Below are 55,682 nucleotides of genomic sequence, written 5' to 3'. Positions count from 1 at the left end.
CGCATCGGAAAGAACGCCAATGCTGCGCCTTATTGTGAAGTGATCGACCAAAACATCTCGACCATCGACGGTAACGCTACCACCATCGGGCGCCATGAGCGTAGCGATAATCCGCAAGAGTGTCGTCTTGCCTGCACCGTTGGGGCCCAGCAATCCGGTAATCTCACCGTCGGCTGCGGTGAAGCTGACGTCATTGATGGCCTTGACTTCGCGCTGCCGACCAAAGGTCTTCACGATGTGCTTGACATCGATCATCACTGCCCCCCGAGGTTGTCAGCCCACAGCGCCGGTCCGATGCTCTTTTCAAAATGGTCAACGCATGCGGTTGGCAGTTTGGAGAAATCAGGTTGGTCCAAAAATGCCGCGATAAGTCTCGGTCCGCAAGCGTGTGAAGAGACAATGTGGCCGTATCCACGCGCAATGATATGTCGGCTGGAAGGCAGCGATCTGGCCACCTCAGCGCCGTTTGAAGGGGGAGTGGCTGGATCCAAGCCACCCGACAAAATCAGCGTCGGCAAATGACTGCTCAAGGGTTGCGCTGCGTCGTTTTGAATCTTGCCCTTGGGCCATGATTCACAGATCGCGAGAGTGCGTTGGGCCAGGGCATTTGACCCGATGCGCGTTGTCGGGCCGGCCGTCTTGCTTGGTGCCATTCGAAGCACATCATCAGAGCAAGTTACAGAATAGTAGAGCGCAATGTTCATTTGTTTGGCGAGGTCTGCGGTGACTTGGTTCGCACTGGCATAAAGGGGGCCATAGTCGCCATCCGCAGCTCTTCTGATGATCTCTGGTAACAACGCGGACAGCTCAGGGGAATAAGTCAGTTGCTGAAGCGCGTTGATCAAGTGGTCAAAGTTGAGGTGGTGCTTTTGCGATTGACCTGTCCTTGGGTCATTGAGAACAACCTCTTTCCCGTTGACACCAAGATTGGCTTTGATCGTGTCCAGTGCTGCGCCCAGATCGGGGTGCCTTGCCTGGCATGCTCGGGTGGTTTTGCACTTGTCAATGATGTTTGACAAGGCGACATCACGTGTTTGCCAGACGTCCAAGCCGATTTGCATGGAAGGCGATACGACGCCGTCCAGTATGGCGCTGCGAACATGGTCTGGATATCGCCGAGCGTATTCGATCGCAACCCGAGTGCCGTAAGACCCTCCCCATAAATTTATCTTTTTATAGCCCAGCCCCAATCGGACCGCATTGAGGTCTTTGACCCATTCTGAAGTGGTGTATTGCGCTGCATCGACGCCTTGAGCCAAAAGTTCTTTGACGCAGTCCGCGGCTTTGTGAGACTGATCCCAATCGAGTTTGTTGATGGCTGCCGAGTTGAAAGCAAAAGCGCCGCACGTCAGGGGGGAAGATCGCCCTGTTCCGCGCTGATCAACCAAAACGATGTCACGCGATTTGCGCAGGTCGGTGAGTTTCGCTGCAAACGGGCCAAGGTAACTGGCAGCTTGGCCTGGGCCCCCAGCCAGGATGAACAACGGGTCTGGAAGTGGTTTTAAGGTACTGGCGCGCAGCACCGCAAAAGCAATGGTGATCTTGCGACTTTCTGGGTTTTCTCTGTTTTCGGGAACTTCAATGGTTCCGCATTGTGCTGCTGTAGGCAGTTTGGGGATCCTGCACTCGACCAGCGTCAGTGTTTGTGGCAGTAGGTTGGTGTCGGCGCATCCGGTTAGTAATGCAAAGGCCGGAGCCATTAAAGCCATGACCCGTTTTAAATAACGCATAAAGGTTGTATTTTTACAACTTCTGCTCAACGTGGGTCTGAATGCTGTTTTGAAGCAAAGCACATGAAATTGATAGATTTGTCAGCTGTTCACTACAAGGGCATTATTGTGGAAGAATATGAAAGTGCAAATGCGAATGCATTGTAAAAATTTTTCAAAGCATTTGCCAATTCTACGATGACCATTTTGTTGTCAGAGCCTTTATAAACCAAAAGCATGACACAAAAAATGATGACTATAGAATATTCAACCATCGCTTGCCCACGTTGGCTTTGTATTTTTTTTAATACAAAGACCGGGCGACGAACTTGTCCGTTTGTGTTGTTATTGTCCATACACTATGGTTTTTCCATCCATTGAATAACCACATGGCTGCCCTGGGGTGCTTTGGTAATGACAATAATTTGTGTTTCGAGATTTTTGTTAAAAGTCAATGCTCTTGAATCTTGGTTATTTTTTTTGCCAGGAACCCGATGATCGGTTGTGGTGACCCATCCGTCACCACCAACTGTTCTGATGTAAAACTCTGCATTGGCATCAGGAGAAAACTTGTTTTCAATGATCGTGGTACGGCCTTTCTTTAACGAGTCAGAATGGGAAATATCCGTAACAACATTACTTCCAAACATTTTAGGTATATTCTTTCCCAAATTTACAACGGCAGCATTTTTATCCGTTTCAAGTCTGAGTGTTGAAATATAGCCACTCGTTTTGTATGTAGACTTGTCAAGTTGGAGGGTATGAAAACACGATCCGATGACCTTTGAAACAATCAACCAACGGCCGTTTTCGTCAACCATGGCATTGAAAGGCTCTTGCTGAGTATGCCGCCATTTTTCAACATAGGCATTTTTAATGCTTTGCTTGTCCTCAAGACTTTCAATTTTTTTGATGTGTTGAGTCTGCCCATTATGGGTAAAAGAGGGTGCGATGTCCGAAGCGGTTATTTTGTCGATGAGTGCAAGTTTACAAGTCTTTTCGAAGGGTTGAGCATGCCCCACGGGTGAGTGCATGAGGACCAAAAATGCACTCCAATGTACGGCAATATTCAGTAATTTAGGCACAATGAAAGGCATCCAGTAAACTCTTGCCAAAACTTACTTCAAAATTAATCCCATTTCTTTCGAAGATTTAGAGACTCGATCATGAATATCAGCCACTTTCTTGATCGCGTTCTCTGAAGGGTCGATGACCATAGGTGTCACAAGGATCACCAGGTCAGTGCGCCCAGCACGAAAATTATTGGACTTGAACAATGCGCCGAGCACTGGGATTTCACTCAATCCAGGCACTTTGGAGGCGGCCGTTGACAATTCAGAATTGACCAAACCCGATATCACAATCGTTTTACCAGCTTGCACATTGAATTCAGAACTTGTTTTGCGCGTCAAAAAGCCCGGGTTTCCGTTCACCGAATTGGCACTGTCCACGCTGCTGATCTCAGTATTCAAGACGGTAGAAACGTTGTTGAACTCGTCCGCGCTCGGCTCTATGGTCAGTTTGATGCCATAGTCTTTGTAGGTGACGGTCGCTGGGCCTCCGTTAGCGCCCGGTGTCGTCATTGGAATTTGACCTCCGGCCAAGAATTCAGCCTTACCACCGCTTCGGGTACTGAGTTCAGGGGTCGCCAACACGTAAGCCTCTCCGCTATTTACTGCAAGGTTCACTGTCGAATTGACGATCGATGTCAGCGCCAATACCGGGTTCAAACCGCTTCCAAGGCCTGCAGAAGTAATTCCCGAAGGAAGACCTGGGGGAATGATACCCGGCCGAAAAGCAGAACTTCCATAGGAACGTGTCACAAGACCAACCGATGGACCCGCAGCACTGAGATCCCATTGCACCCCTAGGTTTTCAGTGAGGTTCTTTTTCATCTCAACAATTTGCACACGCATGTAGACCATGCGTTTCATTTCCAGCTCTTCATCTTTGACGGTGTTGATGACAAGAGGAAAAGATTCTGCAATGGATTTGATGCGTGGTATGTTTGATTTGAGCGTGGTGCCTAGCAACAATATTGAATCACCAGCACGTTCTGCTTTTACTCCTTTGATACCTTTCAACATGGCATTGATACTGATAATGTCATTATCGATGTTTGATGGCAGAATTCTGACTGTATATTCTTTCCATTTACCGTCATTTGTCCAAAGAATCATGTTGGATCGGCCAGGATTTTGAGGTACGAAAACTAATTTTTTTTCTTCTTCAAGAACACGAACTTCAAACATTTTACCGTTGCCTATACCCACTCTGACAATTTTGTTGTCACCCGGTGTCGGCATCGTCATCACTTCACCAACAACAAGGTTGATCACCCCTTCGTTGCTTTGCCCAAAAGCTGACATTGCCGTCATGGACAGCATCACCGTGAGTGTTGCAAAAATAGATCTCATTTGAAGTTTATGTAACATTATGAGTTTGATGAAGTTTGTTTTTTGAGGATGGTTGTGGCAAGTTTTCAGATTTATGCAATAAACAAGAATTGGACTTTTTTAAAATAAAAAAATAGTACAGGTATTGTTTCACAACATCGGATTTAAATCTTGTTTATCTGTTTGCTCTTGGTGGAGGTTCAAGCGGCCGTTGCACGGGACTTCCGGTGGTGAGAATGTTTTGTAGCATGGTCATTGGCGAAGGTCCGGCAGACCCAGCAGGTTTGTCAGAGCCCGATGAGGGGGCCACATTGCCGTCAACCGGTTTCGCAGCACCGGGACCTTCTTTGGAGGTCAGTGAAGGTCCACCGGTGTTGCCAGTGCTGCCCATGCCTCCGATGATGAATTCGATGATTGCCTTGGGTTCTGTTGGCTTAAAATCTGTGAGTGGACCTAATGTGTCCTTTAAAGTTTTAGCCGTTACTTCTTGTTCGGCTGCGATGTCCTGCAAACGCGTCTGAGCGAGTATTTTTCTTCTTTCGGCATTTTTTTGCTCGACTTTCAGCAATGTTCTGGTGTTGACATCTTTGAACGCAACAGGTTTTTTATCTTCTATGTTTCTGAGCACAGCACGAATTTTTCCGGAATTTTGAGCCAGCGCAATGGTTGCAGCTTCTTGCGGTGTCACTTCGAACGTGAAATTGTTGTAGTTTTGATCTTTTCCGCCGGGAGATTGTTGCTTTTTACCCTCTGAATCGGTGTATTCCTTGGGTGCCACTGACTGTCCAGTGGCGAGAACTTTGACGTTTTGCAACACCATCATCACTTCAAAACCACCGTCCGGATCAGACCTGTCAGGCACGAGCAGCATGAGGTCAACGCGATTCCCCGGTTTGACCATCTGTGCCATTGAGTTGATCTCGTCGACTTCAATGGTGATTGCCCGCATGCCTTCTTCTACAGCTTCTGAAAAAGTTCTTATTTTGTCAATAAAAAAACTGACGTTGATAGGGTAGCCAGCTCGCAATGGACGTACCAACTTAGCGCCAGAGACGCGGTCAAAATCCCTGGGTGTGAGTGTATTTTCATCAATCAAATCAACGGGAACTTCGCGCTTGACCAGCGTGTTACCGAGCGTTGAGCCGGCAGGTAGATTTTGTGTTGAAACCAAAACCTCTACGGTCTGACCGGACATGCCCTGTTTCAATTCGGCCGCAATGCTTTTCTCGCGGTTTTTAAGGTATGCAGAACTGAGGTAAGTTGCGGCAATTCCCAGAAGAATTGCCGTGAACAATAATATGACCAGAGGGTTAATCTTAGGTAATTTATTAAGTAATTTCATTTTATAGTTCAGACAATGGGTTGTATTGGTCTTGTTACCGGTAATTCAGATTCGAAAAAAAGTCAAATGGTTACCAATGTGTTAGGTGACTGAAAGACACCTGAACATCAATCATTGAACTGCTTTTTTTAAAAGTACTTCTGTCTTGGTTGCAGCGAGGCTAAAAAGCATTGGGCTCGCATTTGCTTAAAGTAAAAATCTTTTTAAAAAAAGATCCCAGATTAATGGGTAGATTAACCTGAGATTTCGCACTTACTTACTTTTGTGAACCACCGTAAGTACCCATGCTCTTTTGGACAGCCTCGCCCTTAGCAAGATCGTTGGCTGTGGAGGCTGCAGCCTTGCCATCAGCGCTTGACTTACCAGAAATTTCAGCAGTCATTCCCGACATTTGACCGCGGATAGCCTGACCGAAGAAGCTGTACACACCGATGGCCGCCACTGCGATGAGTGCGACGATGATGATGTACTCGGTCATGCCTTGACCTTTTTGGCTAAACTTGGAAGGTTTAATTTGAAGAGATTTGAACATTTTGGAATTCCTATGAAAATTGAATGTTAAACTAAAGTGTTGAATCAATGACTGCTTTCCAGATTTCCCTACCTTTGAAGCACGGAACCCGTTGCATGTTAGTTTGTTGCACAGCTTCTACATTCGGTTGGTGACCAACGAAGAGTTTCAGAGCAAAATTCAAAACATACAAATTTATCTTATCGATTTCACATTTTTTGTCAACTACTTGACTTTTGTTACATCTGACAAGAATTTGAAACATTTATCTGAACGGGGAATGAATCCCAAGGGTTAGGACAGACTGGGTGTTAGTTTTAGTTGCCCCTAACCACTCGCAGATGGGGAAGTCTCTGTTCGAATTGGAGGGCAGGCTGCGGCGGGGGGCGGCATAAGCTGGAATATGAAAAGCACATGCATCACAATCTATCTTATTCACCGAAACGGTCTCTTATCAGGGGCGCCACGGCCATCTCGGATGACGGTACAATTTGCTGGAAATCACAGCAGAGGACCTTCGGAGTTTGCTGAAAACGGCTTCGCCAATTTTGACGGCTGTTTTTGAAGCCATGCTGCTGCAGCAATACATGCACAATGCTTTGCGTACGAAAGCTTGACATGGACGATATCTCAGAAATGACGATGCCCAAAATACAAGACTTGAGTGCTTCATTGCGCAATTTGCGCCGACCTTGGCCAAATCAATGGCCAGGCTTGCCCTTGGTGTTCGATCGTGCATGTCAACAACTGGGCTTGGGCAATCCCCGTAAGGGCTCGGCCGTACACAGATTGGTTGGCTTTGGTCGGGCTGTGTGTGAACTGGTCGAGCAAGATGGTGTGAAACGCCATGCACAGGGCCAGGAGCCCGCTTATCACAACCGATTGCACACCGCAGACACCTTGGTCTGCATGACCTACTTGCTCAAGGCCTCGGGTGCGCTGAATGTTGCAGGTGCGCGCAAGCCGGCAGTGATGGCAATGGCTTTGTGCATCATGGCGGGGCACGATTTTCTACACCCCGGGGGCGCCAAAATGAATCCCGGCGAATTAGAAGCACGCGCTGTTCAGGATTTGCAGCCCCTCATGGCCGCCGCGGGTTTGACCTTGGCAGAGCGGCAAATCGTGAAGCATTGCATCATGGCCACCGCCCCCGCACAGGTCAAGGGCATCCACTTGCAAATTCGCACTCGTCCATATGATCTTCGGCAGACAGATTGCTTGTCCGTTTTGGCGACAGAAGCAGACATCATGGCCAGCACGTTGCCGCAAACTGCATTGAGCTTGACGAAGTCTTTGGCCATCGAATGGGCATCTCAAGAACCCAAGGCAGCCGAAAAGTTGCTGCTGCCTCAAAATCGATTGTTGTTTTTAGAGCATGCGGCGCTGTTTTCAAGTCCGGCTGCATGTCGTTTGGGTTTAAACGCCGTAAAGCTTCGGCAGGTCAAGCGAATTGAACACGAACTGCAAAATGCCGACCGAAGTAGGTAGAGCTGGTTGAAGTCAACGATATCGCGGCTACTTGATCTGGCCGACCACTATTTACCACGCTTACCTTGAACCGCCAGCGCGAACTGATGATGATGCGAAACATGCAGATCAACGTCTTGAGGGGTTTGTTGTACGAGTTTGGGCCCACCTTTGCCAAGGCCCGCAAAGCCCTGTTCAGCGAAGTTGAACAAGCCTTGGTTGCGCTGAGTGCTCAGTTGCCTCAGATGGTGGTTGAAAGCCTGCGCGAGCAAGTGACGCGCATCAAGGCCTTGAGCGAAGACATCCTAGCCCGGGAAAACGCCCGGGTCAGCAACTGCGCCAAGATCCCACGATGCAGCGCATCGCCCAGATACCGGGCGTGGGCTTGCTCACCGCCACTGCGGCCATTGCCACCATGGAAGAGGCCAGTGCGTTCAAATCGGGGCGCGAGTTCTGTGCCTGGCTAGGGCTGGTGCCCAAGCAAAATGGCATTGGCGGCAAGGTGCATTTGGGCAGTATCTCCAAGCGGGGAGACACCTACTTGCGCACGCTGAGCATTCACGACGCGCGAAGCGTGCTGGACCAGGCCAAAGAGCCGGGGCCATGTCTTGATGGGCTCAAGGTCCGCAGGCCTGCCAATGTCGTGGTGGTGGCGCCGGCGGCCAAGATGGCGCGCACGATCTGGGCCGTGACGGCCAAAGAGCAAAGTTACCAACGGGGCTATGAAAGTGTCAGGCCAAGCGCTGCGGTGCAGGCGGTGTGACGATCAATAGCCAATGAATTAACCCACCCAACCCGAAAGGGTATGGTCAGATTTTGAAAGGTATCAAGGCAGTAAAGAGCCAAGTGATGTGAAACAGGTCAAACCGAGTGCAAGCCAAAACTGAACCCCGTACCGGACATCAAAAGTCCGCCATCGAGATGAGGAGTTTGTCCGCGAATATGCATCAGGGCCAGCGGGTAAGTGCGGGAAACCGTACGAACCACGCGATCAAGGCGAGTTAAGCAGCCGACTTCTTCACAACACAGGACAAATTCTTCTTGCTATGCCCGGGAGGCATCTATAAATACGGGATGAGCGGCTGACTCTCGTCAGTCCACCGAATTGTTTGCAATCCTAAAGCGCCGACATCCGGCGCGTCATGTAGATCCTTGATCAAACGACTCAAGCCTTCAGTGCGGCCTTGACTTGCTCGATGCGGTCTTGACCCCAGAACATTTCTTCGCCTACAAAAAAGCTAGGGGCTCCAAACACGCCGCGCTCCACGGCCTTCGTCGTCACGGCCTTGAGTTGGTCTTTGGTGGCCTGGTCATTCGCCATGGCCAGCAAGGCCGCCGCGTCAAATCCGGCGGCGCTCAACATCTGCCCGACAGTGGCCGGGTCATTCAAATTGAGTGAGTCCACCCAAATGGCTTGATACACCGCATCCATGAAATTCTGCATGCGCGGGTCGTTGTTCATTTGCAATGCGGTCACCATCCGCATCAGCGTGGTCGTGATGATCGGGAAGTGGGGATTCGTGTTCAAGGGCACGCCATACCCATCGGCAAAGCGCTTGAAGTCCACAAAGACATACCGCCCCTTGGCGGGCACGGTCATGGGCGAGGCATTGCCCGTGGCCTGAAACACCCCACCCAGCAGCATGGGCAGCAAGTTGGCTGATGCCCCGGTGTCGGCACACATCTTGGGCAACTGGGTGTGGGCCAAGTAAGAGGCCAAACTGCCAAAGTCAAAGTAAAAGTCAAAGGTTTTCATCTGTGTCTCCTGCGTTGTCAAAACTTTTCCATGTAGGGGCGCAAATCGAGTTCATGCGTCCAAGCGTCGCGTGGTTGCTGGTGGAGCATCCAGTAAGCGTCGGCGATGTGGTCGGGGTTCAAAATGCCGCCCTCGTCCTTGAGTGCGTAGCGCTGCGGAAATTGCGTGCGGATGAACTCGGTGTCGATCGCGCCGTCGATGATGGTGTGCGCCACATGAATGCCCATGGGTCCCAGTTCGCGGGCCATGCTTTGCGCCAGTGAGCGCAAAGCCATCTTGCCACCCGAAAAGCCTGCAAAATGCGCGCTGCCGCGCAGCGATGCGGACGCGCCCGTGAAGATGATCGTGCCTTTGTGGGCCTTGCCGCTCACAGCCAATTCTTCTCGACTGACCATGCGCTTGGCCACTTCACGGCCGGTGAGAAAGCCCGCCAAACAAGCCATCTCCCACATTTTGGTGTAGCGCCGCGCGGTCTCGGTCAAGATGCTGTTGGGCGAGTTGGCACCGATGTTGAACACCATCACCTCGATCGGACCGATGCTGGCTTCGATGTGCTCGACCAATGCGATCACATCGTCTTCATTGCGTGCATCGGACCCGAAGCCATGGGCCACACCCCCGTCTTGTCGGATCTGCGCCAACAGGGGCTCTAATTTGTCCAGTGTGCGGCGGGTGGCGCAGACGGTGAAACCCTCGCGCGCGAAACGCCTGGCCACCGCACCCCCCGTGGCATCACCTGCACCAATGACCAGACAGACTTTGGACATGGGGACTCCTTATTCCACGCGAAACGTCAAGCCTGCATGGGCTTGCAAGCGATCGATCAGTTTTTGTCCCATGCTGGAAGCTGGGGTCCAGATGCCGCCGGGTGTTTGGGAAGCGTCTTGGAGCAGACAGATGGCCGCTTCGCTGATCATTTTGGAGGTGCTGCCGTAGCCGGGGTCACGGTCGCCTTGCACGCTCACGCGGCAGGTCTGACCGGCAGGGTTGTGGCCGATGAACAAAACGTCGTAGGAGCCGGCATCGCGCTCTGCACGCGAGGGGCCTTCACCTGGTTGCAGGACATCGGCACCGCTCATGCTTTTATCCGCAGCAATCGCTTCGGCCACAGCCTGGCCTTTGTCGCCCGGGCCAGTGATGACCATTTCGTCGTAGACAAAGTCCGCCCCCCAAGCTTGATTGAGCAAAAAGTTGGAGCGGTGCACATTGCGGGTGTTGATGGTGGCCATTACAAAGGGGGCCACCCACACCTCAAGCACCTCATCGACCATGGGTTTGTGCGCGGTCGGTTGCTTGGGGCCGGTAAATCCAGGTGTTAATGAGAAAGGATTTTTCAGCAAGTCCAGCACACCAGGCTGGCTGGCAGCGGCCGCCATGGTGGCTTTGAAGCTGGCCGCCGTGCCCCCAGAAAAAGTCCCTTTCATCTTGCGCACACGGCCCCGCACGCGCGAGGCGGGCGTGCCAAAACGCTGTTGCATTTCGCCCTGCAGCATCAACACCCCCAGATCAAAGGGAATGGAATCAAAACCGCAGGAGAACACGATTCGCGCTCCGCTGGCCTGCGCAGCGGCATGGTGCGCGTCGATCATCTGGCGCATCCAGGCCGGCTCGCCACACAGGTCCACGTAGTCCACACCGGCCTCGGCGCAGGCTTTGACCAAGCCACTGCCGTACAACTGGTAAGGCCCCACCGTGGTCAAGACCAAGCGGGTGCGGGCCATCAAGGCCTGCAGGCTGGCCGGGTCTTCGCTGTCGATCACCACCAAAGGCGTGTCAGCGGGGGCATCCACTTCGTCACGCACAGCCGCCAGTTTGCTGGCACTGCGCCCGCCCATGGCCCAGCGCAGGCCGGATGGTTGCTTGAGTAAATACTCAATCACCAAGCGACCGGTAAATCCGGTGGCGCCATGCACCACGATGTCAAATTCTTTCATTCATGCTCTTTCATTCATGCATCAAGCAGGTCATTCCATCCCTGTTTTTTGTGACAATGCCAAAACAACAACTTCTCTGTCGCTCAGGATCGGAAATTAATCCTATCACCTCATTTCGTAACGCAAGTCCCCTAAAGCAATTGCTGGGCGGCAGCCGTGACATCCCGGTCAAGGTGTGTGTAGCACCACCGACCAAGATGGCCGAGTCCCACGCAGCCACGGGCATCGTGAACAATTGCGGCCCTTCGCGGCCGTTTTGCATGAAGCGAAAAAACCTGCTCGAAATTTATTAGCCGATCAGCACATCCACTGTCGAGGCGTTTTTTCTCAAAACAGGCGGTAGCGTTCATAGCATCACAAGTCTCGCCAGCGCAAGCACGGGAATTCCCTAGTCAACTATTGAATATGGCCTCTGCATACCAAGGCCATTACTGTAAAAATCATTACAAAATAAAGGAAAATCCATGTCAATTGTTTTGCAAGACTTGCTTGCCAGCGGGGCAAATCCTGCGCCTGCGATTTCAGCGCCAGCGCGTTTACCGTTAAATTTTGGCGCCTTACGTGCGTTGATTGCCACCACCATTGAGCAACTCAATGCGTTGGGCATTGGCCGCAACGACCGGGTGGCGATCGTGCTGCCCAACGGCCCGGAGATGGCAACCTGTTTCATGGCCTGTGCCAGCAGCGTGACCAGTGCACCCTTGAATCCGGCTTACCGCGCCGATGAATTCGAGTTCTATTTGAACGACCTTCATGCCAAAGCGTTGATTGTTGAACAGTCCAGCACCTCACCGGCCATTGCCGTTGCTGAAAAGCTGGGCGTGCGCATCATTGACTTGGTCGCCGACCCAGAGCAGCCTGCAGGCCACTTCACCCTGACCCCACGCGACGGCAAGCTGGCAGGATCTGCCGCAGCCCACGGCGGTTACGCTTTGGCCGGGGATGTGTCCATGGTGCTCCACACCTCGGGAACCACGTCGCGGCCCAAGATCGTGCCGCTCACGCAAGGCAATTTGGTGGCGTCGGCCACCAACATCCGCAACAGTCTGCAGTTTGTGCCCGAGGATTGCGGCCTCAACGTCATGCCGCTGTTTCACATTCACGGCCTGATCGCCGGCGTGCTGGCGCCCCTGGCGGCAGGTTCGCAAGTCTTTTGCACTCCAGGTTTTAATGCCCTGAAGTTTTTCGCTTGGATGGATGAGGCCCGCCCGACCTGGTACACCGCCGTGCCCACCATGCACCAAGCGATTGTGAGCCGGGGCAAAGGCAATGCCGATGTCATCGCACGCAACCCGTTGCGCTTTTTGCGTTCGTCCTCGTCTTCCATGCCGCCGCAGGTGATTCAGGAGCTTGAAGCGCTGTTCCATGCCCCGCTCATAGAAGCCTACGGCATGACCGAGGCTACGCACCAGATGGCCTGCAACCCGCTGCCCCCGGGTGTGCGCAAACCGGGCATGGTAGGCATTGCCGCTGGTCCCGAGATTGGCATCATGGACACCGAGGGCGGCCTGTTGCCACGAGGTGCCACTGGCGAAATCGTGATCCGTGGCGCCAACGTGACGGCCGGTTACGAGAACAACCCCAAAGCCAATGAAGAGGGCTTCACACATGGGTGGTTCCGCACCGGCGACCAAGGCGTGATGGACGCAGACGGGTACATCAGCATCACTGGGCGTCTGAAGGAAATCATCAACCGCGGTGGTGAAAAAGTCAGCCCTCGCGAGGTGGACGAGATTTTGATGGACCACGCCGCCGTGGCCCAAGTGGTCTGTTTTGGCATGCCGCACCCCAAATTGGGTGAAGAAGTCGCAGCGGTTGTGGTGCTGCGCGAGGGTCAGAGCGCCACCGAACGTGAACTGCAGGCCTTTGTCAGTTCACGGGCCGCAGATTACAAGGTGCCCAAGAAAATTTTGTTCATGGACGAAATCCCCAAGGGCGCCACCGGCAAGCTTCAGCGCATCGGGCTGGCGGCCAAGCTGGGGCTCGGCGGCTGAAGGATTTGGCCGCCACGATAAGAAATTTTTAATAACCAGGAGACTTGACTATGCAATGGCTTCGATTGATCGGTAGGGTAAAGTTTAGTTTTGTGTTGGTTGCGGCTGGCCTTGGCTGTGCAGCCCATGCTTGGGAGCCCACCAAGCCGGTTGAGTTTGTCGTCCCAGCAGGCACGGGTGGCGGAGCGGACCAGATGGCCAGGTTCATCCAGGGCGTGGTCGCCAAGAACAAACTCAGTCCCCAGCCCATCATTGTGGTGAACAAATCAGGCGGTGCGGGTGCCGAGGGCTTCCTCGACGTCAAGGCCGACAAGGGCAACGCACACAAAATTGTGATCACGCTGTCCAACCTGTTCACCACGCCTTTGGCGACGGGCGTGCCTTTCAATTGGCGCGACCTCACCCCGGTGTCCATGTTGGCGTTGGACCAATTTGTCCTGTGGGTCAACGCAGACGCACCCTACAAGACCACCAAGGACTACCTTGCAGCCGTCAAGGCTCAGCCTGACAAGGCCTTCAAAATGGGCGGTACCGGCTCCAAGCAAGAAGATCAGATCATCACCGTGCTGCTGGAAAAGACGCTGGGCAAGAAGCTCATCTACATCCCGCTCAAGGGGGGTGGCGATGTGGCGGTGCAACTGGTCGGCAAACACATTGATTCCACGGTGAACAACCCCATTGAGGCCGAATCCCACTGGCGCTCTGGCGCATTGCGCCCGCTGTGTGTGTTTGACAAAGAGCGCCTGCCCTACAAAGCCAAAATCACAGCCACACAGTCCTGGAGTGATGTGCCTCCATGCGGGGCAGCTGGCTTGCCCGTGGAGTACCTGATGCTGCGCGGCATCTTCATGCCACCCGGCGTCTCAGCCGCCCAGACCAAGTACTACGTGGATTTGTTCAATAAAGTGCGCGCCCTGCCGGAGTGGCAAGAATTCATGCAAAAAGGGGCCTTCAAGCAGACCGCGATGTCAGGCAACGATTACTTCGAATGGCTGGGTCGCAACGAGCAGCTGCACCGCGAGTTGATGAAAGAAGCTGGCTTTATTGCCAAGTAAGGCCTGCAATGAATGAAAACTCCACCAAAACGGACGCAGAATCCGCCAACGACCCCAAGACGCGCGGACCTGAGGTGGTTGTCGCTTTGATGCTGCTGGCCCTGGGCGTGCTGGTGGTGGTCGACAGCTTGCGCGTGGGCATTGGCTGGGCCGATGACGGTCCACGATCGGGCTATTTTCCGTTTTACATCGGCATGGCTTTGTGCGCGTCCAGCGCCGCGATTCTGGGGAGTACCCTGTGGCATTGGCGTTCATTGGACGAGGTTTTCGCCGAGCGCAGCCAGATCGCCACCGTCATGGCCATGCTGATTCCCATGACCATTTACATCGTGACGATGTTGTGGATGGGCATTTACGTCCCCTCCGCTTTGCTGATCGGCTACTTCATGCGACGCCACGGGCACTTCGGCTGGCGCGTGACAGCTTCGGTATCTCTGACGGTACCTGTCGTATTTTTTCTGGTTTTTGAACGCTGGTTCCTAGTGCCATTGCCCAAGGGTCCACTGGAAAATTTGCTGGGGCTTTAATGGAAGAAATTAATAACCTGATGCAGGGTTTCGCAGTGGCGATGACACTGCCCAACCTGGCCTATATGCTGATTGGCGTCACCCTGGGTGTACTCATTGGCGTGCTGCCCGGCCTGGGGGGAGCCAACGGCATTGCCATCCTGCTGCCGCTGACGTTCACCATGAACCCGACCTCGGCCATCATCATGCTGTCGTGCATCTATTGGGGTGCACTGTTTGGTGGTGCCATCACGTCTATTTTGTTCAATATCCCCGGAGAGCCGTGGTCGGTGGCGACCACCTTTGACGGCTACCCCATGGCCCAGCAGGGACGTGCGGCACAGGCGCTGACAGCGGCCTTTACCTCGTCCTTTGTGGGGGCACTTTTCGCGGTAATCTTGATCACCTTCCTGGCCCCTGTGCTGGCCAAGTTTGCCCTCAAGTTCGGTCCGGCCGAATACTTCGCGGTGCAACTCCTGACCTTCTGCAGCTTTGTGGGCATGAGCAAAGAACCCGCAGCCAAGGTCATCGCCGCCATGATGCTGGGTTTTGCGCTGGCAGCGGTGGGCATGGACACGGTCACCGGGCAATTGCGCATGACCTATGGCTATCCCGAACTGCTCAAGGGCTTTGATTTCCTGATTGCGGTGATCGGACTGTTTGGCATCGGAGAGATTTTGTTGACCATGGAAGAGGGCCTGGCCTTCAAAGGCAAAAGTGCCAAACTCAATCTGCGCGTGGTGCTGCAGACTTGGGCTGAGTTGCCGCGCCAATGGCTCAACTTTTTGCGCTCGACCGCCGTGGGCTGCTGGATGGGCATCACACCCGGCGGTGCCACACCTGCGTCGTTCATGAGCTACGGCATGGCGCAACGCATGTCCAAAGACCCGGCGTCCTTTGGCAAAGGCAACATTGAGGGGGTTGTGGCCCCCGAGACTGCGGCGCATGCGGCCGGCACATCGGCGCTGTTGCCCATGCTGACGCTGGGTATTCCGGGCTCTCCGACGGCCGCTGTGCTGTTGGGCGGCCTGATGATCTGGGGCCTGCAGCCCGGCCCCATGCTGTTTGTAGAGCACAAGGACTTTGTGTGGGGGCTCATTGCCTCCATGTATTTGGGCAACATCGTCGGGCTTGTGGTGGTGCTGACCACCGTGCCGTTCTGGGCGGCGTTCCTGCGTATTCCTTTCTCGGTGATTGGCCCGGTGATCGTGGTCATCTGTGCCATCGGTGCTTACACCGTCCACAGCTCCATGTTTGATGTGGTGATGATGCTGGTCTTTGGGGTTATGGGCTACCTCTTCAAGAAGCTCAAGTACCCGCTGGCTCCACTGGTCCTCGCGCTGGTACTGGGTGATATGGCTGAAGCGAGCTTTCGGCAGTCCATGCTGTTGTCCCAAGGCAGCTTGTCGATCTTCTGGTCCAACCCGCTGGTGGGTGTCATCACGGGCCTGGCTTTGTTGTTGTTGCTCTGGCCACTGGTCAGTGCAGTCAAGGGTATGCTGATGCGCAACAACAACGTAAAGGTGGGGTCCTCCTAATGAAAATAGCGGTGGTCGGTGCAGGTGCGATTGGGGGTTATTTGGGGGCCAGGCTCTCAGCCGCAGGTGAAGACGTGACCTTTATTGCGCGCAACCGCAATCTGGCGGCGATTCAGGCCAACGGTTTTCACCTCATCCTGGAAGACGGAACCGCGCTTCACGCACCTGCGGCCAAAGCCGTCGAGCGCATGTCAGAAGCTGGCGTGCAAGACGTGGTGTTGCTCACCGTCAAAGCCCACCAGGTCGTCGACCTGATGCCAGAACTGGGCGCACTATTGGGCCCCAAGACGCTGCTGGTGACCATGATCAACGGCATTCCTTGGTGGTACTTCCAAAAACTGGAAGGGGACTATTCCGGGCGCAGCCTCGAGAGCGTAGACCCCAACGGACGCCTGGCGCAGGCGATCGCGCCCGAGCACATCATCGGCAGTGTGGTCTACCCGGCAGCCGAGCTGATCGAGCCAGGTGTCGTGCGGGTCATTGAAGGCAACCGCTTCACACTGGGGGAGCTCGATGGCAGTCGCAGCGAGCGCATCGAGGCGCTTTCTCAAGTGATGATGCGCGCTGGCTTCAAGGCCCCTGTTTCCAAAGATATCCGCAGCGAAATCTGGCTCAAGCTGTGGGGCAATCTGAGCTTCAACCCCATCTCTGCCCTGACCCATGCGACGCTGGAAGACATCTGCACCTTCGGTCCGTCCCGCGAGCTGGCCGCCAACATGATGACGCAAGCGCAAAGCGTTGCTGAAAAACTGGGGGTGCAATTCAAGATCTCGCTCGACAAACGCATTGCAGGCGCGCAGGCGGTGGGCGCGCACAAAACATCCATGTTGCAAGACGTGGAAGCTGGCAGGGCCTTGGAGCTCAATGCATTGGTGGGCTCGGTCGTTGAATTGGGCCGCATCACCGGAACACCAACCCCAACCATCGACGCGATCTATGCGGCAACCCAACTGCTGGCCCACACGATGGCCCAGCACAAAGGCCGTCTGCAGCTTTTACCCGTATCGGTTTGACAAAGTGCCGATGCCGTCGATCAGCACCTCCACCGTGGCGCCAGCCTTTATCGGCAAAACACCGAGCGACGTGCCGCAGTAAATGAGATCGCCTGGCTCCAGCGTCATGTCGTGCGAGAGGTGGGATACGATTTGCGCCGGGCTGAAAAACATGTCGCTGAAAGCATAGTTCTGGCGCTCTCGGCCGTCCACCAGCGTGCGCAGATGGCCATTTGCGGCATCGAAAGCAGTGTCAATCACCGGCCCGAAGGCCGCAAAGCCGTCAAAGCTTTTGGCGCGCGTCCATTGGGGAAACGATGCATCGCGGTGGATGAGCTCGAGCGCCGTGACATCGTTGCCGCAGGTGTAGCCAAAAATGTGTTGGGGTGCATCTTGCACAGTGACTTGGCGTGCGGTGGTGCCCATCACCAGCACCAGTTCTCCCTCAAACACCACACGCCCGGGGTAGCTCGATGGCACGGCAATCGCTTGCTGGTGGCCCGCCGCTGCGCCGGGTGACTTCATGAAATAAAGGGGTTCTGTGGGCGCTGACCAGCCATTCTTTTCTGCAGCTGCTCGAAAATTGTTCCAGAGCCCGATGATTTTTCCGGGTACGCAGGGGGGTAACCATTGCAAGCCGTCAGCTACCACGGTGTTGCCGGTCGGCGCAAAGGCTTCGAACAGGGCACCGCCATGTTCATGAACCGTCTGCTGCTCCAGCACACCTGTCATCACCTTGCCATCTCGTAAGTACCGCAACCACTGCATCGCATGCTCCATGGGTCTATGCCAAATGTCAGTGTAAACAATCCGATGGTGTCCAGGTGTCCTTGCCTTGATATGGATCAATCCAATTCTTCTGAAGTCGCCCCATGCACTGATCTTTCTGCAATGGAATTGCCTGACCGTTTGTCAACCCGTGTATCGTTTCGAAGGCGGCTGATGTGCGTTTCCGTGCGCTTCTTCGAGCCTGATGCCCTGATTCTTTTGGCCCCCTTTTTTGAGTGGCCTTCAACCAGAACCTTGTGGAGACTTTTTTAATGGCTGCTCCCTTTTACCGCTTCAGAGCAGGCACTTTCTTTGCCGCCATGGCTTTCATGACCACGGTGCATGGCCAATCAGACTGTCGGCCAGCGCCCTTGGGCGTAGCTCAATTGGTTGAAATTCGGCCTGGATTTCATCGGGTCCAGGGTCTATTGGCGGAGTTTGATCCGTGCCATCGATCCGTCCAATTGTCGATGCCGGGTTTTTTGGCGGACAAACTGGCGGACAAGCCGCCCCTGATGATCATTGCGCATGGCGGCAATGGCCCTGGGTCGGCCGAGCAGGAAATGGTTCGCCGTATGAATGCCCGAGGGGTGGCCACTTTGTTGTTTGATGCCTACGAGATGAACGGTTTTCAGTACCGTGGAACCTCGCTGTTTCTGACCGGTACCACCAATGAATCGCGCCAGCGCATGATCTTCAAATCTACGCTTGGTGCCTATCACTGGATCAGACAAAACCCCCGCGTTGACACCACGCGCCTTTACATCCACGGACTGTCCAATGGGGGCAGTGTGGCCCTGAACATGGCCGCGGTGGTCGACCCCGCACATGTCCGGGTCGTGTTCGCCGAGGGGGCGCCTTCGGCTGGAATCGGCATGCCTGATCAGATTCGGGTCCCACTGAAAATGGTGTTCGGCAAAATGGACAACTACGGAGGCAGGACCCAAGACGATTGGATGCACCTGCGCACCGACCCGTGTGTGGTCAATCAGCCCGCCGAAGGCGCAGCTGCGGGGACAGCCCAGCGCTGCAGCCTGCGGGTCAATCCAGCGTCGCAGGGGCTTTCGCCTTACCAGTGGGCAGAGCAACTCAAGGCGGAAGGCCAGCCGGTTGAATTTTGGTTCTACGATGACGCGGCGCATGGTTTGCTGGCGGGAGCGATCGATCGCGGCATGCGCACCTACGGTTCCGGTCCAACAGCCTCACAGCGTTATGGCTGGATTGGCGCGAGCTCGAAAGCGGCCAACCTTTTTGTTGCGGATCTCATGGGATCCATCAAGGCGAGCTATCCCTAGAGCCGATGGGCGTCGAAGAGGCCTTGTTTTCGCTCTGCACCAGAGATGGCCCATCGGCGCATATTTGATCGGCCGAGCCATGTCCCTGCGGTGACCATGGTCAATGGAGAGGGCCCGGAGCATGGCCAGCGCACAGCGTAAGGTGTAGGCACTTTTTGGAGATCCTATGCTGAATCGTCGTCATTTTTTGGGTGCTGGCATGGCCGGAGTCAGCGCACTGGCTTTTTCTTCTGTCTGGTCGCAAAACACCCCCCAATTTGGTCTTCCGGCCATGCCCGCGGTGGGTTTCAGGCGCATGAAACTGGGTTCTATGGAAATCATTGCGCTTAATGACGGTGCCGTGCGCCGCCCACTGGGTCAGGAATTTGTGCCCGCTGTGCCGCTGGACCAGGTCAAGGCGCTGCTGGCCACGCAAAACTTGCCCACTGATTACATCGATGTCCCTTACACCGCCTTTTTGCTGATCGATGGCAACCAGCGTTACTTGTTCGATACCGGTTTTGCCGACAATGGCCCGCCGACCACCGGCAAACTGTTGGGCAACTTGGCGGCGGCAGGCTTCAAGCCTGAGGACATCAACAACGTGGTGTTGAGCCATTTTCATGGCGACCACATCAATGGTGTTCGATATAAAAATGGCAATTTGGTTTACCCAAATGCACGCGTGCATGTGCCTGCCCCTGAGCTCGCTTTCTGGACGGATGAAGCCCGCATCGCGGCAGCGCCCGCGCAAATGCAAGGCGCTTTTGGAGCTGTCAAGCGCGCCTTGACGGGGCTGACGTCAGACCAGTTGGTCAAGTTTGAGCCGGGCAGCACACTGGCCCCGGGCCTGCAGTCGGTGGCCGCGTTTGGCCACACACCGGGCCACACCTTGTTCACGGTGCGCTCTGAAGGTCAATCGTTTGCCTACGTGGCCGACATCACCAACGTGCCATCCTTGTTTGCGCGCAACCCCGATTGGGCCGTGCTGTTTGACATGAACCCCGACATGGCCCGCCAAAGCCGCCGCCGCATTTTCGAGATGCTGGTCAAGGAAAAAATGATGGCCGGCGGCTTTCACTTTCCGTTTCCGGCATTCGGCACGATCGAGCCAGCGGGCAATGGGTACCAATTTGTGCCTGTAGCCTGATCACTGCACCCATTTTTGACCATCTCACGCAGGCATTCGATGCGCAATTCCAAGACAAGCGTGCCCCAATCGGGGCTCGTGCAAGCGGACTCCTTGGCCATCTCGGGTCCTGAGAACAAGCACGTGCCGCTCGCCGATGCCCAGGGCCTGACACCTCCAGAAAGCGCGGATCAATCTCAGGCTCTTCGGTATGCATTGCCTGCAGGTTTGGTGGCATTCCTGAGCGCTTGTGGCGGCGGCGGCGGCAGTGCTGCCCCCGCCCCGGAAGTGCTTCCCCCCAGCGGGATTTCCCAAAGCCAGGCGTCCCGATTTCTCCAGCATGCTCAGTTCAGCGCCCGCTACGATGACATCAAAGCGGTCCAGACGCTGGGTTATGCCCCTTGGTTGGCCCAAGCCATGTCAAGGCCCAACAGCCTAGGCGGCTGGGAATGGCTCAAGGCCAAAGGCTACGACGCCATCAACACGGAAGAATATTTTTTCAAAGACAACCTGACCAACTACATGGTCTGGTACCAAGTTATGGCTTCGCCGGACCAGGTCAGACGACGGGTTGCTCTGGCTTTGTCTGAATTTTTCGTGGTGTCGGGCAACGGTCTGCAACTGAACTGGCCCGCTTTCCACATGGCCCGCTATTGGGACCTTTTGTGTGAACATGCCTTCGGCAATTTCCGAACATTGCTCGAGCACATCACACTCAGCCATGCGATGGGTTCGTTTCTGAACACGCTGGGCAATCAGAAGGAGGACCCTCAATCGGGCCGAGTACCTGATGAGAATTTTGCCCGCGAGGTGATGCAGCTCTTTACCATCGGCTTGGTAGAACTGTCTCTGGACGGTACGCCTAAAACCGGAGCCAATGGCCAGCCGATTGAGACTTACACCCTCAAAGACGTCAGCGGGTTGGCCAAAGTTTTCACAGGCTATGGTGAAGATGAAGGGGACGGTTTTTTCAACAGCCCTGCACCGCCTTACTCCCGGGTGCGCAATTTGGGCTTTACCCGCAAGCCCATGAAGTTCAATCCCAAAAGTCATTCGAACGCCGACAAGACTTTTTTGGGCGTTCGCATACCGGCTGGCACCGACGGACCCAACAGCCTTCGCATGGCGCTCGACACGCTTTTTAACCATCCCAATGTGGGCCCCTTCTTTGCGCGACAAATGATCCAGCGTTTGGTCACCAGCCATCCGGCCCCTGCATACGTGGCACGGGTTGCCAGTGCGTTCAACAACAACGGGCAAGGGGTTCGAGGGGATTTGGCGGCAGTCTTCACCGCCGTACTGCTCGACAAGGATGCTATTGGCCCTGAAAGTCTGGCTTCGAATGACTTTGGGAAGTTGCGGGAACCGGTGGTGCGCATTGCCCAGTGGGCTCAGACTTTCCGAGCCCAGTCCCTCAAAGGGACCTGGAAAATCGGCTCGCCCACTTGGTCCGCCGAAGAGTCGCTGGCGCAAAGCCCGCTCATGGCCCCTTCGGTCTTCAACTTTTTTCGGCCGGGCTACGTTCCTCCCGGAACAGTGCTGGCCAGCCGGGGTGCGACGGCACCTGAATTCCAGCTCGTCAACGAAAGCACGGTGTCCTCTTACATCAACTATCTGCAGTCGTTCCTTAACCGGGGCATGTTTGTCAGGGCCCCAGAGCTGCCCAGCAGCCCGATGGATCCGACCCCTACAGACGGCCCCGATATCGTGCCTGATTACAGCAGTGAGGCGGGGTTCGCCCACGATGGCAATGCCCTGGTGCAACACTTGAATTTGCTGTTGTGTGCGGGCCAAATGTCCGATGCCACACGCCAAGCGATCAGCCTGGCCTTGGATCAGGTCAACCTTCAAGCCTACGCATCAGACGATGCCCGTCGCCAGCAGGTCGCGCGGGCCTTGTTGCTGGTCATGAGCAGCCCAGATTACCTCATCCAGCGCTGAGTGGAGAACACCATGAATTCTGAAAAAGCCAGCGCTCAATCTCGTCGAACATTTCTGAAAAAAAGCAGCCTGATGGCTGCCGCCGGTGCGGCCGCTCCTTGGGCGCTGCAACTGGCCGCGATGGGCGAAGCTGCCGCCTTCAGTGGCGACGATTACAAAGCCTTGGTTTGCGTTTTCCTCTACGGCGGCAACGACTATGCCAACACCGTGGTCACTTACGACGAAGCCAGTCACCGTCGCTATGCCGATATTCGGGCGGCCGGAGCTGGCTCGGCTGCCGGCGGCATCGTGCTCTCACGCGCAGCGCTGGCCAACACGGTGCTCAAACCCGCCCAAGCTTTGCCTGAAGGACGCCAATATGCCCTTCACCCTTCCATGCCCAACCTGGCGGGGCTGTTTAACAGTGGGCAGGCCGGTGTCCAGCTCAATGTGGGTCCGCTGGTGGTGCCTTTGACGCGCCAACAATTTGAAAGCCAAGCCTACCCCATGCCGCCCAAGCTGTTTTCGCACAATGATCAGCAATCGCTGTGGCAATCCTCTTCCCCAGAAGGCTCCACCATCGGCTGGGGTGGGCGGCTTGGTGACATCGCCATGCCCAGCAACAGCCAGTCCCTGTTTACGTGCATTTCAGTCACGGGCAACAGCGTATTCCTGTCTGGACAGGATGCCTTGCAGTACCAGTGCAGCACCAGTGGTGCCATCAAGGTGCGCGCCCTCCAGAATAATGACTGGTTTTTTGGCAACCATGCGGAGATGCGCGCAACCTTGCTGAACATGATCCAGCAAAACAGGTCCCATGTTCTCCAAAATGAATACAACAATGTGATGCGACGAGCCTTGGCTGCGGAAGGCAAGGTCTCTTCAGCGCTCTCCAGTGTCAACCTGGGTACGGCCTTTGCCGACAACAATCTTTCACGCCAAATGCGCATGGTGGCCCGGTTGATCGGGGCTCGTCAGCGCTTGGGTGTCAAGCGCCAGGTCTTTATGGTGTCATTGGGAGGCTTTGATCTGCATGACAACCTGGTCGCGCGTCAACCCGGTCTTTTGCAGGAAGTGGACCAGGCCATTTCGACTTTCTACAAGGCCACGGTTGAGCTCGGGGTTTCTGACAAGGTCACCACGTTCACCGCATCCGATTTTGGGCGAACCCTCACCTCCAATGGCAACGGATCGGACCATGGCTGGGGGTCGCACCATTTTCTGGTGGGCGGTGCGGTCAAAGGCGCTCGATTTTATGGTGAGGCGCCACCCGTCAGTGCTTCCGACAGCAAGGACCCACAAGACCAATGGCATGTCGGGCAGGGCCGATTGCTGCCCCGAACATCCACAGACCAGTTTGCCGCGACTCTTGGGCGTTGGTTCGGTGTGGAGGAGGGCGAACTTGCGCAGATCCTGCCCAATCTGCGAAATTTTGGAAAATCGGCTGGACGGCTGGACTACCCGACGGATCTTGGCTTCCTGTAATTGCAGGCAACCGTGTGATGCCGAGGCCCCTCGGCATGTGCGCATTCAAAGCTGGTTGGGTGGGCGTTGCATCTTGGACAGGGCACGCTTTGGATGAAGTGCGTCACAGACAGACTGGCTTTGCACAGGTGACAGCCTGGGTTTTAAATTGGGTTTAGCCTTTATTGTCGAAACGCTCGTTCAAAGGACACCATGAAATTCACCACTCTGGGCAAAAGCCCCCTGAAAGTTTCCCGCCTGTGTTTGGGCACCATGATGTTTGGTGACCAGACACCTTTGGAAGATGCGCGAACGATGGTGGCCGATGCGCAAGAAAAGGGTTGCAACTTCATCGACACCGCCGATGTGTACACCCTGGGCAAATCCGAAGAAATGGTGGGCCAAATCCTCAAGGGACATCGCCAGCATTGGGTGTTGGCCAGCAAGGTCGGCAACCCGATGTCGAGCCGCCCCAACCATCAGGGCTACTCGCGCAGCTGGATGTTGCGGGCCTGCGAGGACAGTTTGCGCCGTTTGGGCACCGATTACCTGGACATTTACTACCTGCACCGCGACTACAACGGCATGAACCTCGAAGAGCCCTTGCGGGGCATCGAAGCCTTGCTGCGCGACGGCAAGATCCGCTATTGGGGCGTGTCAAATTTTCGGGGCTGGCGCATTGCCGAGATGGTCAACATGGCGCGACAGATGAACATGCCCGGCCCCGTGGTGTGCCAGCCTTATTACAACCTGCTCAACCGCTTGCCCGAGGTGGAAATTCTGGAGGCCTGCGGGCACTATGGTCTGGGCGTGGTGCCCTACAGCCCGATTGCACGCGGGGTGCTCACGGGCAAATATGCGCCCGGCCAGACTCCCGCAGAGGGCAGCCGCGCCGCCCGGGGCGACAAACGCATTCTGGAGACTGAGTTCCGCGAAGAGTCGTTGCAGATTGCACAAACTTTGCGACTGCATTGCGAACGCAAGGGCGTGTCGCTGGCGCACTTTGCCACCGCCTGGGTGCTTGCCAACCGAAATGTGAGTGCGGTCATTGCAGGCCCGCGCACGCTGGCGCAGTGGCAAGACTATGCGGGCGCACTGGATGTGGAGATCACCGCCGAAGACGAAGCCTTGGTCAACAGCTTGGTGGTCTCAGGCCATCCATCGTCGCCGGGTTACAACGACCCGTCTTATCCCGTGAATGGGCGCTGAAACCGACCTGTCTCTTTTCCTTTGACCGTCGCTGGAGTCAGCAGGGACCATTGACAAGTACCTTGAAATTTTTGTACAGTCTGTACATAAATCAAGGAGTTGACCATGTCAGACACCCCGCAATACGGACTCGAACAAGCCCGAGCACAGCTGCCGCTCATTGCCTCGGAGGCGGTGGCGGGCACCAGCAGCGTGATCACGCGCCACGGCAAACCGGTGGCGGTTGTGGTGCCGGTGGCGCAGTGGCGTGAGGAACAAGCCCGCTCTTTGAAGCAAGGCGGTATTTTGGTGTTGCGTGGTTCGGGGCGGGGCTTGTGGCCGGAGGGTGCGGCCCCAGCGGTGGCGCAACTTCGAGAAGAGTGGGCCTGACCGGTGGCGACCCGTGCCCGTGCTTCGGCGTCGCTGTGGGGCGGCCTGAGTGAGGGGGCCACTGTGCTCGTGGACACCGCGCCCTGGATTTACCTGCTCGAAGACCATGCCGAATTCGCGCCCCGTTTTTTGGGCCTGTTTGAGGCCGCAGAGCGTGGCCAGATTCAGCTGGCCTTGAGCACCGTGACCTTGGCCGAGGTGCTGACCGGGCCTTTCAAGGCGGGTCAAACAGCCTTGGCCAAACGCTATGAGACGGCTCTGGGCGCTTACCAAGTGGTGCCCTTGTCGGCGGCGGTGGCCAGTCTGGCTGCCCAGTTGCGTGTGCAATACCGACTCAAGTTGCCCGATGCGGTGCAGCTGGCCTCGGCGCTGGAGATTGGTGCTTCAGCCCTGGTCACCCATGACCGGGATTTTTCTGCGGTGCAGGGCTTGCCGGTGTTGATGGGCGCTTAGGCACATCCCTGCGTCACAGAGGCCGAGATTTGAAATGAGGGCTTCGCGGACAATCCCAGCATGACAAGCCAAGCGAATAAAGAGGTGGTGATTGCAGGCGGCGGTATTGGCGGCCTGGCCGCTGCTGTGGCGTGTGCGCAGCGCGGGGTGCCAGTGCAGTTGCTCGAGCGCGCAGCGCAGCTGAGCGAGGTGGGCGCGGGAATCCAGATCGGCCCGAACGTGACGCGCATTTTGCAGGCTTGGGGCTTGGGTGCGGCGCTGGCGCAGGTAGCGGCTTTCCCTGAGCAGTTGCAAGCGCGCGATGCCCAAACCGGGCAGGTGCTGGGCACGCTGACTTTGGGCTCGCGGGCGCAGGCACGGTATGGCGCGCCTTACGCCACCATCCACCGGGCCGATTTGCAGGGCTTGTTACACCGGGCAGCCCAGAGCGCTGGGGTGGACCTGCGGCTGGGGCAGTCTGTGCAAGGCTGGCAGGGCAGCGAAGCGGCTTTACAAGTGAACACGGCGCAAGGCCTCAGCCTTCAGGCCAGCGCCCTGATCGGGGCCGATGGCGTGTGGAGTGCAGTGCGCCAGAAACTGCTGGGCGATGCCCCGGCGCGCTTTACCGGGCACCTGGCGTATCGGGCGCTCGTGGCGCAGGCCGATTTGCCCACGCACTTGCGCAGCGACCAGGTCACCGTGTGGATGGGGCCGCGACTGCATGTGGTGCATTACCCGGTGCGCAGCGGGCAGTGGCTCAATTTGGTGGCCATCGTGCATGGTGCCAAACCCGAGCAATCTCAAGACTGGGACCAAGCTGGGCAAACCCAGGCGCTGATGCAGGCCATGGGCGCGGTGGGCCGCGATTTGCACGAGCGTTTGGCATCGGTACCCGCCTGGCGGCAGTGGGCGCTGCACGACCGAGCGCCCGTGAGCGCACCCGGCCAAATGGCCCAAGGCCGCGTCGCTTTGCTCGGCGACGCAGCGCACCCCATGCGGCCTTATTTGGCGCAGGGCGCGGGCATGGCCATCGAAGACGCTCAGGTGCTGGCCCAGTGCCTGAGCGCAGGCAGCGTGCCGGTCACCCAGCAGTTACAGGCCTATGCGGAGCAACGCTGGGCGCGCAACGCCCGAGTGCAATCACGCGCCATTCGCAACGGACGCATCTTCCACGCGACTGGCCCTGTGGCGCTGGGGCGCAACCTGTCGATGCGGCTCATGGGGGAGCGGGTCATGGATGTGCCATGGTTGTATGGCGATGGGCCGATTTCGGGCAATCAATAAACTTTCAGGGACTTTTCTTCATGACTCTAGGTCCATCCAACCCATTCACCACCGCCCTTGTGCTGGCCAGTGCTTTGCTCGCACCCGCCGCTTGGGCACAAAGCACCGATTTGTCGGCTTGCATGGCCGAGTTGCGCCCTGCTGCACGCAGCGGCAAAGTGAGCGACGCCACCTGGGCGCGCCACACGGCGGGCCTGCAGGCTGACTTCAGCGTGATCGAGAAGCTGAACTTCCAGCCCGAATTTCGCACCGCCATTTGGGACTACATGTCGGCGCTGGTGGACGAGGAGCGTGTGGCCGATGGCGCGGCGCGTTTGGCCCAGCACCGCCCAGCGCTGGCGCGTGCCGAAGAGCGCTTTGGCGTGGACCCGGCCACGGTGGTGGCGGTCTGGGGCGTCGAGAGTAATTTTGGCCAGACCTTTGGCAAATACCCGCTGGTGCAGGCGCTGGGCACGCTGTCGTGCCACGGGCGGCGGCAAAGCTATTTCAGAGGCGAGTTTTTTGCGGCGCTGCGCATTTTGCAAGCTGGGCACATCGCCCCCTATCGTTTCGTGGGCTCCTGGGCGGGGGCCTTTGGCCACACCCAGTTCATGCCCAGCACCTTTGAGCGCCTGGCGGTGGACTTTGATGGCGACGGCCGTGCCGACCTGATGGACAGCAGCGTGGACGCGTTGGGCTCGACCGCCAACTTTTTGGCCCGAGCAGGCTGGCAGCGCGGCTTGCCCTGGGGCATCGAGGTCAAGTTGCCAGCCGGGATTTCTTTGGCCGGAGAAGGCCGCCGCAGCAAGCGCCCGGTGTCTGAATGGACCGCCCGTGGCGTGCGCCGCATCGATGGCGCTGCCTTGCCAGAGAGTTTGGGCAACGTGGGCTTGCTGACGCTGGCCAGTGCCAACGGCCCAGCGTTTTTGGTGACGCGCAACTTTGATGCGCTCTACAGCTACAACGCCGCCGAAAGCTACGGCTTGGCGATTGCCCACCTGAGCGACCGCCTGAGCGGCGGTAGCCCATTCGTCACGCCTTGGCCGACCGATGACGCAGGCCTCTCGCGCGCCGAGCGGCGTGAGCTGCAGGGCCTGCTGATGATGCGCGGCCACGACATTGGCTCCATCGACGGCATGTTGGGCGACAAATCGCGCGAGGCGATCCGTGCCGAACAAAAGCGTCTTGGCATGGAGGCCAATGGCCGTGGCGGCCAAAAAATCCTCAAGACGCTGCGCGGGGGCTGAACTCACACCCCCAAAGGCAAAGCCCGCTGCCGCTTGCCTGTGAGTGCAAACAGCGCATTTCCCACGGCCGGTGCCAGCGGCGGCACCGCCGGTTCGCCCACGCCTGCCGGGTGGCGGGTGCTGGGCACGATGATGGTTTCCACCACCGGGGTCTGGCTGAGCGTTAGCATGGGGGCGTCAGAAAAGTTGCTTTGTTGCACCACGCTACCCACGATGTCGATCTTGCCGAAAAGCGCGGCGCTCAGTGCATAGACCACGCTGCTTTCCATTTGCTGGGCCACTGTGCCGGGGTTGACCACAGTGCCACAGTCGATAGCACACACCACGCGGTGCACGCGGATCTGGCCGTTGGCCAGCGAGACCTCGGCCACTTGGGCCACGATGGAGCCAAAGGATTTGTGCAGCGCGATGCCCCGAGCACGGCCTGCGGGCAGTGGCGTTCCCCAGCCCGCTTTGTCGGCCACCAGCTGCAGCACAGCGGCATAGCGCGGCGCGTCTTTCAACAGCTTCAAGCGGAAGGCGAGCGGGTCTTGTTTTGTGGCAGCAGCCAGTTCGTCGATGAAGCTTTCCGAGAAGAAGGCGTTGTGCGAATGGCCCACCGAGCGCCAAAAGCCGACGGGCACGCCAGATTGGGTGGCCACATGGCTCATGTGCTGGCTGGCAAAACCGTAGGGCAAATCGAACAGGCCTTCGGAGGTGGTTTTGTCAGGCATGTCGATGGGGCCTGACAGGTGGGGCGCAGCCCGCGCCATCCAGCGCGGGGTGATGGCGTCACCGGCCGACTTGATGCGCAAGCTGGTGACTTCACCTTTCTCGTCCAGCGAGGCCTGGAACTTGGCCAGGTGCATGGGCCGGTAAAAGTCGTGCTTCATGTCCTCTTCGCGCGACCAGCTCAGTTGCACCGGTTGGCCCTCGCAGGCCATGGCCACTTGCACGGCTTGGCCGACAAAGTCGACGTCCAGGCGACGACCGAACCCACCACCCAGTTGAGTGACATGGACCGTCACCTGTTCTTTGTCGACCTTGGCTACTTTGGCGGCCATGTCACGGGCCATTTGCGGCACTTGTGTGGGCACCCAGATCTCGACCTTGCCATCTTTGACTTGCGCTGTGCAGTTCATCGGCTCCATCGTGACGTGGGCCAGGTAGGGCGCTTGGTACAGGGCGTCGATGCGGGTGGTGGCGGCTTTTTCAGCCTGGGTGGGCACGCCTTGTTCGTGGAAGGTGAAGCCGCTGTCCTCGTTCAGAGCCTTGAGCAGGTCGGCCTGGATGCGCTGGGTGTCCAATGCGCCCGTGGCAGGGGCCTGCCACTGCACTTTCACGGCCTGCACGCCTTGGCGGGCGTGCCAGGTGGTTTGGCCCACCACGGCCAAGCCTGCAGTGCCGCCGCCCCAGGCGTCAAGCGGCACAACTTTGGAAACACCTTTCAATGCCAAGGCGTCTTTCGTGTCCATGGACGCAGCGCTGCCGCCCAGCATGGGGCACATCTGCACAGCCGCAAACAGCATGCCGGGCAGACGCACGTCCAAGCCGAAGGTGGCTTGGCCTGTGACTTTGGCCGGGATGTCCGTGCGAGGCGCGGGTTGGCCGATGAGCTTCCAGTTTTCGCGCGATTTGGTTTGGATGCCCGAGGGCGTGCTGCCCGAAGCAGCGGCCACCATCTGGCCGTAGTGCGCTGACTGGCCCGAGGCGTGCTTCATCACGCCAGCGGTCACGGTGATGTCGCTGGCGGGCACTTTCCATGTGGTAGCTGCGGCCTGCACCAGACTGGCGCGCGCAGTGGCAGCGGCCATTCGCAAAGGCTCCCACAAATCGGCAATCGAAGACGAGCCACCCGTGGCATTGAGGCCCAGTTCGCGGGCGATCTTGCCCACCATCCACTCGGCCAGTTTGATCTTGGCAGGTTTTTCCCCCTCGCTGTCCAGCGGGTGAAAGGGCAGGCTGGCCACCAGCATGGCCACGTTGCCGTAAATGCTGTCGGCCCCGGCCTGCTCCAAACGCACGCGGCTCAATGGCACATCCAGCTCTTCGGCCACCAACATGGCCAGCGCCGTGTGCACGCCTTGGCCCATTTCGCTGCGGGGCATGGCCAGCACCACGGCGCCATCGGCGGCGATCTTGATCCAGCCGTTAAGGGCGACATCGCCTTGGGTTTTGAGCATGAGTTCGGGTGAGCCCAGGCGTGATCGGGCGGGCATCACGCCCCAGCCGACGACCAATGCGCCGGTCGCGCCCAAGGCGCTGAGTAACCAGGTGCGGCGTTTCATGCGGCACCGCCTTTCTTCATGACGGCAGCAGCGCGGTGAATGGCCTTGCGCACGCGCTGGTAAGTGCCGCAGCGGCACAGGTTGGTCATGGCGGCGTCAATCTCTGCGTCGCTGGGCTGGGGGGTTTTGTCGAGCAGTGCGGCCGCTGCCATCAGCATGCCGCTTTGGCAGTAGCCGCATTGGGGCACTTGTTCGGCAATCCATGCGGCTTGCAAGGGGTGCGGTTTTTCTGCGGTGCCCAAGGACTCGATGGTTTTGATCGCTTGTTGGGCCACCGCAGACACGGACGTCACACACGAGCGCACAGGCTGACCGTCCACATGCACCGTGCAGGCCCCGCAAGCGGCGATGCCGCAGCCGAATTTGGTGCCCGTAAGCTGAAGTTCGTCGCGCAGCACCCACAGCAAGGGCATGCTCGGGTCGGCGGTGGATGTGCGGCTTTGGCCGTTGATGTTCAGTTGCACAGTGTTTTCCGGGAGTGTGGTTCGAGCGAGATGTTAACGGTCTTACGTCTATGACGCAGAGTTTTTCCTTTGTAGGAGCCCTCCCCGTAGGTGCGGCATCTTCGCTTCACCCGGGCGTTCACAGCTGAGTGCGCAGCGTCCATATTTCCGGGAAAAGCACCACATCGAGCATCTTGCGCAAATAACTCACGCCGCCTGTGCCGCCCGTGCCGCGCTTGAATCCGATCACGCGTTCCACCGTGGTCACATGCCGAAATCGCCACAGACGGAAGGCGTCTTCCAAATCGGTGAGTTCTTCGCCCAGTTGGTACAGGTCCCAATGTGCCTTGGGGTTGCGGTAGACCACGAGCCAGGCGTTTTCTACCGCATCGCTGGCCGGGTAGGGCTGACGCCAGTCGCGCTGGGTGTGGGTGTCAGGCACCTCCAGACCTCGGCGCTGCAACAGACGCAAGCACTCGTCGTAAAGCGATGGCGCTTCGTAAGCCGCTTGCACGATGGCCGAGAGGTCGGGGCGGTGCGCGTGGAGCTGCAGCATGGCGGCGTTCTTGTTGCCCATCGCAAATTCGATGCAGCGGTATTGCCAACTTTGAAAGCCGCTGGACTGCGCCAGATAAGGGCGGATAGCACTGTACTCGGGGGGTGTCATGGTGGCCAGCACATCCCAGGCGTGCACCAGCTGCTCCATGATGCGGCTGACGCGGGCGAGCTTCTTGAACGCATCGGGCAGCTCGTCGGCCGCAATATTCTGCATGGCCGCTTGCAACTCGTGCAGCATCAGCTTCATCCACAATTCGCTGGTTTGGTGCTGCACGATGAACAGCATCTCGTTGTGGTCGGGGGATAGCGGTTGTTGTGCGTTCAGGATGGCGTCGAGCTGCAGGTAGTCGCCGTAGCTCATGCGACCGTCAAAGTCGAGCTGGGCTTTTTCTTCTTGCACGATGCGCTCGCCTGGCGCTTTGCTGGTGCTTGCCGTGTTGGAGGCGGAGGCTGAGGAGAATGGGCAGGAACTCATGGCGGGGCTTTCAGGTCACGGCGTTCTTTTGGGCAAAGCGGGTGCCCAGCCATTCACCACTTTGCATGACCTGGCAAAGGTGTTCTGCCGCGTGCCACACATCGGCGTAGCCGATGTAAAGCGGCGTGAAACCAAAGCGCAAGATGTCGGCGTGCAAGCCGCCATCGCCCGCCCGGAAGTCACCAATCACGCCGCGCGCAATCAGGGCCTGCACGATGGCGTAAGCGCCCTCGGCCCGGGTCAGGCTCACTTGCGAGCCGCGCAGGGCTTCTTCGGCCGGGGTGGCGATGCCAAAGCCGTGCCCGTGCAGGCGGGTGCGCACCAGTTGCATGAACAGACCCGTGAGCGCCAATGACTTTTGGCGCAGCGCAGCCATGCCGCCCAGTGCTTCGGCACTCAAAAAAGCATCCAGGCCGCAGTCCAGCGCCGTGAGGCTCAAGATGGGTTGGGTGCCGCATTGGTAGCGGGTGATGCCTTTGGCAGGTTGGTAGTCGGGTGTGAAGGCAAAGGGCGCGGCATGGCCCCACCACCCGGCCAGCGGTTGCCAAAAGCGGTCGGTGTGTTGTGGGTGCACCCATACAAAAGCCGGTGCGCCGGGGCCGCCGTTCAAGTATTTGTAGCCGCAGCCCACTGCAAAGTCGGCCCCCGAGCCGTTCAGGTTGACCGGCACCGCGCCTGCACTGTGCGCTAGGTCCCATACCGTGAGGGTGCCTTGGGCGTGGGCCTGCGCGGTGAGGGCCTGCATGTCGTGCATGGCACCGGTACGGTAGTTCACATGCGTGAGCATCAGCACCGCCACATCGGCTTGCAGGGCGGCGGCGATTTCGTGGGCTTCGACCAGTTGGAGGGTGTAGCCGCGCTCTTTGCACAAGGCCTCGGCGATGTAGAGGTCGGTCGGAAAGTTGCTGCGCTCGCTGATGATTTTGGTTTTGTGCGGGTGGTCGGCTTTGGCGATGTGCAGCGCTGCGGCCAACACTTTGAACAGGTTGATCGAGGTGCTGTCGGCGGCCACCACCTCACCCGGCTGGGCGCCGATGACGCGTGCGATCTTGTCGCCCACGCGCTGGGGCAGGGTGAACCAGCCTGCGGTGTTCCAGCTTTTGATCAGGTCGGTACCCCATTCGTGCGTCACGGCATGGGCCACGCGGGCCGGGGCGGTTTTGGGCAGCACGCCCAGTGAGTTGCCATCCAGGTAGATCACGCCGGGGGGCAAATCGAATTGCTCGCGCAAGGGGCGCAGCGGGTCCTGTTGGTCCAGCAGTTCGCAGTCTTGCAAGCTTGGGGTGAGGTTCATCATGGAGGTGTCTTTTAAAAAACTGTTCAAAGTTCGCGCAAGACCGCTCGCACGGGGCTGGCGTCGGCGCTCATGAGTTTCAGGGGCAGGGCGATCAGCTCGTAATCGCCTTCGGGCACTTCGTCGAGCAACAGGTTTTCCAGCACGCGCAGGCCGCGCTGGCGGATGGCTTGGTGGCTGGGGAGTTGCTTGCTCTCAGCCGGGTCGATGCTGGCGCTGTCGATGCCGATCAGTTGAACGCCCAGATCGGCCAGGTGCTGCACGCAGGTGGGGTCAAAGCCGGTGAGTTGGGTGTCGAACTGCGCGAGCGGAAACTGGCGGTAAGTGCGTACCAGCACGCGTGGGGGCAGATCGGCCAGTGCGTGTTGCAAGTGCGCAAGGGTGATCAGCGGGCTGGCGTTTAGCGCGTGGATGACGCGGCAGTGGCCCAAAAAAGGCAGCAGGTCCAAAGCGCCCACGGCCGCACCTTCAGGGTCGTAATGCAGCGGGGCATCGGCATGCGCGCCCACATGGGGCGATAGAGTGATGGCGCTCACGTTCACCGGGCAGGTATCTGACAGCGTGGCGGCCCATTGCTGGACGTAAGGTGTGTCGCCCGGAAAGACTGGGCTGTGCGCCTGCACGGGCGGAGAAATGTCCCAAAGTTTTTTCATCGTGCGTGAAGGTAGCACCGCGCTAAAAGCCGTGGTGTCGGTTATTTCCAACACCCGTGAAAATGAATTCAGACGTTCAGCGCTGGCAGGCCTTGGCGGCGGCGGGCTTGTTCACAGGCGGGGCTGCCTTCTTCAAACTCACGACAGGGCGATGGGCGCCATTCGTAAATGCCGCAAATGGCTTTTTCGCCAGTCTTGCCATACAGCGCCGCACAACGTGGCGGGCTGTGGTCGGTGCCGCGCATGCGGCAGGTGTGCTCGGTGATCGGCGAAGCCAAGCCTGCGGGCACATCGCCGCCGCCTTCTTCGTATTCGTAAACGGAAAAGTCCACCCGAAAGCTCACGCAGCAAGCGCCGCAGGTGGAGCAGTGGGACATGGGGTGAAAAGGGGGATGGACCCCGGATCAAGTGAGGGGTGACAGATCAAGCTTTGATGCGACCCAGCAGCAAAAACTCCATGAGCGCTTTTTGTGCATGCATGCGGTTTTCGGCTTCGTCCCATACGACCGATTGTGGGCCGTCGATGACTTCTTCGCTGACTTCTTCCCCCCGGTGCGCGGGCAGGCAGTGCATGAACAGGGCGTCGGGCTTGGCCACTTGCATCATGGTTTCGTCCACGCACCAATCGGCAAAGGCTTTTTTGCGCGCTTCGTTTTCGGCCTCAAAGCCCATGCTGGTCCACACGTCGGTGGTCACGAGGTCTGCACCCCGGCAGGCGTCTTCGGGGTCTTTGAAAATTTTGTAGCTGTCGGCGCTGCGCAAACCGGCCACGGCCTGGTCCACCTCGTAGCCGCTGGGCGTGCTCAGGTGCACCGTGAAGCCCAGCAATTCGGAGGCTTGCAACCAGGTGTTGGCCATGTTGTTGCCGTCGCCGACCCAGGCCACCACCTTGCCCTTAAGACAGTCCAGAACGTTGCCTTCGGCCCCACGTGAACCCCGGTGCTCGATGTAGGTGAAGATGTCGGCCAGGATCTGACAGGGGTGGAACTCGTTGGTCAGGCCGTTGATGACGGGTACACGCGAGTGCGAGGCAAAGCGCTCAATCTTGTCCTGACCGTAGGTGCGGATCATCACCAGATCGGTCATGCGGCTGATCACGCGGGCGCTGTCTTCGATGGGCTCAGATCGCCCTAGCTGGCTGTCGCCTGTGGTCAGGTGCACCACCGAGCCGCCGAGCTGGTACATGCCGGCTTCAAAGCTCACGCGGGTGCGGGTGCTGGCTTTTTCAAAAATCATCGCCAGCGTGCGGTCGGCCAGCGGGTGGTATTTTTCGTAGGCCTTGAACTTGCGCTTGATCTCAGCGGCGCGAGCAAACACATGTGCGTACTCTTCAGCCGAGAGGTCGGTGAACTGCAGGTAGTGCCTCACGGGCGCTGGGGCGTTGCTCATGGCGTTTCTGCCAAAAAAGTCTTGATCAGGGGCACCAAAATGGCGACCACCTCGTCGGCTTCGGCCTCGGTCATGATCAGCGGCGGTACCAAGCGGATCACGCTGTCGGCCGTCACGCTCAGAAGCAAACCAGCTTCTGCGGCGCGCGTCCAGATGGCACCGCAGGGGCGGTCGAGTTCAATGCCCAGCATCAGGCCTTGACCCCTAATTTCCTTCACGCCTTGCACCCCTGCCAGGGCTTTTTCAAGTGCACCGCGCAGATGGTCACCCACCCGTGCTGCATTGGCCATCAGGCCGTCTTTTTCCATGATGCGGATGGTTTCGACCCCAGCGCGCATGGCCAGCGGGTTGCCGCCAAAAGTGGTGCCGTGGTTGCCGGGCTGGAAGATGTGGGCGGCCTTGGGGCCCGCCACCACCGCACCAATCGGCACGCCCGAGCCCAGGCCCTTGGCCAGCGGCATCACGTCGGGAACGATGCCAGACCACTGGTGTGCGAACCACTTGCCCGTGCGACCCATGCCGCACTGTACTTCGTCCACCATCATCAGCCAGTCTTTTTGGTCGCACAGGGCGCGCACTTGCTGCAGGTATTCGATACGCATTGGGTTGATGCCACCTTCACCCTGAATGGTTTCCATGAACACGGCCACCACATTGGGATTGCCTTCGGTGGCTTTTTTCAGGGCTTCGATGTCGTTGACTGGCACGCGCACAAAACCTTCGAGCATGGGGCCAAAGCCAGTTTTGAGCTTTTCGTTGGCGGTGGCGCTCAGCGTGGCGATGCTGCGGCCATGGAAAGCTTTTTCGTAAACCACGATTTCGGGTCGCTCGATGCCTTTGTCGTGGCCGTATTTGCGCGCCAGCTTGATGGCCGCTTCGTTGGCTTCGAGGCCGGTGCAGCAGAAAAACACGTTGGTCATGCCTGACAGCTCGACCAGCTTTGCCGCCAGCACTTCGGCGTTGGGCACATGGAAATAGTTGCAGCTGTGGATCATCTTGCTGATTTGGTCCTGTAGAGCAGGCACCAGATCCGGGTGGTTGTGGCCCAAGGTGTTCACGGCGATGCCAGCGAGGGCATCGAGGTACGGCTTGCCATTGACGTCCCAGACTCGGCAACCTTGACCATGGCTGAGCGCGATGGGCAGTCGGCCATAGGTGTTCATGGTGTGCGGTGAGGCGGCTTCAATGTGAGCGGTCATGCGTGAACTCCGAAAATAAAAAGCGGCTCAACATCAAGAGCCGTTGGAGTGAGATTTTAGAGGCAGAAAGGGCGAGAGGCGGCCTGTCCTTTCCAGCCTTTTACCAAGGGATTTTGAATGGCTTTAAGTCTTATATAAGATAGAATACTTGGGTAAACCCGTGGGTGGCGATCCCGCCCTGCAGGTCCGACCGAATTACACCTCTATCCGATGGTTTCCAACAACGCCAAAGAAGTCTTCATCCAGGGCATCACCCAGGAAGGCAAGCCTTTCAGGCCCAGCGACTGGGCCGAACGCTTGGCGGGCGTCATGAGCCCCTTTCGCCCCGGCGGCGCCTCCCCCGGCAGTCACCTGAGTTATTCGCCTTGGTGCATTCCCACCACCTTGGCGGGGGTGAAGTGTGTCATCGTGAATCACGATCTGCGCGATCACAACGTCATGGCCTGGGATTTCGTGATGAACTTCGCGCGCGACAACGGCTTGCAAGTGGCTGAAGCCTGTTTGTTGCCTGACCCACCCTCCCAAAAATAACCCGACCAAAAAAACCAAACCGCCTTCGGGCGGTTTTTTCATGTTGAGCCCACAAAGCCGGGGGCAGGGCATTGGTGTGTGACGATTTTTGCGAGCGAAACGAGTCATGAGGAACCCGCTAATGCCCTGCCCCCGGCGGGTTACGAGCGACCATGAAAAAACCGCCCGAAGGCGGTTTAGTTTTCGCGGACAGCGCACCCGTTTCAAACGGCAGCGAGGACTGGCCTCGCCGGGCTGTTGATCTGGTGGAGCGGATCAGGCTGCAGCAGGCGCTGCGGAAAGGGCCAAGGTCTTGACTTTGGCGCTCAGGCGGCTCTTGTCACGAGCTGCCTTGTTCTTGTGGAAGATGCCCTTGTCGGCAATGATGTCCACCACGGTTTGCATTTTGGCAAACAACTCTGTGGCTTTGGACTTGTCGCCTGCTGCAACGGCTTTTTCGACGTTTTTCACAGCAGTGCGGTATTTGGAGCGCAACGAAGAGTTCGCGGCATTAATTTTGACGTCTTGACGGACGCGTTTGCGGCCAGAAGCAAGGCGGGGGTTTTTCTTTTTGGGTTTAGCGGATGCCATGTATAAATTCTTTCAATGTCTGAGGATGATGTCCAGCGAACCGAATATTCTAGCAGACCTTCAGCGAGCGTTCTGCTCTGAGTAGTGAGCGCCAGCCTTGGCCTGCGCGCCAATCCCCGTCGTCGCCATGGCCTTGCGGGTCAGTCAGAAAGCGACCGCTACACTCGCCCTTTGTGAGCCTCCTTAGATCTGCTTCTGTCGTGTCGATTTTTACCCTGGCCTCCCGGGTCACGGGTTTGGTGCGCGAGCTGCTCATCGCCTCCATGTTCGGGGCCAGCGCCTTGACCGACGCCTTCAATGTGGCCTTTCGCATTCCCAACTTGTTTCGTCGGCTGTTTGCCGAGGGGGCGTTCAGCCAGGCCTTTGTGCCAGTGCTGGCCGCCAGCCGTGCCCAGCATGGCGACGAAGCCACCCGCGAGGTGATCGACAGCGTGGCCACGGCCCTGGCCTGGTCGGTGCTGGCTTTGTCAGTCTTGGGTGTGCTGGCCTCACCTTGGCTGGTGTGGGCCTTGGCCAGTGGTTTGCAGCAAGATGCCCGGGGTTATGAAGCCGCCGTGAACATGACAAGTTGGATGTTTCCCTACATCGCCTTCATGTCCATGGTGGCCTTGTCGGCGGGGATTTTGAACACCTGGAAGCGTTTTGCTGTGCCCGCAGCCACGCCCGTGCTGCTGAATGTGAGCGTGATCGCCGCCACTTGGTTTTTGTCGCCCTGGTTGGCCAAGCAAGGTGTGGAAGCTATTTACGCCTTGCCCGTGGGAGTGATGGTGGGCGGTGTTTTGCAGTTGGCGGTGCAAATTCCGGCCTTGGCCCGGCTGGGTTTGTTGCCCCGCCTGGGCGTGCGGCCCCGCGCCGTCAAGAAAGCCTGGACCAACCCCGCCACTTTGAACATCCTGCGCCTGATGGGGCCGGCTTTGCTGGGCGTGGGCGTGGCCCAAATTTCTTTGCTCATCAACACCCAGATCGCTTCTTATATGGCTCCGGGCAGCGTCAGTTGGTTGACTTATGCCGACCGTTTGATGGAGTTCCCGACGGCCATTTTGGGCGTGGCGCTGGGCGTGGTGCTGATGCCGCAATTGGCCGCAGCCAAAGCCACAGGAGACACTGAACGTTATGCGGCCATGCTCGACTGGGGTTTGCGTTTGGTGTTGCTGCTGGCCTTGCCTTGTGCGGCGGCTTTGCTGGTGTTTTCGCAGCCGCTGGTGTCGGTGCTTTACCACTATGGGGCCTTCACCGACCGCGATGTGCAGCAAACCACCTTGGCTTTGACGGGTTACGGTGTGGGCTTGCTGGGCCTGGTGGCGATCAAGGTGTTGGCTCCGGGTTACTATGCCAGCCAAGACATTCGCACGCCGGTGCGCATCGCGGTGGTGGTGCTGGTGCTCACGCAGGTCTTGAACGTACTGCTGGTGCCTTATCTGGCCCACGCCGGGCTGGCGCTGTCCATTGGCTTGGGCGCTTTGGTCAATGCCTTGTGGCTGCTGGTGGGTCTGTTGCGCCGGGGCAGTTACAAGCCACAACCCGGCTGGTGGCGCTTTGGCTTGCAGGTGCTGCTGGCCACGAGTTTGTTGACCGCCTTGCTGTGGTTCGCTGCGAACCATTTGCCTTGGGTTGCCTTGCGCCAAGAGGCCTGGCTGCGCATCGGCTGGATGGTGGCGGTTTTGGCGGGCTCTGCCTTGCTTTATTTTGGTGTATTGTGGGCCACGGGTTTGCGGCTCAAGGCCTTTCTCAAGCGTTGAACCATTCCAAATGCCTTTGAATTTATCCCCCCCGACCCCGCTCAGTTACTTTGCCAGCTTGGTGCAAAGCGACGATCAGTTCCCCTTGCTGGAGGCTGCGGCCAGTTTGGCGCAGGATGAAGAACCTACGCTGGATGTGCAGCAGGTGCTCGACGATGTGGCGCGCTTGGTCAAAAGGGTGAAGGCGCGCATGCCCGAGGCGGCCGATGACCTGACCCGATTGGCCAACTTGACGCAGGTGTTTTACAAAGACCTGGGTTTTGGGATGAATGCCAACGACTATTACGCCCCTGAAAACAGTTACATCTTCGACGTGTTGCGCACGCGCCGGGGGATTCCGATCTCACTGGCAGTGATTTGGCTGGAGTTGGCTCAAGCCTTGGACTTGCAGGCCCAAGGCATTTCCTTTCCTGGCCATTTTTTGGTCAAAGTGACGCTGGAGGGCGGCTTGGTGGTGTTGGATCCGCTCACGGGCGAGTCCTTGGGGTTGGACAGTTTGTCAGATCGGCTGAGTCCTTACAGGGCCCCCGAAGACCAGTTCGCTGCCCCCGACTTGGACGAGGGTGAAACCCCTTTGGGCTTGTATTTGCAAGCCTGCCCGCCCCGCGACATGCTGGCCCGCATGTTGCGCAATCTGAAAGAAATTTTTCGCTCGCAAGAAGATTGGCCCCGCATGTTGCAGGTGCTCGAGCGGTTGGTGGTTTTGCTGCCCGAGGCTTGGGACGAGCGACGCGACCGGGGCTTGGTGCACGCCGAGTTGGGGCATGTGCACGAGGCCTTGCAGGACCTGAGGCAGTATTTGGAGGCCGTGCCGGCAGCGCCCGACACAGCGGCTTTGCGCAACCGGGTCAGCGAGCTTTCTGCGCTTTGACTGGGCCCTGATTCGGCCTCAATTGTTAGTTTACGAGCCCAATGGCTTGAGGCCCAAAAGCTCAGGCCACCACCACCTGCGCGCCATCGCCTTGCGGCGCGATGCGGCCGATCGTGTAAACCGCTTCACCCAAGCCGCGCAGTGTGGCGGCGCAGGCCTCGGATTCGGCCGCGTCGATGACCACCACCATGCCGATGCCGTTGTTGAAGGTGCGGTTCATTTCGATGTCGTCGATGCCAGCCGTCTTTTGCAGCCAGGCAAACAGATCGGTTTGGGGCCAGCTGCCTTTTTGCAGGTGCGCAGCCAGGCCATCGGGCAACACGCGGGGGATGTTTTCTAGCAAACCGCCACCGGTGATGTGGGCCAATGCCTTGATGCCAGAGGCATCTTCCGTGTTCGGATGCGCCGCCAGCGCCGCCAACACGTTCAGCACATACAGGCGGGTGGGCTCCATCAGGGCTTGCTTGAAGGGTTTGCCGTCGAGCGTGGCCGGGGTGTTGGCACCTGCGCGCTCAATGCATTTGCGCACGAGGGAAAAACCGTTGGAGTGCACGCCGCTGGACGCCAGGCCCAGAACCACATCGCCCGCTTTCACGTTTTGTCCCGTGAGGATTTTGGATTTTTCGACGGCACCGACCGCAAAACCGGCCAGGTCGTATTCGCCAGAGGGGTACATGCCGGGCATCTCGGCGGTTTCGCCGCCGATCAAAGCGCAGCCCGACAGTTCGCAACCTTTGGCAATGCCGCCCACCACGGCGACGGCGGTGTCCACATCCAGTTTGCCGCAGGCAAAGTAATCCAGGAAGAATAAGGGCTCGGCCCCTTGCACCAGCACATCGTTCACGCTCATGGCCACCAGATCGATGCCCACGGTGTCGTGCATGTTCCATTCAAAGGCCAGCTTGAGTTTGGTGCCCACGCCGTCGGTGCCGCTCACCAGCACGGGCTCTTTGTAGCGCTTGGGCACTTCAAACAGCGCGCCAAAGCCGCCGATGCCGGCCAGCACGCCTTCGCGCATGGTTTTCTTGGCCAGGGGCTTGATGCGTTCGACCAGCGCGTCTCCGGCAACGATGTCGACGCCAGCGTCTTTGTAGGAAAGAGGGGTTTGAGTCATGGATTTGGCCCGGTTGGGGCTTGTGAATGGGGAGAGGGCCAATAAACGGGGCTTGCAGACTAAAATCAATGCTTATTTTAAGGGTTAGCCCTGAGCCCTCGGGCCAGGCCCTGACAAAACAAGAGACTGCATGCAAGCCCCCCTTCCTTTTTTGATGACCCGACTGGCCGCCTGGCTGGGCGTGGCCCTGCTGGCCGTGCTGGTTTTATGGTTGCTCGCCCCGGTGCTGGCCCCGTTTGTCATTGCAGCGGTCATGGCCTATGTTCTGCACCCCTTGGTGATCAGGCTTGAGGGTGTATCCGGTGGGCGTTTGCCTCGTGCCCTGGCGGTGGTGTTGGTGGAGGCGCTGGCCTTGCTGTCCCTTTTGGGTTTGTTTTTGTTGCTGGTGCCGATCCTGGTGCGCGAATGGCCCCTGTTGCAGCAGCAACTGCCTTTGCTGCTCGACCGCGTGGGCGATGCCATCAACCCTTTGTTGGCCCAGCTGGGCCTGAATGTCTCGCTGGATCTGGGCGAGCTGAAGAAACAACTGGTGACTTACCTGAGCGCGAACCGCGAAGATTGGTGGGCCCCGCTCATGTCCTCGCTCAAACTCGGCGGCAGCGTGGCGCTGGCCTTGGCGGGTTATGCGGTGCTGGTGCCCGTTGCTTTGTTTTACATGTTGTACGACTGGACTCGGCTGGTCAACAGTGTGCTGGAGTTGGTGCCACCGGCTTGGCGCGAGCGATTTGATGGCTTCATGCACGACTGCGACGAGGTGCTGGGCGAGTACCTGCGCGGGCAGACGCTGGTGATGCTGGCACTGGCCGTGTTTTACGCATTGGGCCTGAGTTTGTTTGGTCTGGATCTGGCGCTGCCCATCGGCGTGTTCACCGGGCTGGCCGTGTTTGTGCCTTACCTGGGTTTTGGCCTGGGCCTGGTGCTGGCGCTGTTGGCGGGCTTGCTGCAGTTGGCGCCCTCGCAAGCCGTGATGATGGTGGCCGTGGTCTACGGCCTGGGGCAGTTGCTTGAGAGCTTTGTGCTGACGCCTCGCCTGGTGGGGGAGCGCATCGGCTTGCACCCGCTGGCTGTGATTTTGGCCTTGATGGCTTTTGGTCAGGTGCTGGGTTTTGTGGGTGTGCTGATCGCCTTGCCAGCCAGTGCCGTCTTGTTGGTGGGCTTGCGCCGTTTGCGTCACCAATACCTGCAAAGCGATCTTTACCAAAAAAGCGGTTCTGACGATGCCAAGCAGGGACCAGACCGGGCATGAAGCAACTGGCTTTGGACATCGGCTTGGCTTCAACGCCCACGCTGGACAATTTTTTTGCAGGCCCCAACGCGGCGGCCTTGAGCCACTTGCGTTTGTGGACCGCAACGGGAAGCCGCTCCCCCGTGCCCACTTATTTGTGGGGCGAAAGCGGTTCAGGCAAAACCCATTTGCTACACGCGGTGCACCATGCGCTGCTAGAGCTGGGCACGCAGGTCGGGTGGCTGGATGCCCACAGCATGGACCCGCCCGAGTTCAACGACGGATGGGTTGCCGTGCTGATGGACGATGTGCACCTGTACAACGCCGAGCAACAACACACCGCCTTCAATTGGTTTGTCAACGCTTTGACGCCCCGCTGCGGCACGCCGCGCTGGGTCTTGGCCGCAGGGGCTTTGCCCCCGGCCGATCTGAAGCTGCGCGACGACTTGCGCAGCCGCTTGGGCTGGGGCCACATCGAGGCCCTGCAGGTCCTTGGAGAGCCCGAGCGCCGTGCCGTGCTGCAACAAGAGGCTGACGTCCGGGGCCTGTTCTTGAGCGACGAGGTCATGTCTTACATGCTCAAGCGCTTTTCGCGTGATTTGGGCAGCCTGATGCAGCTGCTCGACCATTTGGACCACTACGCCTTGCAAACGCAGCGCGGCCTGACCATCCCGTTGGTGCGTGCGATGCTGGAGAATGAATGAAACTCGCCCTGTTTGACCTGGACCACACCTTGCTGCCGCTGGACTCTGACCACAGCTGGGGTCAGTTCACCACCGAAATGGGTTGGACCGACCCGGTGGTGTTCGGCCAGCGCAACGACGAGTTTTATGCCCACTATCAGGCGGGCACACTCGATATTCATGATTACGTACGCTTTGCCACCCGCGCCACCTGCGAGCGCGGCGCAGCCGAGGCGGCCCAAGCCCACGCCCGTTACATGAACGAGGTGATCCGCCCGCGCATCACTCCAGAGGCGCTGGCGCTGGTACGATCGCACCAACATGCGGGTGATACGGTCATCATCGTGACCGCCACCAACGAGTTTGTGACCCGTCCGATTGCCCAGGCGTTTGGGGTGAATGAGCTGATTGCGGTAGAGCTTGAGCGCGATGCCAGCGGCTGGATCACGGGCGAGATCAGGGGCACTCCGTCGTTTCGCGAGGGTAAAGTCTCCAGGGTCGCCGATTGGTTAGGCCAAAAAGGCTTGGACTGGGGCGATGTGGAGATGACCTTTTATTCTGACTCCACGAACGATCTGCCGCTTCTGGAAAAAGCCCACCATCCGGTGGCAACGAACCCTGACGCTCGGTTGCGTCAACTGGCCACAGAGCGTGGCTGGCGCATCCTCGAACTCTTTCAAGAATGATCAAACAATTCATCGACAAGTTGATGGGCAAAGCGCCCAAAACTAACAAACCCCATTTTGGCAGCCGCACCGAGGTGCCCGCGAATGTTCACGGCATCGACCCGAACCTGGTGGACGAGCGCGCCATCAACGTGACGCGCACCCTGCAGCAAGCCGGTTTTGAGGCCTACATAGTGGGCGGCGCAGTGCGCGACTTGCTGCTGGGCCTGCGTCCCAAAGACTTTGACGTGGCCACCAATGCTACGCCAGAGCAGGTCAAGGGCCTGTTTCGCCGTGCTTTCATCATCGGCCGGCGCTTTCGCATCGTGCATGTGGTCTACGGCCGGGGGCGCGACAACGAAGTGATCGAAGTCTCCACCTTCCGGGCGCACCTGGACAACGCGGCGGCTGAGCAGGTCAAAGGCAACGAACGCACCAGTAAGAGTGAGTTGGCGGGCATGAAGCACGCGGTGGACTCCTCAGGCCGTGTGCTGCGCGACAACGTCTGGGGCCCACAAGACGAAGACGCCACGCGCCGCGACTTCACCGTGAACGCCATGTACTACGACCCCGAGTCGCAGATCGTGGTGGACTACCACGGGGGCATTCAGGATTCGAAAAAACGCGTCCTGCGCATGATTGGCGATCCTGTGGCGCGTTACCGCGAAGACCCGGTGCGCATCATTCGTGCCGTGCGTTTTGCCGCCAAACTCAGCCACTTAGGCTTCAAACTGGAGACCAAGACCGCCAAGCCGCTGACCCAGTCGGCCACTTTGCTGGCCGATGTGCCGCAAAGCCGTTTGTTTGACGAGATGCTCAAGCTGCTGCAAACAGGACATGCGCTGGCGTCCATTGAGCAGCTGAAAAAGCTGGGCCTGGCCACCGGCATTTACCCTTTGCTGGATGTGGTGGTGGAGCGGGTGGACAGTGCTTTTGTGCAAGTGGCGCTGGCCGACACCGACCGGCGCGTGGGCGAGGGCAAGCCGGTCGCCCCGAGCTTCTTGCTGGCCTGTGTGCTCTGGGCCGATGTGCGCGAAGGCTGGGCCAAACGCCTGGCTCGCAAAGAGCACCCGCACCCGGCTTTGCAGGATGCGATTGACGAGGTGTTTGATGCACGCATCGGCGATGTGTCCGGTAGAGGCAAGCTGGCGGCTGACATGCGTGAGATCTGGATGATGCAGCCGCGCTTTGAAAAGCGGGTGGGCAGCGCACCGTTTGGCCTTGTCGAACAGCCGCGATTTCGCGCAGGCTTTGACTTTTTGCGGCTGCGTGCTGACATCGAAGAAGTGGATATTCGACTGGCTGACTGGTGGCAAGAATTCAGCATGGCCAGCGATTCAGAGCGGGAAGATTTGGTGCAGGTTGCCAAGGCCGAGCAACAGATCTCTCAGGCAGCCAAGCCGCGTGTGCGCCGAGCACCCCGACCAGAAGGTGCGCCAGCGCCTGCACCACTGGACACAATGCCCGCTGCTTCAGATGCAGATAACGCTGGCGTTGGCGAGCCCAGAAAACGCCGCCGCCGCCGTCGTAAACCCGGTGAGGGGAGCGATTCGGCTGCTGATTCTGGCGTGAGTCGGCCCTGATTGAACCCTGAACCTCGCCTATGACCCTCTTGCCGCGTCAGAGCGTGACCGCTTATGTGGCCATTGGGGCCAATTTGGGCGACGCACGGCAGAGGGCGCGGGAAGCCTTCGATGCCTTGGCGCTGTTGCCCGATACGCAACTCACAAACTCTTCGCACATTTACCGCACAGCGCCTCACGAGACTCAGGGGCCGGATTTTTTCAATGCTGTGGCCCGCATCGAGACGGGCTTGACGGCCCCCGATTTGCTGGATGCTTTGCAGGCCATCGAAAACCAAGCAGGCCGATTGCGACCTTATCTGCATGCCCCAAGAACTTTGGATTTGGATTTGCTTTTCTACGGCGACGCCCAGGTGCTCAGCCCGCGCCTGACGGTGCCCCATCCGCGCTGGCGTGAAAGAGCCTTTGTGCTCTTTCCCTTGGCCGATGTGTGGCCAGAGCGCGTCAGCTCTGAAGACTTGATGCGTGTGGCCGGGCAGGGCATTGAACGCGTGCCAGAGGATGCGCCAGGCGTTGCCTAATCTGGTGCAGGCTTTACTGGCTGATCAGGCGGGCGGCCTCGATCTGGTATTCGAAATAGCGCTGGAAGCTGAAGACCAGGCTCGCCATCAAGGCGGTGGTGCCCAGCAGCAATGCGCTGGCGATGCCGATGACTGTGCCCCAGTGGGTGCGGCCTGCTGGGTTGAGTTCGTCGCCTTCGGGGTTGAATTTGGCATTCCACTTTTCAATGCCGCTCAGGCCGTAAACAATGGCGTTCAAAGCGCAGCCCGCAATCGTGAACCCCAGTAAGGGGATCAGCAACCAACTGAGCGTGTCGTCTTGGCCCAACTGCTGCACACGCTCCAGCCCATAAAAACCCAGTGCCGTTGGAATAGGCAGCAACCAGGCCAGCGTGTCTGAAAATCCGTAAAGGTAAAAGCGGTGAAGGCCCAGAGGGCCCGTCCAAAAAGCCAACCAAGTTGCAATTGTTTTGTTTTTCATCTTGTTGATTATTGCGGAGCAGTGCTGTCAACTGCACTCAAAGGCTTTTTTTTATGACCATATCGAGCCCGCATCGGCAGAATCGCCAATGACCGCCAAAAATGTGCGCACCCCAACGCGCCAGGCGGCCCGCCCTATCGGCCTCGGTGGGGGGCGATTTCGAAGGTGCCTGTGCCGGTGAGCACGTGGTGGCCGTAAATGGCGGTGAATGCGACGACGTCTTTGTCGCGGCAGGGTCGGATCAGAGACAAGGCTCTCGTTGTATAATAGTGGGCTAATCAGTGTGTCACTGGCCGGGTGGCCAGTTGCGTGTCTCAAACGCTGATAGAAAACGGGTTGACCGGCATTTGTTCCGGACAGACCCAACCACCCAAGGATAAATCATGGTTGTTATTCGTCTGAACCGCGGCGGCTCTAAAGCACGTCCTTTTTTCAACATCGTCGTCGCTGACAAGCGCGTGCGACGCGATGGTCGCTTCCTCGAGCGCATTGGTTTCTACAACCCCACAGCAAAAGGCGGCGAAGAGGGTTTGCGCATCGCTCAAGACCGCCTAACCTACTGGACGGGCGTTGGTGCCCAGGCTTCTCCCACTGTGGAACGCCTGATCCGCCAGGCCGGCAAAGCCGCAGTCTGATAGGCCGTTAAAGCCCATGCGCCCCGTCTTGGATACAGCCGCTTTGCCGGCTGACGCCATCGAAATCGGGCGCATCACCGATGCCTGGGGTATCAAAGGCTGGTTCAAAGTCTTGCCCCACAGCGCCTCCCCCGAGGCGCTTTTTTCTTCCAAGCAGTGGTTCTTGTTGCCGCCTGACAGGCCAATGAAGCCCAAACGTCCGACAGAGGCTGCCCAAGTTGCACCGGGTCAGGCAATTTGGGTTGAGCCCTTGTTGCTCCCCATCAAAGAAGTCAAAAATCATTCCGATACGGTGGTGGCCTTTGCTCAAGGCATAGACGACCGCAATGCGGCAGAGTCTTTGCGTGGCGCGCGCATTTTCATCCCCCGTTCCAGCTTTCCTGCTGTGGCCGATGGCGAGTATTACTGGGTTGATTTGCTGGGCTTGCAGGTGCTCAACCGAGAGGGTATCGACCTGGGTCTGGTGCGTGACCTCATGTCCACAGGCCCACAAACGGTGCTTGTCATTGAGGCGCCTTCAGAAGTCGAAGGCGGAAAAGCCGTTGAGCGCATGATTCCTTTTGTTGCGGCGTTCGTCGATGCGGTCGATCTGCCCGGCAAACGCATCACCGTTGACTGGCAGCTCGATTACTGAATCGCAGCCACAGCAGTGGGGGCCATCCATGCGCTTTGACATCATCACCCTGTTTCCCGAGTTGTTTGCGCCGCTGCTGACCAGTGGCATCACGCGCCGTGCCTACGAAAGCGGCTTGGTGGATGTGCGTTTGTGGAATCCCCGCGACCATGCTGAAGGCAATTACCGTCGTGTGGACGACCGCTCCTTTGGCGGCGGCCCAGGTATGGTCATGCTGGCCGAACCCTTGTTCAAATGCCTCAATGCCATTCGTGAAGAGCGTCAAGAGGCGATGCCTGCGCCTTTGGTGTTGTTTTCCCCGATCGGTCGGGCTTTGAATCACACCGCTGTGGCGCAATGGTCTGGCAGCGAGGGCGCTGTGTTGTTGTGCGGCCGCTACGAAGGCGTGGACCAACGCTTCATCGACCAACACGTTGACCAGCAAATCAGCTTAGGTGATTTTGTGCTGTCGGGCGGTGAAATCGCCGCCATGGCCTTGCTGGACGCGGTAGCCCGTTTGCAACCGGGTGTGCTCAATGACGAGGGTAGCCACCAATTGGACAGCTTCAACCCAGCGCTCGATGGTTTGCTGGACAGCCCGCACTACACCCGGCCCGAAGTTTGGCAAGGTCACGCCGTACCGCCTGAATTGATGTCAGGCCACCATGCGCACATCGAGCGCTGGCGACGAGAGCAAAGCCTTCGTTTGACGGCCTTGCATCGACCAGAGTTGATAGACCAAGCCCGTGCGGCGGGCCATCTCAGTCGCCAGGACGAGACCTTACTGAAACAACGTTAATCCTGCTCGGTCCAATAAGTTCTCTCAACAGGGTTTGAAAAAGTTATAATCAAAGGCTTTTCGATCCTCTACCCGCCGCGATCTGGTTCAGTCATGCTTGTGTATGGCCCTTACAACACAGAACGCCCCTTGTGTAGCGAGGCATGATCGGACGGAGTTCAAAAAATGAATTTGATTCAAACTCTTGAGCAGGAAGAAATTGCCCGTTTGGGTAAAGTGATTCCTGAGTTTTCTCCCGGCGACACCGTGATCGTCAGCGTCAACGTGGTGGAAGGTGCGCGCAAGCGTGTCCAAGCCTACGAAGGTGTTGTGATCGCCAAGCGTAACCGTGGTCTGAACAGCGGCTTCACTGTGCGCAAGATCTCCAGTGGCGAAGGTGTGGAACGCACGTTCCAAACTTACAGCCCTGTGATCGCCAGTATCGAAGTCAAACGCCGTGGTGATGTTCGCCGCGCCAAGCTGTACTACCTGCGCGACCGCAGCGGCAAGTCGGCACGTATCAAGGAAAAGTTGCCTCAGCGCAAAGCAGCACCTGCTGCCAAAGCGTAAAGCCTTTTCGTTCGTACGAAAAAACCGCCCGGGTTTGCGCCCAGGGCGGTTTTTTTATGGGCGCTTCAAAGCCCTCGTTCATGCGCACATGCATGCCACCCGGCCATGAAAAAAGGCCTTGCCGGTGAGGGCAAGACCTTGGAGGGGATCTTGAAGTCCTGGGTCGAGCCCAGGACAAGGATCAAGCGCGCGTGATTTTCAGCACGCGGGTGCCACCACGCTTGCCTGCAGGACCTTCGCCAGCAGCATGGGGTTTGAAGTTGCCGGCACCAAACTGTTTAGGGCCGCGGGCAAACTTGTCACCTGCACCCGCTGCACCGCGAGGGGCAGGACGGGCGGCGTTGCGGTTGTCACCACCACGATCTTCCCAGCGGCCGCCTTGACGTGGACCGTCCTGGCGTGCGTCTTGGCGCGGGGCAGGGCGGCTGTCGCCCTTGTCCCAAGGGTGCGCAGGTGCAGCGCGCTGCTCAAAGCGGTCACCACCGCGGTTGTCACCACGGGGGGCGTCAAAACGGCCGCCGTCTTTGCGGGCATCGAAGCGGGGTTCGCTGCGCTGCTCAAAGCGTGGCTGCTCATCGCGGAAGTTGCCACGAGGGGCGCGGTTGTCAAAGCCGCCACCACCATTGTCGCGGTCACGGTTGCCACCGAAGTCACGGCCACCGGGGGCGGGACGGCCACCACGGAAACCACCACCTGCGTTGGCGTAATTGCGCTCGCCGCCAAAGCGGTCACCGCCACGGCCCATGGGCTTGCGGGCTTCGGGCATGCGCACTTTGGGCTCGAGGCCTGGAATCACTTCGGCCTTGAACGGCTGGCGTGTGTAGGACTCGATGTCACTGATCTTGCGGCGGTCACGAATCTCAGCGAAGGTCACAGCCAAGCCGTCGCGGCCAGCGCGGCCTGTACGGCCAATGCGGTGGGTATAGTCCTCGGCCTTCATCGGCAAGCCGAAGTTAAAGACGTGGGTGATGGTGGGCACGTCGATGCCGCGAGCGGCCACGTCGGTGGCGACCAAAATCTGGACTTGACCGTTGCGCAAGGCCATCAGGCGGCGGTTGCGCATGCCTTGGCTCAAGGCGCCGTGCAGGGCCACAGCCGAGAAGCCGTCTTGCTGCAAGTCAGCGGCCAGGCCGTCGCACTCGATTTGGGTGCTGGAGAACACGATGGCTTGGTCGATCGTGGCGTCACGCAACCAGTGGTCCAGCATCTGGCGCTTGTGTTGGGCGTTGTCGGCCCAGAAAAGCACCTGCTTGATGTTGTTGTGCTTTTCTTGGGGGTTGTCGATCTGGATTTTCTGGACCGAAGAACCGCCGTCGTGCATCACGCGCATGGCCAGTTGCTGAATGCGCGGCGCGAAGGTGGCGCTGAACATCATGGTCTGGCGACGTTGGCTGGTCATGTCGTTGATGTCGGCCAAGTCGTCCGAGAAGCCCAGATCGAGCATGCGGTCAGCTTCGTCCACTACCAAAAACTGCACTTGGTCCAGTTTGATTTGCATGGAGCGCTGCAGGTCCAGCAAACGGCCGGGTGTGGCAACCACCAGGTTGGCGTTTTGCAGCTTGGCAATTTGCAGTTGGTAAGGCATGCCGCCGACCACGTTGGCAACGCGCAGACCACGCGTGTGCTTGACCAGCTCGATGGCGTCTTGCGCCACTTGCTGGGCCAGTTCGCGCGTTGGGCAGACTATCAGGGCGCCAGGTGTCGGGGCCTTGAAGTTGCGTGGGTTGGTGGGGTCTTTGCGCTTGGAGCGCTTGGGGGCGGGTTCGCCTTTGGCAACGGCGTCGGCGCAGGCTTGGTCGAATTCGGCGCGTTCAGCAGCTTCTTGCTCGGCCATTTGCTGAATCAGGGTGTGCAAAACGGGTAGCAAAAAGGCGGCGGTTTTGCCGCTGCCGGTCTGGCTGGACACCATCATGTCGGTGTAGCCATTGGACTTGCCGTCTTTGGAGCCGCCTGCAGTGGGCAAAGCCAAAGGAATGGTGCGCAATTGCACAGCGGTTGGCTGGGTGTAGCCCAGATCGGCCACGGCTTGCACCAGCTCAGGGGCCAGGCCCAACTCAACGAAACCGTTAGGCATGTCGACGATGGCTTCGACTTCTTCGGCCACTGCAGTCGTGGCTTCAGGAGCGGCTTCGGGGGTGATTTCGGCCGCCGCAGCGACCATGATTTCAGTGGCCAGGTTGGTCGGGGCGCTCTGTGCCGTGGACTCGGTGGGGATGGATGTGATTTCGGCAGGCGACAAGTCGTCCTGCACTGTGTTCAAAGTGTCGGTCATGTGTATGTATAAAACTCGCACGGAACAACGGCCGCTAACAGAAAACTGTTGCTGATGGCCGCAGGCACCGCAAGGTTGAAAAAACATCAACCATCAAACGGTGCTCGCGAGTGGCGCTGGGCGTGGAGCCTGGCCGCTGTGAGTGACCCTATCGTTGGGTCAAGGCATGAAGGGAGATGTATGAAACGCTGCACCTTTGTACAGCGAGCCCACTATTATGGCACGGATCAGAAAAAACCGCTAGGGTTTTCCCTGAAAAATCACAAACGGATGAAATGCTCGCGGTAATGTGCCAGCTCATCGATCGATTCGTGCACGTCGGCCAGGGCGGTGTGCTTTTGCTGCTTTTTGAAACTGGCGTACACCTCGGGCTTCCAGCGGCGAGACAACTCTTTGAGGGTACTTACATCCAGATTGCGGTAGTGGAAAAACGCTTCCAGCTTGGGCATGTACTTGACCAAAAAACGGCGGTCCTGACTGATGGTGTTGCCGCACAGTGGGGAGGCGCTCTTGGGCAGGTACTTTTTCAGAAAGGCCAGAATCTGTTCTTCGGCATCGGCTTCGCTCGTGGTGGAGGCTTTGACCTTGTCGATCAAGCCGCTTTTGCCGTGGGTGCCCTTGTTCCACTTGTCCATTTGGTTGAGCAGCTCGTCGCTTTGGTGAATCACCAGCACCGGGCCTTCAATGCGGGGCGTGAGGTGCGGGCCGGTCACGATGACGGCGATCTCCAGCAGTCGTTCTTTTTCAGGGTCCAGGCCCGTCATTTCACAATCGATCCAGACCAGGTTTTGGTCAGACTTGGGCAGCTGTGCCGCTTCTTGGGGGGGGGTGTTCACGTCAGACATGCGTTGATTGTCGCTGATGCTGGCCCGCTGCATGGGCACACAAGCCCTTGCCAAGCTCAACAAGACAAGGCCGCTTCTACAATACAGCGATGAATGCTTCCCTGACTTTGACCCTGACTCTGGTGGTGGCCTTGCTGGCCCATGTGGCGCTCAAGTTTTGGCTGAACGCCCGCCAGGTGCGGCATGTGGCACGCCACCGAAGCGCGGTGCCGCAGGCTTATACCGAAACCATGACCTTGACCGACCACCAAAAAGCGGCCGATTACACCCTGGCCAAAGCCCGTCTGTCGCAAATCGACATTGCTCTGGATGCCGCCGTGCTGCTGGGCTGGACGCTGCTGGGCGGGCTCGATTCGCTCAACCAGGTGCTGCTGGATTGGATGGGCCCGGGCATGGCGCAGCAAATCGCGCTGGTGCTGGGCTTCACGCTGGTCGGCGGTCTGATCGGATTGCCCCTGTCGCTCATGCAAACCTTTGGCGTGGAGCAGCGCTTTGGCTTCAACAAGATCACACCCGCTTTGTGGCTGGGCGACATGGCCAAAGGCCTGGCGCTGGGTTTGGTGCTGGGCCTGCCGCTTTTGTCGGTGGTGCTGTGGCTCATGCAAACCGGAGGCGAATGGTGGTGGCTGTGGGCCTGGGGCGTGTTGGTGGGCTGGCAATTGTTTTTGATGGCGATTGCCCCGAATGTGATCATGCCGCTGTTCAACAAATTCACGCCTTTGGAAGACGAGTCGCTCAAGGCCCGTGTGCAGGGCCTGATGCAACGCGCAGGCTTCACCGCCAAAGGTTTTTTTGTGATGGACGGCAGCCGCCGCTCGGCGCATTCCAATGCTTTTTTCACAGGCTTTGGGGCCAGCAAGCGCGTGGTGTTTTTCGACACATTGCTCAAGCAACTGAGCCCGGCTGAAATGGAAGCAGTGCTGGCCCATGAGCTGGGCCACTTCAAGCACAAACACATCGTGAAAATGATGGTGACCAGTTTTGCCATGACGTTGGCCGGGCTGGCGCTGCTGGGCTGGTTGGCGCAGCAGGTTTGGTTTTACACAGGCTTGGGCGTAATGCCCAATTTGTCGGGCAGCAACGATGCGCTGGCGCTGGTGTTGTTCATGCTGGTCACGCCCGTATTCACTTTGTTCTTTGCGCCCGTATCGTCCTGGCGATCGCGCCAGCAAGAGTTCGAGGCCGATGCCTATGCCGTGTCGCAAACCCCGGGCGCAGACTTGTCTTCGGCCCTGCTCAAGCTTTACCAGGACAACGCCTCGACCCTCACGCCCGACCCTTGGTATGTGAAGTTTTATTACTCGCACCCCCCGGCCAGCGAGCGTTTGCTGCGGATGAAAACCGCATGAGCATCCCAGAAGTGAGGGCCCTCAAGCCCACCGAGATCATCATGGCACTGAGCCAAATTTCGGGTTGGGGCTTGTCGGGCGATGGCGACAACATTGCCATTGAAAAGACCTTTGAGTTTGCCGAGCACACACACGCACTGCTGTTCGTCAACAGCGTGGGCTGGTTGTCTGAAAAGCTCAACCACCACCCCGAGCTGGTGTTGACCTACAAACGTTGTGTGGTGCGCTGGAACACGCACGATGTGCGCGGCCTGAGCCGACTCGATTTTGAGGCGGCCACCCAGACCGACGCCTTTTTAGTGGCAAAAGCCTGAATGAACAAACCCAAAACTCGACCGGCCTTGCCCCAGGCCCACGATCTGGAGCCGGGCTTGGTGGTCGCCACCTATGGCCGCCACTGCCTGGTCGAGACACCCGAAGGCCGACGCCTGATTTGCCACCCGCGTGGAAAAAAAAACCAGGTGGTGGTGGGCGACCAGGTGCTGTGGCAAATCGCAGGCGATGAGGGCAGCATCGAAAAACTGCAGGAGCGCCGCAACCTGTTTTACCGGCAAGACGAAATACGCACCAAATCCTTTGCAGCCAATCTGGACCGCGTGCTGATCTTGATTGCAGCCGACCCCGAGTATTCGGAAAGCCAACTCTCACGCGCCTTGGTGGCGGCCGAGGCCGAGCGCATCACGCCCATCATCGCGCTCAACAAGAGTGATTTGGCTCAGCCCTTTGCCCAAGCTTGGGAGCGCCTGGCCCCTTACCGCGCCATGGGTTACAGCGTCATGCCCATCAGCCTGAGCCCGCGCAGCCCGGTAGCCGACGACGGCGTGGCCGCCTTGTGCAAGCATTTGCAAGGCCTGACCACCTTGGTGCTGGGGCCGTCGGGCAGTGGCAAAAGCACGCTGATCAACCGCTTGGTGCCCGATGCGCTGGTCGAGACGGGTGAGATTTCGCTGGCGCTCAACTCGGGCAAGCACACCACGACCAGCACGCGTTGGTACTGGGTGCCCGCGCTGGATGGGTCTGCTGAAGATGGCGCTGCTCGGACGGCCTTGATCGATTCACCTGGCTTTCAGGAGTTTGGCCTGCACCACATCGAGCCCACCCGCCTGGCCGACTGCATGCCCGATTTGCGCCAGCATTTGGGCGGCTGCAAGTTCTACAACTGCACGCATTTGCACGAGCCCGGTTGCGCCGTTTTGGCGCAAGTAGAAACCGCTGAGCACCCCGGCACCATCAGCGTACGCCGTCACCGCATTTACGCGCAGCTGTTTGAAGAGTTGGGCCAGCAGCGCTGGTGAAGGGCAGGGCGACTTTAGCCCACCAAATTGGCCATGGTCAGCAAGGCCACCAGCACCAACCACATGATGACGGTGCGCCAGACCAGGCCCACCACTTGGGCAAAGTGGGCCACGCTGGCCACACGCCCGGGGGTACTGCTGCTGTCCTGATTGTCGGGCGTTGTCATGCCCTCGACCACGGGTTGCAAAGCAGCGCCACCCAAACGGATGTTGATGGCCCCTGCCGTTGCCGCCAGGATCACCCCATCATTGTCTTGCGGAAAATTCTGTGCGTGTTGTCGCCAGCCGTCCATGGCATCTTCAAAGCTGCCCACAATTGCAAAGCCCAAAGCCGTCATGTGCGAGGGTAGCCAGTCCACGGCCTGCCACGCCCTTGTCGAGACGGAGCGCAAAACCTCGCTGGGCAAAGAGCCATCGGCTGAAGGTGCTTGCCAGCGGCGCTGGGTGAATTCTGTCAGGCGGTAAATCACCGCACCCACTGGCCCCAGGCCGATGATGGACAGGGCGGCGTACCAAAAAAACACCCCGAACACATGGCGGTGCGCGGCGATCACCGAGTACTCGATCACGTGCCGCACGATTTCGCTGCGCGGAATTTGTCCCACCTGCACCTGCTGCCATTGCGCCAGAAACTCGCGGGCTTTGTCTTCGTCGCCGTTTTCCAGGGCTTCGCGGATGCCAGTAAAGTGGTGGCTGAATTGACGGAAACCCAGCGTCACATAAAGCAGGGCCACATTCCAGAGCACAGCCACCCACCAGCCCAGCGTCCAATCGAGCAACCAATGCACTAGCACGGCCAGCAAGGCAGGG

At 58.3% G+C, this 55,682-nt stretch carries 55 protein-coding genes and 1 pseudogene (2 of these 56 cut by a window edge); 31 read left to right on the top strand and 25 right to left on the bottom strand.

All coding sequences use genetic code 11. From position 1 onward, the window contains the following. From B9Z49_RS02890 to B9Z49_RS02865, 7 genes are all read right to left on the bottom strand, one after another. Nucleotides 1-255 carry the beginning of an ATP-binding cassette domain-containing protein gene (locus B9Z49_RS02890; RefSeq protein ID WP_108351929.1) on the bottom strand. It extends 489 nt beyond the left edge of the window, so 255 of the gene's 744 nt are visible here — the first part of the coding sequence; its start codon is at nt 253-255; the stop codon falls past the left edge of the window. Further along, complete coding sequence (locus B9Z49_RS02885; RefSeq protein ID WP_108351928.1) at nt 255-1,730, bottom strand: alpha/beta fold hydrolase; 1,476 nt, start codon at nt 1,728-1,730, stop codon at nt 255-257. Before B9Z49_RS02885 ends, B9Z49_RS02890 begins: the two co-directional genes overlap by 1 nt. A 92-nt stretch (nt 1,731-1,822) precedes the next feature. After that, nucleotides 1,823-2,065 carry a hypothetical protein gene (locus B9Z49_RS21475; RefSeq protein ID WP_146188447.1) on the bottom strand — a complete coding sequence of 81 codons (243 nt, stop codon included), beginning with the start codon at nt 2,063-2,065 and terminating at the stop codon, nt 1,823-1,825. A gap of 3 nt (nt 2,066-2,068) precedes the next feature. Beyond that, the gene (locus tag B9Z49_RS02880) at nt 2,069-2,806 is read right to left on the bottom strand and encodes a hypothetical protein (protein ID WP_108351927.1); all 738 of its coding nucleotides are present in this window, start codon (nt 2,804-2,806) and stop codon (nt 2,069-2,071) included. Nucleotides 2,807-2,827: 21 nt separating this feature from the next. After that, nucleotides 2,828-4,126: a type II and III secretion system protein family protein gene (locus B9Z49_RS02875; protein ID WP_158273402.1), complete on the bottom strand. Its 1,299-nt coding sequence runs from the start codon at nt 4,124-4,126 to the stop codon at nt 2,828-2,830. A 154-nt stretch (nt 4,127-4,280) separates the two neighbouring features. Continuing rightward, on the bottom strand, nt 4,281-5,447 hold the full coding sequence (gene cpaB, locus B9Z49_RS02870) for a Flp pilus assembly protein CpaB (protein WP_108351925.1): 1,167 nt from the start codon (nt 5,445-5,447) through the stop codon (nt 4,281-4,283). Nucleotides 5,448-5,703: 256 nt separating this feature from the next. Beyond that, nucleotides 5,704-5,979 carry a Flp family type IVb pilin gene (locus B9Z49_RS02865; protein WP_108351924.1) on the bottom strand — a complete coding sequence of 92 codons (276 nt, stop codon included), beginning with the start codon at nt 5,977-5,979 and terminating at the stop codon, nt 5,704-5,706. Nucleotides 5,980-6,576: 597 nt separating this feature from the next. Between B9Z49_RS02865 and B9Z49_RS02860 the strand changes: the two genes are divergently transcribed. Continuing rightward, entirely contained in the window at nt 6,577-7,446 is an 870-nt protein-coding gene (locus B9Z49_RS02860) for a hypothetical protein (protein WP_108351923.1), read from the top strand. A gap of 56 nt (nt 7,447-7,502) precedes the next feature. Beyond that, a pseudogene (locus B9Z49_RS02855) lies at nt 7,503-8,188 on the top strand (IS110 family transposase); the annotation flags it as partial. A 402-nt stretch (nt 8,189-8,590) separates the two neighbouring features. On the opposite strand, the gene B9Z49_RS02850 reads toward B9Z49_RS02855, so the two are convergent. From B9Z49_RS02850 to B9Z49_RS02840, 3 genes are read right to left on the bottom strand one after another with little or no spacing between them, the layout of a single operon-like run. Next, complete coding sequence (locus B9Z49_RS02850) at nt 8,591-9,181, bottom strand: 2-hydroxychromene-2-carboxylate isomerase (protein WP_108351922.1); 591 nt, start codon at nt 9,179-9,181, stop codon at nt 8,591-8,593. Between the two features lie 17 nt (nt 9,182-9,198). Then, nucleotides 9,199-9,948 carry an SDR family oxidoreductase gene (locus tag B9Z49_RS02845; RefSeq protein WP_108351921.1) on the bottom strand — a complete coding sequence of 250 codons (750 nt, stop codon included), beginning with the start codon at nt 9,946-9,948 and terminating at the stop codon, nt 9,199-9,201. A 9-nt stretch (nt 9,949-9,957) separates the two neighbouring features. Continuing rightward, a complete protein-coding gene (locus B9Z49_RS02840; RefSeq protein WP_108351920.1) occupies nt 9,958-11,115 on the bottom strand; it encodes a trans-acting enoyl reductase family protein in 1,158 nt (385 codons plus the stop codon). A gap of 464 nt (nt 11,116-11,579) precedes the next feature. On the opposite strand from B9Z49_RS02840, the gene B9Z49_RS02835 reads away from it, so the two are divergent. From B9Z49_RS02835 to B9Z49_RS02815, 5 genes are read left to right on the top strand one after another with little or no spacing between them, the layout of a single operon-like run. Beyond that, nucleotides 11,580-13,109, top strand: a complete 1,530-nt coding sequence (locus B9Z49_RS02835; protein WP_108351919.1) for an acyl--CoA ligase — start codon at nt 11,580-11,582, stop codon at nt 13,107-13,109. 50 nt (nt 13,110-13,159) lie between these two features. Next, a complete protein-coding gene (locus B9Z49_RS02830; protein ID WP_108351918.1) occupies nt 13,160-14,164 on the top strand; it encodes a tripartite tricarboxylate transporter substrate binding protein in 1,005 nt (334 codons plus the stop codon). 8 nt (nt 14,165-14,172) lie between these two features. Continuing rightward, the gene (locus B9Z49_RS02825) at nt 14,173-14,691 is read left to right on the top strand and encodes a tripartite tricarboxylate transporter TctB family protein (RefSeq protein WP_108351917.1); all 519 of its coding nucleotides are present in this window, start codon (nt 14,173-14,175) and stop codon (nt 14,689-14,691) included. After that, the gene (locus tag B9Z49_RS02820) at nt 14,691-16,208 is read left to right on the top strand and encodes a tripartite tricarboxylate transporter permease (protein ID WP_108351916.1); all 1,518 of its coding nucleotides are present in this window, start codon (nt 14,691-14,693) and stop codon (nt 16,206-16,208) included. Before B9Z49_RS02825 ends, B9Z49_RS02820 begins: the two co-directional genes overlap by 1 nt. Next, a complete protein-coding gene (locus tag B9Z49_RS02815; protein ID WP_108351915.1) occupies nt 16,208-17,221 on the top strand; it encodes a 2-dehydropantoate 2-reductase in 1,014 nt (337 codons plus the stop codon). The genes B9Z49_RS02820 and B9Z49_RS02815 overlap by 1 nt, the downstream gene beginning before the upstream one ends. Here B9Z49_RS02815 and B9Z49_RS02810 read toward each other — a convergent pair. Further along, nucleotides 17,204-17,980, bottom strand: coding sequence for a fumarylacetoacetate hydrolase family protein (locus B9Z49_RS02810; protein ID WP_233254484.1), 777 nt, complete (start codon nt 17,978-17,980; stop codon nt 17,204-17,206). The genes B9Z49_RS02815 and B9Z49_RS02810 overlap by 18 nt on opposite strands. Before the next feature lie 359 nt (nt 17,981-18,339). Between B9Z49_RS02810 and B9Z49_RS02805 the strand changes: the two genes are divergently transcribed. From B9Z49_RS02805 to B9Z49_RS02765, 9 genes are all read left to right on the top strand, one after another. Continuing rightward, entirely contained in the window at nt 18,340-19,263 is a 924-nt protein-coding gene (locus B9Z49_RS02805) for a dienelactone hydrolase family protein (RefSeq protein ID WP_158273401.1), read from the top strand. A gap of 166 nt (nt 19,264-19,429) precedes the next feature. Then, entirely contained in the window at nt 19,430-20,392 is a 963-nt protein-coding gene (locus B9Z49_RS02800) for an MBL fold metallo-hydrolase (RefSeq protein ID WP_108351913.1), read from the top strand. Nucleotides 20,393-20,431: 39 nt separating this feature from the next. Beyond that, nucleotides 20,432-22,312, top strand: a complete 1,881-nt coding sequence (locus B9Z49_RS02795) for a DUF1800 family protein (protein ID WP_108351912.1) — start codon at nt 20,432-20,434, stop codon at nt 22,310-22,312. A gap of 12 nt (nt 22,313-22,324) precedes the next feature. Beyond that, a complete protein-coding gene (locus tag B9Z49_RS02790) occupies nt 22,325-23,776 on the top strand; it encodes a DUF1501 domain-containing protein (RefSeq protein WP_108351911.1) in 1,452 nt (483 codons plus the stop codon). A 192-nt stretch (nt 23,777-23,968) separates the two neighbouring features. After that, on the top strand, nt 23,969-24,964 hold the full coding sequence (locus B9Z49_RS02785; protein ID WP_108351910.1) for an aldo/keto reductase: 996 nt from the start codon (nt 23,969-23,971) through the stop codon (nt 24,962-24,964). Nucleotides 24,965-25,069: 105 nt separating this feature from the next. Further along, nucleotides 25,070-25,333 (top strand): type II toxin-antitoxin system prevent-host-death family antitoxin, encoded by a 264-nt coding sequence (locus B9Z49_RS02780; RefSeq protein ID WP_108351909.1) that lies wholly within the window; start codon nt 25,070-25,072, stop codon nt 25,331-25,333. Nucleotides 25,334-25,336: 3 nt separating this feature from the next. After that, nucleotides 25,337-25,786, top strand: coding sequence for a PIN domain-containing protein (locus tag B9Z49_RS02775; protein ID WP_108351908.1), 450 nt, complete (start codon nt 25,337-25,339; stop codon nt 25,784-25,786). A gap of 60 nt (nt 25,787-25,846) precedes the next feature. After that, nucleotides 25,847-27,049 carry an FAD-dependent monooxygenase gene (locus B9Z49_RS02770; RefSeq protein WP_108351907.1) on the top strand — a complete coding sequence of 401 codons (1,203 nt, stop codon included), beginning with the start codon at nt 25,847-25,849 and terminating at the stop codon, nt 27,047-27,049. Between the two features lie 20 nt (nt 27,050-27,069). Then, the gene (locus tag B9Z49_RS02765; RefSeq protein WP_108351906.1) at nt 27,070-28,275 is read left to right on the top strand and encodes a lytic murein transglycosylase; all 1,206 of its coding nucleotides are present in this window, start codon (nt 27,070-27,072) and stop codon (nt 28,273-28,275) included. A 2-nt stretch (nt 28,276-28,277) separates the two neighbouring features. On the opposite strand, the gene B9Z49_RS02760 is transcribed toward B9Z49_RS02765, so the two are convergent. The 8 genes from B9Z49_RS02760 to B9Z49_RS02725 all read right to left on the bottom strand — a co-directional run bounded on the left by B9Z49_RS02760 (nt 28,278) and on the right by B9Z49_RS02725 (nt 36,553). After that, a complete protein-coding gene (locus B9Z49_RS02760) occupies nt 28,278-30,542 on the bottom strand; it encodes a xanthine dehydrogenase family protein molybdopterin-binding subunit (RefSeq protein ID WP_108351905.1) in 2,265 nt (754 codons plus the stop codon). Beyond that, nucleotides 30,539-31,006 carry a (2Fe-2S)-binding protein gene (locus tag B9Z49_RS02755; protein WP_108351904.1) on the bottom strand — a complete coding sequence of 156 codons (468 nt, stop codon included), beginning with the start codon at nt 31,004-31,006 and terminating at the stop codon, nt 30,539-30,541. Before B9Z49_RS02755 ends, B9Z49_RS02760 begins: the two co-directional genes overlap by 4 nt. Before the next feature lie 118 nt (nt 31,007-31,124). Further along, nucleotides 31,125-32,018 carry a tryptophan 2,3-dioxygenase gene (gene kynA, locus B9Z49_RS02750; RefSeq protein ID WP_108351903.1) on the bottom strand — a complete coding sequence of 298 codons (894 nt, stop codon included), beginning with the start codon at nt 32,016-32,018 and terminating at the stop codon, nt 31,125-31,127. 10 nt (nt 32,019-32,028) lie between these two features. Beyond that, complete coding sequence (kynU, locus tag B9Z49_RS02745) at nt 32,029-33,315, bottom strand: kynureninase (RefSeq protein WP_199224963.1); 1,287 nt, start codon at nt 33,313-33,315, stop codon at nt 32,029-32,031. 23 nt (nt 33,316-33,338) lie between these two features. Continuing rightward, complete coding sequence (gene kynB / locus B9Z49_RS02740; RefSeq protein WP_108351902.1) at nt 33,339-33,965, bottom strand: arylformamidase; 627 nt, start codon at nt 33,963-33,965, stop codon at nt 33,339-33,341. A 68-nt stretch (nt 33,966-34,033) separates the two neighbouring features. Then, entirely contained in the window at nt 34,034-34,342 is a 309-nt protein-coding gene (locus B9Z49_RS02735; protein ID WP_108351901.1) for a YkgJ family cysteine cluster protein, read from the bottom strand. Between the two features lie 46 nt (nt 34,343-34,388). Beyond that, nucleotides 34,389-35,354 carry an ornithine carbamoyltransferase gene (gene argF, locus B9Z49_RS02730; protein ID WP_108351900.1) on the bottom strand — a complete coding sequence of 322 codons (966 nt, stop codon included), beginning with the start codon at nt 35,352-35,354 and terminating at the stop codon, nt 34,389-34,391. Further along, complete coding sequence (locus B9Z49_RS02725) at nt 35,351-36,553, bottom strand: aspartate aminotransferase family protein (RefSeq protein ID WP_108351899.1); 1,203 nt, start codon at nt 36,551-36,553, stop codon at nt 35,351-35,353. The genes argF and B9Z49_RS02725 overlap by 4 nt, the downstream gene beginning before the upstream one ends. Nucleotides 36,554-36,763: 210 nt before the next feature. Here B9Z49_RS02725 and B9Z49_RS02720 point away from each other — a divergent pair, with 210 nt between their 5' ends. Further along, entirely contained in the window at nt 36,764-37,084 is a 321-nt protein-coding gene (locus B9Z49_RS02720; protein ID WP_108351898.1) for a DUF3579 domain-containing protein, read from the top strand. A gap of 255 nt (nt 37,085-37,339) precedes the next feature. On the opposite strand, the gene rpsT is transcribed toward B9Z49_RS02720, so the two are convergent. Continuing rightward, nucleotides 37,340-37,654: a 30S ribosomal protein S20 gene (gene rpsT / locus B9Z49_RS02715; RefSeq protein ID WP_108351897.1), complete on the bottom strand. Its 315-nt coding sequence runs from the start codon at nt 37,652-37,654 to the stop codon at nt 37,340-37,342. Nucleotides 37,655-37,827: 173 nt separating this feature from the next. Here rpsT and murJ point away from each other — a divergent pair, with 173 nt between their 5' ends. Continuing rightward, nucleotides 37,828-39,393 (top strand): murein biosynthesis integral membrane protein MurJ, encoded by a 1,566-nt coding sequence (gene murJ, locus B9Z49_RS02710; RefSeq protein WP_108351896.1) that lies wholly within the window; start codon nt 37,828-37,830, stop codon nt 39,391-39,393. Nucleotides 39,394-39,403: 10 nt separating this feature from the next. Then, a complete protein-coding gene (locus B9Z49_RS02705) occupies nt 39,404-40,264 on the top strand; it encodes a SirB1 family protein (protein WP_108351895.1) in 861 nt (286 codons plus the stop codon). A 61-nt stretch (nt 40,265-40,325) separates the two neighbouring features. Here the strand turns inward: B9Z49_RS02705 and purM are convergent, their stop codons facing one another. Continuing rightward, nucleotides 40,326-41,378, bottom strand: a complete 1,053-nt coding sequence (gene purM / locus B9Z49_RS02700; protein WP_108351894.1) for a phosphoribosylformylglycinamidine cyclo-ligase — start codon at nt 41,376-41,378, stop codon at nt 40,326-40,328. 130 nt (nt 41,379-41,508) lie between these two features. Here purM and B9Z49_RS02695 point away from each other — a divergent pair, with 130 nt between their 5' ends. From B9Z49_RS02695 to folK, 5 genes are read left to right on the top strand one after another with little or no spacing between them, the layout of a single operon-like run. Beyond that, the gene (locus B9Z49_RS02695) at nt 41,509-42,624 is read left to right on the top strand and encodes an AI-2E family transporter (RefSeq protein ID WP_233254483.1); all 1,116 of its coding nucleotides are present in this window, start codon (nt 41,509-41,511) and stop codon (nt 42,622-42,624) included. Beyond that, entirely contained in the window at nt 42,621-43,307 is a 687-nt protein-coding gene (hda, locus tag B9Z49_RS02690; RefSeq protein WP_108351893.1) for a DnaA regulatory inactivator Hda, read from the top strand. The genes B9Z49_RS02695 and hda overlap by 4 nt, the downstream gene beginning before the upstream one ends. Beyond that, complete coding sequence (locus tag B9Z49_RS02685) at nt 43,304-43,972, top strand: HAD family phosphatase (protein ID WP_108351892.1); 669 nt, start codon at nt 43,304-43,306, stop codon at nt 43,970-43,972. Before hda ends, B9Z49_RS02685 begins: the two co-directional genes overlap by 4 nt. Next, nucleotides 43,969-45,534, top strand: a complete 1,566-nt coding sequence (pcnB, locus tag B9Z49_RS02680; RefSeq protein WP_108351891.1) for a polynucleotide adenylyltransferase PcnB — start codon at nt 43,969-43,971, stop codon at nt 45,532-45,534. Before B9Z49_RS02685 ends, pcnB begins: the two co-directional genes overlap by 4 nt. 20 nt (nt 45,535-45,554) lie before the next feature. Next, entirely contained in the window at nt 45,555-46,055 is a 501-nt protein-coding gene (gene folK / locus B9Z49_RS02675) for a 2-amino-4-hydroxy-6-hydroxymethyldihydropteridine diphosphokinase (protein ID WP_108351890.1), read from the top strand. 13 nt (nt 46,056-46,068) lie between these two features. On the opposite strand, the gene B9Z49_RS02670 is transcribed toward folK, so the two are convergent. Beyond that, nucleotides 46,069-46,515, bottom strand: coding sequence for a hypothetical protein (locus B9Z49_RS02670; RefSeq protein WP_108351889.1), 447 nt, complete (start codon nt 46,513-46,515; stop codon nt 46,069-46,071). Between the two features lie 383 nt (nt 46,516-46,898). On the opposite strand from B9Z49_RS02670, the gene rpsP reads away from it, so the two are divergent. From rpsP to rplS, 4 genes are all read left to right on the top strand, one after another. Continuing rightward, on the top strand, nt 46,899-47,150 hold the full coding sequence (rpsP, locus tag B9Z49_RS02660; protein ID WP_108351888.1) for a 30S ribosomal protein S16: 252 nt from the start codon (nt 46,899-46,901) through the stop codon (nt 47,148-47,150). A 16-nt stretch (nt 47,151-47,166) separates the two neighbouring features. Continuing rightward, entirely contained in the window at nt 47,167-47,784 is a 618-nt protein-coding gene (rimM, locus tag B9Z49_RS02655) for a ribosome maturation factor RimM (RefSeq protein ID WP_108351887.1), read from the top strand. A gap of 28 nt (nt 47,785-47,812) precedes the next feature. Beyond that, complete coding sequence (gene trmD / locus B9Z49_RS02650; protein ID WP_108351886.1) at nt 47,813-48,562, top strand: tRNA (guanosine(37)-N1)-methyltransferase TrmD; 750 nt, start codon at nt 47,813-47,815, stop codon at nt 48,560-48,562. A 165-nt stretch (nt 48,563-48,727) separates the two neighbouring features. Further along, nucleotides 48,728-49,111, top strand: a complete 384-nt coding sequence (gene rplS / locus B9Z49_RS02645; protein ID WP_090045435.1) for a 50S ribosomal protein L19 — start codon at nt 48,728-48,730, stop codon at nt 49,109-49,111. 181 nt (nt 49,112-49,292) lie between these two features. Here rplS and B9Z49_RS02640 read toward each other — a convergent pair whose 3' ends face one another. Next, nucleotides 49,293-51,383: a DEAD/DEAH box helicase gene (locus tag B9Z49_RS02640; protein WP_108351885.1), complete on the bottom strand. Its 2,091-nt coding sequence runs from the start codon at nt 51,381-51,383 to the stop codon at nt 49,293-49,295. Nucleotides 51,384-51,643: 260 nt separating this feature from the next. Next, nucleotides 51,644-52,228 (bottom strand): oligoribonuclease, encoded by a 585-nt coding sequence (orn, locus tag B9Z49_RS02635; RefSeq protein ID WP_108351998.1) that lies wholly within the window; start codon nt 52,226-52,228, stop codon nt 51,644-51,646. An 89-nt stretch (nt 52,229-52,317) separates the two neighbouring features. Between orn and B9Z49_RS02630 the strand changes: the two genes are divergently transcribed. Genes B9Z49_RS02630 through rsgA form a run of 3 tightly spaced genes read left to right on the top strand, consistent with a single transcriptional unit; the run spans nt 52,318 to nt 54,872 of the window. Further along, nucleotides 52,318-53,577, top strand: coding sequence for a M48 family metallopeptidase (locus B9Z49_RS02630; RefSeq protein WP_108351884.1), 1,260 nt, complete (start codon nt 52,318-52,320; stop codon nt 53,575-53,577). Continuing rightward, on the top strand, nt 53,574-53,891 hold the full coding sequence (locus B9Z49_RS02625) for a 4a-hydroxytetrahydrobiopterin dehydratase (protein WP_108351883.1): 318 nt from the start codon (nt 53,574-53,576) through the stop codon (nt 53,889-53,891). Before B9Z49_RS02630 ends, B9Z49_RS02625 begins: the two co-directional genes overlap by 4 nt. Further along, nucleotides 53,892-54,872, top strand: a complete 981-nt coding sequence (gene rsgA / locus B9Z49_RS02620; protein ID WP_108351882.1) for a ribosome small subunit-dependent GTPase A — start codon at nt 53,892-53,894, stop codon at nt 54,870-54,872. A gap of 14 nt (nt 54,873-54,886) precedes the next feature. Here the strand turns inward: rsgA and B9Z49_RS02615 are convergent, their stop codons facing one another. After that, nucleotides 54,887-55,682, bottom strand: partial view of a CobD/CbiB family protein gene (locus B9Z49_RS02615; protein ID WP_108351881.1) — the 3' portion only. 170 nt of this gene lie beyond the right edge of the window; the window shows 796 of its 966 coding nt (coding positions 171-966); its start codon lies off the right edge, out of view; the stop codon is at nt 54,887-54,889.

The sequence above is a fragment of the Limnohabitans sp. 2KL-51 genome, assembly GCF_003063645.1.
Classification (GTDB): domain Bacteria; phylum Pseudomonadota; class Gammaproteobacteria; order Burkholderiales; family Burkholderiaceae_C; genus Limnohabitans_A.
This window is presented reverse-complemented; position numbering and strand designations above follow the sequence as displayed.

What these genes read in the sequence shown, in the direction of transcription:
- rimM (WP_108351887.1), top strand. Translation starts at nt 47,167, where the DNA reads ATGCGCCCCGTCTTGGATACAGCCGCTTTGCCGGCTGACGCCATCGAA.
- B9Z49_RS02875 (WP_158273402.1), bottom strand. Translation starts at nt 4,126, where the DNA reads ATGAGATCTATTTTTGCAACACTCACGGTGATGCTGTCCATGACGGCA.
- B9Z49_RS02720 (WP_108351898.1), top strand. Translation starts at nt 36,764, where the DNA reads ATGGTTTCCAACAACGCCAAAGAAGTCTTCATCCAGGGCATCACCCAG.
- cpaB (WP_108351925.1), bottom strand. Translation starts at nt 5,447, where the DNA reads ATGAAATTACTTAATAAATTACCTAAGATTAACCCTCTGGTCATATTA.
- B9Z49_RS21475 (WP_146188447.1), bottom strand. Translation starts at nt 2,065, where the DNA reads ATGGACAATAACAACACAAACGGACAAGTTCGTCGCCCGGTCTTTGTA.
- kynA (WP_108351903.1), bottom strand. Translation starts at nt 32,018, where the DNA reads ATGAGTTCCTGCCCATTCTCCTCAGCCTCCGCCTCCAACACGGCAAGC.
- B9Z49_RS02670 (WP_108351889.1), bottom strand. Translation starts at nt 46,515, where the DNA reads ATGAAAAACAAAACAATTGCAACTTGGTTGGCTTTTTGGACGGGCCCT.
- B9Z49_RS02640 (WP_108351885.1), bottom strand. Translation starts at nt 51,383, where the DNA reads ATGACCGACACTTTGAACACAGTGCAGGACGACTTGTCGCCTGCCGAA.
- B9Z49_RS02795 (WP_108351912.1), top strand. Translation starts at nt 20,432, where the DNA reads ATGCGCAATTCCAAGACAAGCGTGCCCCAATCGGGGCTCGTGCAAGCG.
- B9Z49_RS02880 (WP_108351927.1), bottom strand. Translation starts at nt 2,806, where the DNA reads ATGCCTTTCATTGTGCCTAAATTACTGAATATTGCCGTACATTGGAGT.
- rpsT (WP_108351897.1), bottom strand. Translation starts at nt 37,654, where the DNA reads ATGGCATCCGCTAAACCCAAAAAGAAAAACCCCCGCCTTGCTTCTGGC.
- B9Z49_RS02760 (WP_108351905.1), bottom strand. Translation starts at nt 30,542, where the DNA reads ATGAAACGCCGCACCTGGTTACTCAGCGCCTTGGGCGCGACCGGCGCA.
- argF (WP_108351900.1), bottom strand. Translation starts at nt 35,354, where the DNA reads ATGAGCAACGCCCCAGCGCCCGTGAGGCACTACCTGCAGTTCACCGAC.
- kynU (WP_199224963.1), bottom strand. Translation starts at nt 33,315, where the DNA reads ATGATGAACCTCACCCCAAGCTTGCAAGACTGCGAACTGCTGGACCAA.
- purM (WP_108351894.1), bottom strand. Translation starts at nt 41,378, where the DNA reads ATGACTCAAACCCCTCTTTCCTACAAAGACGCTGGCGTCGACATCGTT.
- hda (WP_108351893.1), top strand. Translation starts at nt 42,621, where the DNA reads ATGAAGCAACTGGCTTTGGACATCGGCTTGGCTTCAACGCCCACGCTG.
- B9Z49_RS02865 (WP_108351924.1), bottom strand. Translation starts at nt 5,979, where the DNA reads ATGTTCAAATCTCTTCAAATTAAACCTTCCAAGTTTAGCCAAAAAGGT.
- B9Z49_RS02780 (WP_108351909.1), top strand. Translation starts at nt 25,070, where the DNA reads ATGTCAGACACCCCGCAATACGGACTCGAACAAGCCCGAGCACAGCTG.
- pcnB (WP_108351891.1), top strand. Translation starts at nt 43,969, where the DNA reads ATGATCAAACAATTCATCGACAAGTTGATGGGCAAAGCGCCCAAAACT.
- B9Z49_RS02630 (WP_108351884.1), top strand. Translation starts at nt 52,318, where the DNA reads ATGAATGCTTCCCTGACTTTGACCCTGACTCTGGTGGTGGCCTTGCTG.
- B9Z49_RS02830 (WP_108351918.1), top strand. Translation starts at nt 13,160, where the DNA reads ATGCAATGGCTTCGATTGATCGGTAGGGTAAAGTTTAGTTTTGTGTTG.
- B9Z49_RS02825 (WP_108351917.1), top strand. Translation starts at nt 14,173, where the DNA reads ATGAATGAAAACTCCACCAAAACGGACGCAGAATCCGCCAACGACCCC.
- B9Z49_RS02840 (WP_108351920.1), bottom strand. Translation starts at nt 11,115, where the DNA reads ATGAAAGAATTTGACATCGTGGTGCATGGCGCCACCGGATTTACCGGT.
- B9Z49_RS02820 (WP_108351916.1), top strand. Translation starts at nt 14,691, where the DNA reads ATGGAAGAAATTAATAACCTGATGCAGGGTTTCGCAGTGGCGATGACA.
- trmD (WP_108351886.1), top strand. Translation starts at nt 47,813, where the DNA reads ATGCGCTTTGACATCATCACCCTGTTTCCCGAGTTGTTTGCGCCGCTG.
- B9Z49_RS02800 (WP_108351913.1), top strand. Translation starts at nt 19,430, where the DNA reads ATGCTGAATCGTCGTCATTTTTTGGGTGCTGGCATGGCCGGAGTCAGC.
- B9Z49_RS02850 (WP_108351922.1), bottom strand. Translation starts at nt 9,181, where the DNA reads ATGAAAACCTTTGACTTTTACTTTGACTTTGGCAGTTTGGCCTCTTAC.
- B9Z49_RS02770 (WP_108351907.1), top strand. Translation starts at nt 25,847, where the DNA reads ATGACAAGCCAAGCGAATAAAGAGGTGGTGATTGCAGGCGGCGGTATT.
- orn (WP_108351998.1), bottom strand. Translation starts at nt 52,228, where the DNA reads ATGTCTGACGTGAACACCCCCCCCCAAGAAGCGGCACAGCTGCCCAAG.
- B9Z49_RS02685 (WP_108351892.1), top strand. Translation starts at nt 43,304, where the DNA reads ATGAAACTCGCCCTGTTTGACCTGGACCACACCTTGCTGCCGCTGGAC.
- B9Z49_RS02705 (WP_108351895.1), top strand. Translation starts at nt 39,404, where the DNA reads ATGCCTTTGAATTTATCCCCCCCGACCCCGCTCAGTTACTTTGCCAGC.
- B9Z49_RS02860 (WP_108351923.1), top strand. Translation starts at nt 6,577, where the DNA reads ATGGACGATATCTCAGAAATGACGATGCCCAAAATACAAGACTTGAGT.
- B9Z49_RS02725 (WP_108351899.1), bottom strand. Translation starts at nt 36,553, where the DNA reads ATGACCGCTCACATTGAAGCCGCCTCACCGCACACCATGAACACCTAT.
- B9Z49_RS02785 (WP_108351910.1), top strand. Translation starts at nt 23,969, where the DNA reads ATGAAATTCACCACTCTGGGCAAAAGCCCCCTGAAAGTTTCCCGCCTG.
- B9Z49_RS02765 (WP_108351906.1), top strand. Translation starts at nt 27,070, where the DNA reads ATGACTCTAGGTCCATCCAACCCATTCACCACCGCCCTTGTGCTGGCC.
- B9Z49_RS02845 (WP_108351921.1), bottom strand. Translation starts at nt 9,948, where the DNA reads ATGTCCAAAGTCTGTCTGGTCATTGGTGCAGGTGATGCCACGGGGGGT.
- B9Z49_RS02695 (WP_233254483.1), top strand. Translation starts at nt 41,509, where the DNA reads ATGCAAGCCCCCCTTCCTTTTTTGATGACCCGACTGGCCGCCTGGCTG.
- B9Z49_RS02815 (WP_108351915.1), top strand. Translation starts at nt 16,208, where the DNA reads ATGAAAATAGCGGTGGTCGGTGCAGGTGCGATTGGGGGTTATTTGGGG.
- B9Z49_RS02735 (WP_108351901.1), bottom strand. Translation starts at nt 34,342, where the DNA reads ATGTCCCACTGCTCCACCTGCGGCGCTTGCTGCGTGAGCTTTCGGGTG.
- B9Z49_RS02835 (WP_108351919.1), top strand. Translation starts at nt 11,580, where the DNA reads ATGTCAATTGTTTTGCAAGACTTGCTTGCCAGCGGGGCAAATCCTGCG.
- kynB (WP_108351902.1), bottom strand. Translation starts at nt 33,965, where the DNA reads ATGAAAAAACTTTGGGACATTTCTCCGCCCGTGCAGGCGCACAGCCCA.
- rsgA (WP_108351882.1), top strand. Translation starts at nt 53,892, where the DNA reads ATGAACAAACCCAAAACTCGACCGGCCTTGCCCCAGGCCCACGATCTG.
- B9Z49_RS02790 (WP_108351911.1), top strand. Translation starts at nt 22,325, where the DNA reads ATGAATTCTGAAAAAGCCAGCGCTCAATCTCGTCGAACATTTCTGAAA.
- B9Z49_RS02885 (WP_108351928.1), bottom strand. Translation starts at nt 1,730, where the DNA reads ATGCGTTATTTAAAACGGGTCATGGCTTTAATGGCTCCGGCCTTTGCA.
- rpsP (WP_108351888.1), top strand. Translation starts at nt 46,899, where the DNA reads ATGGTTGTTATTCGTCTGAACCGCGGCGGCTCTAAAGCACGTCCTTTT.
- rplS (WP_090045435.1), top strand. Translation starts at nt 48,728, where the DNA reads ATGAATTTGATTCAAACTCTTGAGCAGGAAGAAATTGCCCGTTTGGGT.
- folK (WP_108351890.1), top strand. Translation starts at nt 45,555, where the DNA reads ATGACCCTCTTGCCGCGTCAGAGCGTGACCGCTTATGTGGCCATTGGG.
- B9Z49_RS02810 (WP_233254484.1), bottom strand. Translation starts at nt 17,980, where the DNA reads ATGGAGCATGCGATGCAGTGGTTGCGGTACTTACGAGATGGCAAGGTG.
- B9Z49_RS02625 (WP_108351883.1), top strand. Translation starts at nt 53,574, where the DNA reads ATGAGCATCCCAGAAGTGAGGGCCCTCAAGCCCACCGAGATCATCATG.